The sequence below is a fragment of the Pseudoalteromonas sp. P1-7a genome, from assembly GCF_001401855.1.
GTDB lineage: Bacteria > Pseudomonadota > Gammaproteobacteria > Enterobacterales > Alteromonadaceae > Pseudoalteromonas.
This window is the reverse complement of record NZ_LKDU01000029.1, coordinates 1-57,671: the sequence shown is the minus strand read 5'-3', so window position 1 is coordinate 57,671 and position 57,671 is coordinate 1. Positions and strand designations below refer to the sequence as shown.

Here is a 57,671-nt window from a genome sequence, read left to right as displayed (position 1 = left end):
TAAAAGCTATTTCGTGTATTTTTCACTCTAAAGGGCCAAAGTAAGTACAAAAAACAAACTAAACCTATATGCAAAGCCCAGTTTGTTTTAAATATAACGATGTATAAAACGCAAAAAGCACCTATAAGGTGCTTTTTAGTTAATTTATTAACTACGGGTATTAATACAAAATACTATATAGCTTTCTTCTGTATTTCGCTGCAAGTGCATCTCCATCTGGTAGAGAAGCGATAATTGCTAAAAAGCTTGCTTTAGCGTCATTAAAGTTAAGATCCTTTTTAAGTACGCTGAAGAGTGTTTCGAGTGCTTCTTCTTTTCGTCCTGCATCGTTTAGCAATTGGCTTAGCTCTGTTTTTAAGTCTAAATCATTTGGGTACTTTTCTACTTGAGATTGCTTTTCATTTATCTCTGGCGAGTCGGTAGCTTCGAGGGCCGCTTCGCATTTTGCTTTTATGTTATGAAAGTAAGCATCTTGCTCTTGGGCGTCAATTGTATCAATAAGTGCTTGAGCATCATCTAGCTTATGTATTTGAATACATATATCAGCTAATACAAGCTTTATACGGGCGTTTGCACTGTCTATTTCATACGCTTGCTTTGCGTAATTAAATGCAGCATTTAGATCCGACTTTAACAATGCTTGTTTTGCTTGTTCAAGAAGTAGGTCCTGTTGCGCTGGTAAATGCTTACTCAGGGCTTCGCGAATTTGCGCGTCTGTTTGCACGCCCGCTAATAAATCGACTGGCGCTGAATCTTTTAACAATACAAGTGTAGGTAAGGTTTGCAAACCAACCTGCTGCGCTAATTGCGAGGCAAGTGCTTGTTCTACGTCACAATCAAGGTTAGCCACTACAATATGGTCTTTATATTGCGTAGCTAAATTTTCTAATATGCCGATTTGGCTAATACACTCAGGACTTTGTGGCGAGTGGAAGTTAAGCAGCACCAACTTTTGTTGTGATGTTTCACCGAGTACTTGCTGAAGGTTTTGTGCGTTGATACTAACTATGTTGCTCATTGAATTAATTGCCATATTCATTTATTTAGGTTTTTATATGGAGACGAACATAATAAATACAAGTATTAAATACTTTCAAATAATGAGGGAAAACATGAAAATCACCTATCTAGCTGCAGCATTTATGATAGCAAGTCCACTTACTTATGCTAAGCCCCTAAACTTAGATTTAACTAAGAGTATGCCAGCTATTGAAAAGTTTTACCTCGACTTACACCAATCTCCAGAGCTTTCATATCATGAAAAAGAAACTGGTCAAAAAATAGCATCGCGATTAACAAAACTTGGGTTTGATGTAACAGATAAGGTGGGCGGCTATGGTGTGGTAGGGATTTATAAAAATGGCACCGGCCCTACAATAATGATTCGTACTGATACCGATGGCCTACCAATCACAGAGCAAACCGGTAAACCTTATGCATCTAAAGTACAAGTGACCAATGAGCACGGGAATAAAGTAGGTGTAATGCATGGCTGTGGCCACGATATACATATGAGCTCGTTTATTGGTACTGCTGAGCAACTTATTGCCCACAAAGATAAGTGGCAAGGAACGTTAATGATGGTTGCTCAACCTGCAGAAGAAGTTGGCGGTGGCGCAAAAGCTATGTTAAGTGAAGGCTTATTTAGTAAATATGCTAAGCCTGATCATGTTATTGCGCTGCATGTGAGTGCCAGCGTGCCTGCGGGTAAGGTATCAATGAAAAATGAATACACTATGGCAAGTGTTGATTCGGTAGATATAACTATAAAAGGCAAAGGCGGACACGGCGCCTACCCGCACACTACCGTAGACCCAGTTGTTATTGCTGCGCGTACGGTATTAGCATTACAAACAATCACAAGTCGCGAGCTTTCTCCACTTGAGCCTTCTGTTGTGACTGTGGGATCTATTCATGGTGGTTCAAAGCATAATGTGATTTCCGATGAAGTAAAACTTCAGCTTACGCTTAGAAGCTACAACCCAGAGGTGCGTACGGCGCAAATAGCCGCTATAAAACGTATTACAGCCGGTATTGCTCAAAGTGCAGGCCTTACTAATTCGCACTACCCTGTTGTTCACGTTCATGAAGATGAATCTATTCCATCTACTTACAACAACCCTCAGCAAACTAATATTGTTAGGAGCGCTATTGCTGATGCAATTGGCGAAACTAATGTACTTGAGACAAAAGCGGTTATGGCTGGTGAAGATTTTGGGCTGTACGGTAGAACTGACGAAAACATTCCTATTACGTTATTTTGGCTAGGTGGAGTAAACCAACAGCAATATACAAATGCGATGAAAAGTAACCAAACACTTCCCTCATTACACTCAAGTAAATTTGCGCCAGATTATAAAGTAGCATTACCGACCGGTATAAAAGCCATGAGTAACGCTGCAGTCGCGTTATTTAATAAAAAGTAAGCCGTATTTGAGAGTTCAGCAATTAAGTGGTTGCTGAGCTCTTTTTATAATTTGTTTTTTTAAATGGTGTTTTTTTACCACGCTTAGCAAAGCGCTTTTTAGGCGGAGCTTTAGGTAGCTTTGAAAATACATGACTATCACAACTAGCTGCTTGCTGTACAAAACCTTCAAGCTCCACCAGCAGTGGTTGTAAAAATTGTTGGTAGCTCATTGTTTGTTGAGCAATGTTGCCTAAGCTCGCCTCCCATTTAGCGGTCAAATCGGGACTAGCTAAGCCCTCTGGTAAAACACTAATAAGTGCCAGGCCTGTTTGTGTGGCTTTAATTGATTTACCCTCGCGCTTTAAAAAACGACGCCTAAATAATAATTCAATAATGCCTGCGCGGGTAGCCTCTGTACCTAATCCATCAGTCTCTTTGAGTATTTTTTTAATTTGTGAATCTTTTACATAACGACTAATGCCGGTCATGGCACTTAGCAACGTTGCATCAGTAAAATGAGACGGTGGCGTAGTGTGTTTTTCTACAACTTCACCTTTAGTGCAGTTAAGCGCCATACCTTTTGTTAAATGAGGCAAGGTTGCTTCATCTTTTAGCTCGGCTTTGCCCATTAATACCTTAAACCCTAAGCTTACATCTTGCTTTGCATTGGCTTTAAATAAACCTCCCGCAATGGTTACCTCTACTTTAGTTTCGTTATAAATATAATCGGGGTAAAACTGAATTAAGTAATGCCTGCTAATAAGTTGATATACTTTTGCTTCATCAGACGCCAGAGTCGCTGTTTTTAGTTGTTTGGCGGTAGGGACAATTGCATGGTGGGCAGCCACCTTTGCATCGTTAAAACATTTGCTACGTTTTTTAGCGTCTGCCCCATTCACAAACTCAGTACTTTGACTGCCATTAGCTGCAATTGCTTTTAAAATTGCAGGCGCATCTAAATGATGCTCTTTAGGCAAATAACGATTATCGGAACGAGGGTAAGTAATTAACTTATGGCGCTCATAGAGCGTTTGGCAAATATCGAGTACTTGCTGAGCTGCCATACCCAATGCCTTTGCAGCATCTATTTGTAGTGCCGATAAATTATAAGGCAGCGGCGCGCTTTGTTTTTTTTGTTTTTGCTCGAGCGCAGTGACTTCAGCCGGTTGATTGGCTATTCGCGAGGCGACATTTTCAGCAAGTGCTTTATTTAATACACGCCCTTCTTCATCTTGATACGGTTCGCAGGCTTTGCTTGGTACCCATTTGGCCAAAAAGCTTTGCTGCTCAGGAGTTATTAAATGCGCCAACACGTCATAAAATGGTTTTGACACAAAGTTAGCTATTTCGTTATCCCGATTAACCACTAAACCTAAAATTGGGGTTTGTACGCGACCCACCGACAACACATTGCCAAAGCCAGCTTTTTGCCCCGCCAGCGTATAAGCACGCGTAAGGTTCATACCAAATAGCCAATCTGCACGTGAACGCGCAAGCGCCGACACACTAAGCGGAATAAATTCACGGTTTGAACGCATGTGGTTGAGTGCTTTTTTTACCGCCGCTAGATTTAAATCACTTATTAGCAAACGCTGAATGCTTTGCTTTTTGGTTTTACTTATTTTGGCTTGCTCTATGACTTCATCCACCAACAATTGGCCTTCCCTATCGGGATCGCCCGCATGCACCAGCACTGATGCCTGTTTAATTAGCTTTTTTAAAATAGTTAATTGCTTACGCGTTTTCGTTTTTGCCTTGAGCTGCCACTGCTCCGGCACTATGGGAAGGTGTTCAAATTGCCACTTTTTAAAACGCGCATCATAATCATCAGGTTCAGCTTGCTCTAACAAGTGCCCGATACACCACGAGACACAGTCACCATTAGCCACTTCTATATAGCCATCGTGTTTTTTATGTGGTTTAGGCAGTGCATCAGCAATAGCTTTGCCAAGTGATGGCTTTTCAGCGATATAGAGTTTCATGGGAGTTGCTCGTTAACTGTTTATATAAACAGTAGTTTAGCACAGCTATTTAGAAGGTGGAGCGCTTTCTATTTTTGAGGGGGTATTATACCAATCTGCAATAATGTCTGATCATTTTGCAGGGCTAAACGTGTCGCTATCTGCGTTAAAAAATTCTCATTTAGAACAACTGAATAGCGAATTTATTGCCTTGCTATCAACACGTTTATCCATCCTCAAAATAGATCACTTACTTATGCGGATTGGTATTACTTTTTTTAGCGAAAAACATAATTAAAGGTAAATAACACACTATGACGGTGCCAATATTGATAAAGGGCATTAACGTTTTATAAATAATGGTGCTGTACGCTAAATCCCAAAGGTGACGGTCAACTAATCTGAATAATTGTAATATAGGTGCGCCAATAACCACTAACTGACCAATAACGCATTGCCATAAATAAACTTTATCTTTTATTCCCCAGTAAGCTATTAACGCCATCCATATAATATCGGTAGCCGCCCATACTAAATAACGATAGATATAAATATCGTCAAACTCTCTCAAGCTAGAGGCTGTTATCCCTCCAAAAAAGAAAAAAGCGGCGGTCAGTAATGCAAATCTAAAGGCTAGGTAATCTTTAAATATAAAAAATATAAAAAGAGCCGGGCTTAGCATAAAAACCCAGCTTTTACTTAAAATACTAACGAAATACAAAAACCATTCAGGCAAAATGTTTTACCTTATTTTTCTTTTGTATCGTCGGTTCCATCACCGTTACCTGGCATGTCACAATATTTAATTATAACTTTCACAGCACATCCATTACATATGTTAAGGAAATGTACTTTAAGCTAAAATGATGAGATTGCCAAGATACTTCAAGGGATAAAGTACCTTAAAATGAAACTAATTTAATAAAGTATAACGTCAGGCAATAACCTAGCGCACATCAATAGGGTCTGACTCTTTAGCCTTACCTTGTAAGATTGATATTTCTACTCGGCGATTTCTACGCCTGTCTTCATTAGAATCGTTAGGCACAAGTGGGCGAGTATCAGCACGCCCTACTACCATCATGCGGTTTTTATCAAACCCTTGTACCGTTTGTAATTCGCTTGCTACCGCCACAGCACGCTTTGACGATAAATCCCAGTTATTAATATATAACTCGTTAGAAACCTGAAAATCATCGGTGTGACCCGATACTGTAATTTCGCCAGGTACATCTTTTAATAACTCACCAATATCTTGAATTATGGGCTTAAACTTAGGTTGTAAAAAAGCACTGCCAGAAGGAAACGAGCCATTTTCACGGATACGGATAATGATTTGCTGCCCTAAAGATTCAAGCTCGATTGCACCATCAATAATCTGTTTTTCGAGCTGTTGCGCTATTTTTTTCACTAGCTCGTTAGTTTGTTCTTGATCGGCGGCTGAAGTTGCTTGCTCTGAAGATTGCTGCTGAGATGTACTACGTGACTCGCCACCACGTTTATCGCCTCGTTGTTCTTGTCTACCACCAGCGGAGCTTTCATCGCCCGCTTGAAACTCTAACATTTGCTGGGTCATTTCAACGGTTTGCTGTTGTATGGTTTCTATCGGGGTAGGTTCAGGCTTACCTGGGGTAAATTCCATAGCAATAACTGACGTTCCTTTTGGAATGTCTTTTACTTCTATTTTATTTTGAACACCAAAAGCAAACTTCATCGAGCCTGCTATTTGCTTAAATTTAAGTACATCCATTTCTGAAAACGCGAGCAAAAGTACAAAAAAGCACATTAAAAGCGACATTAAGTCGGCAAATGTTCCCATCCAAGCGGGCAGACCTGGTGGTGGGCATTTGCACTCTTGATCAGACATGGTTACTCCTCGGTATCTACTTTTCGCTTAGACTCAGCAAGGTAGTTTTTTAATATACCTTCAATTACTTTCGGGTTTTGGCCATCTTGAATACCTAAAATAGCATCCAGTATTAAACGCTGATTCATCGCTTCTTCGTCTTTACGAAGCTCCAGTTTTACCTGAATAGGAATAGCCACAACATTTGCTAAAAAGGCACCATATAGCGTAGTTAACAAGGCAACCGCCATTGCGGGGCCGATGGCTTTAGGATCATCCATGTTAGATAACATAGCAACTAAGCCTATTAACGTTCCTATCATACCCATTGCAGGGGCTATATCGGCAAGTGACTTAAATAACCCGGCGCCCAATTCGTGACGAGTTGTAGTTAAAGAAATGTCTTTTTGAAGCGTGGCACGCACTACATCAGCATCGTGGCCGTCAACCAGCATATCGACACCTTTGCGCATAAAAGGGTTTGGTATTTCAGCTTCTTCGAGGGCTAAAAAACCGCCTTTACGGGCCGAATCAGCAAGTTCAACTGCTTTTTCAATCAGCTCTTCCGGCGATTCGATTTTAAACATAAATGCTTTACCAACAACCTTACCTATGCCCAAAAACTGCGACAAGGTAAAGTTTGATAACACTATAAATAGTGAGCCACCAAATACAATTACGCTAGAAGGTGCATCGGCAAACATCCCCATTTCGCCGCTACTACTCATAAACATGGACATGACAATTAAACCAATTGCGCCAAGGATCCCAATTATGGTTGCTAAATCCACATTTCCTCCAAAGTATTATACTTTGTTATTCAAACTTTTATTATTAACTACTTATCGGCAAGATACTGAAATACTTAAGCCATTTTTGAAAAAAGTGTAAAACACTGTGTTTTGCCTAATTTTAGATCAAGATACCCTACTCGCCTAGCGACTAATTAATTTTTATTGTACACAGTGGGGGCTAATACGCATCTTATACGTTATAAAAATACGATTTAAACTGATATAACTCAAAAAACAGCGATCATCCTTTGACCTAGTTTAGCATTCCCCCTAAAATTGGCTCCTAAATTTATCATGCTGGCTGAAATTAAACATGGCGACTAAAAAACCTGAAAACCTAAGTTTTGAACAAGCTCTCGAAGAATTATCAACCATTGTCGGTGACATGGAACAAGGTGACTTATCGCTTGAACAGTCGTTAAAACAATTTGAGCGTGGTATAGCCTTAGCAAACGCCTCAACGGGCAAGCTGCAACAAGCCGAGCAAAAAGTCTCTATTTTAATGGGTAATGATGAAAAAGCAGCGCTGACTTCCTTTAATAATGAAGTGGAATAACCGTGAGCATACAAGAAAAAATAGAATGTGCTCAACAAGATGTCGTAAAGACCCTGCAACAGTACTTTGATCAATCCCTTGATACCGCACACATAGTAAAAGAAGCCACGCATTACGGCTTATTTAACGGTGGCAAGCGTTTACGTCCCTTTTTAGTCTACGCAAGTGGTGAAATGCTCGGAGCTAATAAGCAAGATCTAGACACCCTTGCTGCTGCTATTGAATGTATTCATAGCTACTCGTTAGTACACGATGATTTACCAGCCATGGATGACGACGACCTTCGCCGCGGGCGCCCAACTTGCCATATAGCGTTTGATGATGCGCATGCAATTTTAGCGGGCGATGCACTACAAACATTAGCCTTTGAGCTTATTTCGTCTCATAATTTTACTTGCAGCGCGACAACACAAGTAAAAATGATCAGCGCACTGGCTAAAGCATCTGGGCTTGAAGGCATGGTAGGCGGGCAAGGGTTAGATATTGCAGCTACAGATAAAGTGATTACAGTACAACAGCTTGAACGAATTCATAGATTAAAAACGGGTGCTTTAATAAACTGTGCCATTACTTTAGGTGCATTATGTAGCGAAAAAGCAGACAAACAAACCTTAGAAAACTTAAGTGTTTTTGGGTATGCTATAGGGCTGGCATTTCAAGTGCACGACGACATTTTAGATGTTGAAGGTGACACATTTACTTTAGGTAAGCCACAAGGCTCTGATTTAGCTGCTAATAAAGCAACTTATCCGGCCCTATTAGGTATGCAAGGTGCCAAACAAATGGCGCAAGATTTAATAGAGCAAGCACATCAGGCATTAAACAAAATAGATGCTGATACCTCTACTCTAGCGGCGTTGGCAAACTACCTGATTAAACGTGACCATTGAGTGTTACATATACGTATTGCCATTTAGCACTGACATTATTACTCAACAGCGGTAAAAACGACTAAGTTAGCACCGCTGTTAGCGAAGGATAAAATAAATACCATGACACTTGATAGTAGCAAGTATCCATTACTTAACTTGGTTGACGAACCAGCCCACTTACGCGACATAGCGCAAGATAAACTCCCTGCGTTTAGCAACGAGTTACGAGACTATTTACTCAACTCTGTTTCGCAAAGTAGCGGCCATTTAGCGTCTGGTTTAGGAACTGTTGAGCTTACCGTTGCGCTTCATTATGTGTATAACACACCAGAAGATCGCCTAGTGTGGGACGTGGGCCATCAAGCGTACCCGCATAAAATTTTAACGGGCCGACGCGATTTAATGCACACAATTCGTCAAAAAGATGGATTACACCCCTTTCCTTTTCGTGAAGAAAGCCAATACGATACGTTTAGTGTTGGGCACTCAAGCACCTCTATTTCAGCTGCGCTCGGTATGTCTATTGCAGCTCAAAAAGAAGGCAAAGGCCGTAAAACCGTTGCCGTTATAGGCGATGGCGCCATTACAGCAGGAATGGCATTTGAAGCCATGAACCACTTAGGCGATGTAAAATCTGACATGTTAATCATTTTAAATGATAACGAAATGTCGATTTCTGAAAACGTCGGTGCGTTAACCAATCACTTTGCGCGTATTTTATCTGGCAGCTTTTACACAAATATTCGCGAAGGCAGTAAAAAGTTACTCTCTGGCGTGCCTCCTGTTAAAGAGCTTGCCAGTAAAGTAGAAGAGCACCTAAAAGGAATGGTTATTCCAGGCACCTTTTTTGAAGAACTAGGTCTTAATTACATTGGCCCAATTGATGGCCACGATGTAAATATGCTTGTTGATACACTGCGTAATATGCGCAATTTGAAAGGGCCTCAGCTTTTACATATAAAAACGCAAAAAGGAAAAGGCTATAAACCGGCAGAAGCTGATCCTATTGGTTATCACGGTGTACCAAAGTTCGACCCTAATACATCAAGCTTACCTAAATCTAAACCTGGCGCCGCCACTTTCTCTAAGGTGTTTGGTGATTGGTTGTGTGATATGGCCGAGCAAGATAAAAAATTAATGGCTATTACACCGGCAATGCGTGAAGGCTCAGGTATGGTGCGTTTTTCAAAAGAACACCCAGAGCAGTATTTCGATGTAGCTATAGCAGAGCAACACGCTGTTACATTGGCGGCCGGTTTTGCTTGTGAAGGGTTAAAACCCGTTGTAGCTATTTACTCGAGCTTTTTACAACGTGCGTATGATCAACTTATTCACGATGTTGCACTGCAAAAACTACCTGTGCTTTTTGCTATAGACCGCGCAGGTATTGTGGGCGCCGACGGCGAAACACACCAAGGTGCGTACGACTTAAGCTTCATGCGCTGTATTCCCAATATGGTTATTATGGCCCCAAGTGATACTAACGAGTGCCGCCATATGCTTTACACCGGCTATAAGGCTAATTGCCCTGTAGCAGTTCGTTACCCACGTGGTAGTGCCGGTACTGCCGATATTCAAAGCGAAATGACACTATTAGAACTAGGTAAAGCTCATACCATTAAGCACGGCGCTAAAATTGCTATTTTATCCTTTGGTACTTTGCTTGAAAACGCCCAACTTGCTGCAAATGAGCTAGGTGCAACGCTAGTTAATATGCGCTTTATTAAGCCACTTGATACACGTTTATTAGATGAGCTTGGCCAAACTCATGATGTAATAGTAACGCTTGAAGACAACGCTATTTGTGGTGGCGCTGGCTCTGCTGTTAATGAATATTTAGCAGCGCAAAAAGCCAGCCTAAAAGTGCTTAACTTAGGTATTCCTGATGAATTTATTAAGCACGGCACTCAAGCGCAAATGCATGATGAAATGGGCTTAGGCGAACAAGGCATTTTAAATTCAATAAAATCCTTTATCGCTTAATTAAACAAAAAAAAAGGAGCTTTTAAGCTCCTTTCTTTTTAGCTAAGTCTTGTACAGCTTAGCTTTCTCATTACTTCATAGGTTTAGTTTATCTATCAATAGCAACACGCATGTAAAAGGTATCGATTTAACTTTATCGCATCCACACTTTAATATCTGCTAAGCCATTACTTTGTAAAATACCCAGCTGCTGATCTACATTCGAATTTTGCTCAAACTCAAACGCATCTAACTGTTTATCAAACGTAATATTAGCGACACCATCACCACCGCGTTTTTTAACCTGATGAAGCGCTATATCGGCTAAATTTATCGACGTTTCCCAACTGATTACTTGCCCACCTAAAAGTGGCAGTGGGTAAAAAGACCACCCTAATGACGCCGTTATATTGGTGGTTTTACCGTTCGGTAGTTGAAACGAATTTAATGCAATTGCTTGGCATAAATCAGAGGCATAGCTGTCAATCATGTTGCACTTAAAGTCGCGCAGTAATAATAAAAATTCATCCCCACTCCAGCGTGCTACATAATCAGAGCCTTGGGTACGCGAATTAAGTAACGCTGCCATTTGTTGTAAACAACTATCCCCAGCGATTGGTCCATATGCATCGTTTATACGGCTGAAATTATCAAAGTTAATAATAAGCAGCACAAGTGACTTGCCTTGCGCTTGTAAAGACTGCGCATTACGTTGAAAGTGCTCAATATCTTTAGGAAGTTGATCAAATAAGAAGCGACGGCTACGAAGCCCTGTAAGCTCATCTGAGTGACTAACAAGTTTAAGTTGTGAGTTTACTTGGCCCAGCTTGTCATTGGCTTGACGCAGCTCTAATGTACGCTCTGTAACCAGGGCTTCGAGTACTTCTTGCTTGCGTCGCTCTTGCGCTCTAAATACCCAAAAAATAAAGTAAAATAGTAAAATAAAGCCACTAACAATGAGTAGCCTAAAGTAAATAGTCTCGTCAAAACGCTGCGGTACAATAAATGCGTACTCGGCAGTTTGTGCTCTATCCCAATCCTCGCCTTGACGTTTTGCCTCAAGCTCGAATAAAAATGCCCCTGCCGGTAAATTTGTATAAATGGCCTCTCGGCGTGAATTAGCATAGCGCCAATCGCTATCTAAACCACTTAACTTATACCTGAACTCAATACTGTTTGGCGCATAATAATCGATGGCGGTGTACTTTAACGTTATATCGCGCTCATCGGTATCTAGCAGAGGTTTTTCGCCTAATGCAGCGGTAGTTAACGCGCGCAGTGGTGTGGTCAGTGTTTCTACTTTAGGCTTTAATACATTTAAGCCAAATAGCTCGGTATTTTTAGGTATTTCTACAATGCCTTGTAAGCTTGGGTACCAAATTGAATAATCTGTCATGGCAACAGCATCATGCCCTAAACCGTTACAACATTGGCTTGCTTTACCATCAAGTTGCCTATCAAAAGAAGAAATAACCTCTTCCACTTTTAGGCTCGACACCTCGCCTTTAAATTGCGCTACAGGCATACGGTAAACACCTTTCATGGTACTTACCCATACACGCTTGTAGGTTTCATCATACTCTAAGCTAAAAATAGAACCATAGGGTAAGCCGTTGGCTGCATCTAACTGTCGCCAATGCCCTTGTAAACTTCTGTAAAATAGGCCGTCGTTAAGCGAGCCTATTAAAATACCTACCCCATCTATGTGTAATACGCTGGTGATGTATGCACTTTCGAGCGAGGTTTGGTCACCTATTTTTTCAATGCCACGGTCAGTAAAGTAATACGCCCCTTTACTGGTACCTATTACACCAAAGTTTGCTTTATCAAGCACATAAGTTATAAATTTACTGCCTAAAAAGGCATTGTATGCAAAGGGTGTTAACCCGCCATAACTCAGCCTATACAAGCCACGCCCTGTACCTATCCAAAAGCCCCCTTTGCTTGATGGACTAATAGCAAATACAGGGTTGTCGCGCAGGGCTCTGCCCGGAAAACTGTATAGTTTATCTTGCTCGTAAAAAAACAGCCCTCGTCCGGTTGCGATATATAAACGTGAGCCATCAAACTGTAAATCGTGTACGGTTGCACGCCCAAATTGCGCACTGGGTATTTTATTAACAAAGTTTTTATTTAAATCGAAATACCCAATACCACTTTTATTTGCCACCCATAAATTTCCATCGGGCGCTTGGCTAATTGCCATAACGGCCTCGGTCATTTGCGATAAAGCAGAGTGGCGTTCAATACGTCCTTCGTGTGCAAGCCATAAGCCCTCGCTGAAACTGGCAAGCCAAATATTATTTTGGCTATCGTGGTAAATATCAGCAAACCAAATGCTTTGATCAAGTTGACTTGGCTCAACCCATTGCCATTCACCCGACTTAGCTCTAAAAAGCAGTCGCCCATACGTAGAAACCCATAAGCCACCATTGGTGTCGCTCATAAATTTATACACAGCTGAGTTATTTGCATTCGGCAGCGGGAAAGGTCTTAGCTCATCGTCTAAATCTAAAAAGTAGGCACCCAGTTCAGAGGCTAAGTATAAATTACCATTTAAAAAAGACAGATCATGAACAATGGTTTGTGCTAACCGCTCAGGCAATGATACCTTCGCTGTTAATTCCAACCTGAGTTTTGAAAAATCAGAGGCGCTTTTAGTTAAGCGTAGTAAATGACGGTCGTTAACCAGCCAAATCCCCTCTGGAGAAAGCGCCATTTGACTAACCGACCCCACTATTTGGGTGATCACGGTGGCATTAACAATAGGAACGAGTGCGTTCGCTTTATCACGTAAATCGACTTGGTTGCGGTCTACATAATAAAGCCCATTAGCTGCAATCCAAATGCTGCCTTTGGCGTCTTCTAATATATCTCTAACTGGGCCTTTAATATTAAATTCTTGTGCGGCAAGCGTTTGTGGGTTTATGACCACCAAGCCACTTTTAGTGCCTACCCATAAATAGCCATTACTATCTATGAGCAATTTATTAATACCATTACTTGGTAAAAAAGGACTATTTTGTGTGTTGTAATTAGTGAAGGTTGTGCCGTCAAAACGGCTAAGACCAAATTGCGTTCCGACCCACATATAGCCTTGCTGATCTTGCACAACACTTTTAAGCGATTGCGAGGGCAAACCATCTTTAATATTCCATTGTTTAACAACGTAATCAGTAATAGAAGCCCAACTTGGCATGGCACACAACATAAGTACACATACCAGTAAAAATCGCATCATTTCGCTGCCACCTAATTAAACAAATAAAACACAAAAATTAAAAGGGTAGTAAACCTGCTTTTATTAACGCTTGCAAACAAATAAGTGAAAAAATACCGGCAAGTACATCATCAGCCATTATACCCACACCACCGTCCATTCGCTTATCGAGCGTTTTAATCGGGCCTGGTTTGGCAATATCAAAAAATCTAAATAATAAAAAGCCTACAAGCAAGGTTTGCCAACTAAGCGCTGCGCCGATCATCGTAATGTAATAACCTGCAACTTCATCCCACACTATGGCTGGGTGGTCGTGCACACCTAAATCATCGGCGGTTTTGCCACACACCCAAATACCAAAAATACTAATAACCACAGCAAACACGATTTGTAGCCAAAGCGGAAAATACATGGTCATAAAAATAAATGGCAAAGCAGCAAATGTACCAAAGGTGCCTGGCGCAACAGGCGCAAGGCCAGTGCCAAACCCTAGGCCAAATAACTGGTGTGGGCGCTTTAAATTAAACTGTTTTTTGCTAGTCAAACCTGCTCCTTGGCAAAGTGCTCAAAGCCCTGTTGCTCAAAATTAAATTTTTCACCGTGGTGCAAAAGCTCAATGTGCCCTTCGCCACTTTTTATTTGCCCTATGCACGTTGCTTCTACGCCATATTGGCGTAATTTAAGCTCCAACATGCTTTTATTATCTTCAGAGACAGTAAAAAGTAATTCGTAGTCATCGCCATAGCCTAAAATATACGGCAATTGGGCCTCAAAGCTCAGGCTTGAACGCATAGCGTCTGAGGTTGGGATGTTTTCGATATTTATACTGGCACTCACTTGCGACATATCAAGTATGTGGGTTAAATCCGCTATAAGGCCATCAGACACGTCAATGGCTGATGAAGCAAGGCCTCGTAATACTTGCCCTGCAGCAACACGCGGCGTTGGGTAATCAAAGCGGCTATTTATGTACTTTAAGTGCTCAGGCTCAATACTGAGGCCACGCTTGCGAGATTCAATAGCCAAACCTGCATCACCTAGCGTGCCGGTTACACATACCCAGTCGCCCACTTTAGCACCTGCACGGCGTAAAGCTTTGCCCTCTGGCACTGTGCCTTTAGCGCATATAGTAACGGTTAAAGGGCCCTGTGTAGTATCGCCACCAATTATTTGTACATTAAAGTACTCAGCAATTTCGTGCATTCCCTCAGTAAACTCTTCAATCCACTGCTGGTTAATATTTGGTAGGGTTAATGCCACCGACACCCAAGTAGGCTCTGCTCCCATGGCTGCTAAATCACTTAGATTTACTGCCAGTGCTCGGTGTCCTAATGCTCGGGGAGAAATGTCATCAAAAAAATGAACACCCGATACAAGCGTATCAGTTGTTACTGCCAGTTGGCAGTTTTGTGGAACGGTAACTAATGCACAGTCGTCCCCTATTCCTAGGCTTACATCACGACGAGTTATACCACGACCTTTAAAGTAGCGGTTTATTAATTCAAATTCCTTCATACACAAAAAAGCCGACCTATGCCGGCTCTCCTTTTTAACGTGTACTAACTGTTAAAGCTAAGCTCTTAAGTAGAGCGCTTTAGCAAAGTTAGTATTACTTGCGTAAATGCTTAACAGCTTTATCAAGTACACCGTTTACAAATTTATGGCTGTCTTCAGCGCCAAATATTTTAGCAAGCTCAATGCCTTCATTGATTGCTACTTTGTATGGCACATCTTCGCGGAATTTAAGCTCATACGCGCTTAAACGTAAAATTGCACGCTCTACCATATCTAAATCATCGAATGGACGTGTTAAATGCGGAGAGACAGCTTCATCTAGTTGCTTATAATTAACGGCAACGCCACGCGCTAAATCTTTAAAGTATTCAACATCAATTTTAGTCACGTCGTTTTCGATCAACATTTGTTGCTCGATATCGGCAATTAAATTGCCACTTAATTGCCAAGAATAAACGGCTTGAAGTGCTAAGATACGTGCTTTACGTCTTGCTGCTGGTTTCACAAAAATTCCTTAAACTTAAATTTTATCTAACACATTAACCATTTCAAGCGCGCCTAATGCCGCTTCGCCGCCTTTATTACCCATTTTGGTACCAGCGCGTTCAATTGCTTGTTCAATGCTTTCTGTGGTTAATACGCCAAATGCAACCGGGATATCATACTCAAGCGATACATTTGCAAGGCCTTTGTTAGATTCGCCAGCAACGAGGTCAAAGTGTGGTGTACCACCTCTGATCACTACGCCTAATGCGATGATTGCATCATACTCTTTTTTTGCCGCAATGCGTTTTGCCGCTAAAGGTAACTCTACTGCACCGGGTACATACACAACGGTAATGTCATCATCGGCTACGCCACCAGTACGCTTTAGTTCATCAACAGCACCTTCAAGTAGGCTGCTACCAATAAAATCGTTAAAACGAGAAATAACAATAGCGAATTTTTTGCCTGGAGCGTACTTATTACCTTCAATAATTTTCATTTGATAACCCTAAAAATATGTTCAAGCGGTTGCGATTGCGCAAAAATTGCTGCGCATCATACCATAAAAATAAAAAAATAGACTAGTTAAAAGCACAGCCCTTATTGTGGCTCAACGTAATCAACCACTTCTAAATGAAAGCCCGAAAGTGCATGGTACTTTTTAGGGCGACTCATTAAGCGCATTTGCTTAATACCTAAATCAGCCAGTATTTGCGAGCCCACACCAACAGTACGTGATGTGCCTTTAAATTTACGCGGCGTAACATTCTCACCAGCGTCGGCAGCAGCAAATGCTTTAACAGTAGCCTCTAGCTCTTCAGTGCTTTCTTGCTTGCCTAAAATAACCAATGCACCATTGTTTTTTGCAATGTGCGCCATTGCATCTGAAAGCCCCCAACTACGATCCGCACTTCTGTCCGAGAGTAAAATATCGTTAAAGGTACTTTGTAAGTGTACACGCACAAGAGTTGGCTCGTTTTCTTTAATTTCGCCTTTTAACAATACGTAATGCAGTTGGCCGTCAATGGTGTCTTTGTAAGTTACTAAATCAAACTCGCCGTGCTCGGTGGGCAACTTACACTTAGCCACTTGCTCTATGGTGGTTTCGTTAAGGTTTCGGTACTCAATTAAATCTGCAATCGTGCCAATTTTAATACCATGCTCTTTAGCAAAGACTTCTAAATCAGGGCGACGTGCCATAGTGCCATCGGCATTGAGAATTTCGACAATAACCGATGAGGCTTCAAGGCCCGCTAACCGTGCTAAATCACAACCGGCTTCGGTATGACCTGCGCGCGTTAAAACACCACCAGGTTGCGCCATAATAGGAAAAATATGGCCAGGTTGTACTATATCGCTAGGTACAGCCCCCTTTGCTATTGCCGCTTGAACTGTGCGCGCTCTATCAGCTGCCGATATACCGGTTGTTACGCCTTTGGCAGCTTCAATCGACATAGTAAAATTAGTAGAAAACGCAGCACCATTATTTTTTACCATTAATGGTAAATCAAGCTGTTGGCAACGCTCCTGTGTCATAGTTAAACAAATTAAGCCACGGCCATGAGTAGCCATAAAATTAATGGCTTCGGCGCTAATATGCTCCGCAGCAATGATTAAATCGCCTTCGTTTTCTCTGTCTTCGTCATCCATTAAAATAACCATTTTACCGGCTTTAATGTCGTCGATGATTTCTTGTGCGCTGTGTAAGTTCATAAATTTGCTCGTGTAAGTTATCAGTGTCGTTATTTAACAAAACCAGCTTTAGCTAGTAAGCTCATTGAAATGTCTGAGCCCGTTGGCTGCTCAGCCCCTTTAATAAGGCGCTCTAAATAACGTGCAATTTGGTCAACTTCTAAATTAACGCGTGTGCCCACTTTAAAATCAGCAATGGTAGTTTGCTCGCTTGTGTGCGGCACTATGGTTAATTTAAATTCATTACCTTGGACAGCGTTTACTGTCAGGCTTATACCATCTATACATACAGACCCTTTATAAGGAATGTACTTCATTAAATTTTCATCTGTGCTTAACCAGTACTCTGTTGCGCGCGCATTACTCGTAATAGCGGTAATGGTGGCAATGCCATCAACATGACCAGAGACCAAGTGCCCCCCTAAACGCGATACCGGCTGCATGGCTTTTTCTAGATTAACTGTTTGGCCAATATTGTAATTTGCAAACCCAGTGAGGCTGATAGTTTCATTTGATAAGTCGGCACTAAAGCCATCAATGTGCTTATCTACTACGGTTAAGCATACGCCATTAGTGGCAATACTATCACCTAGCTTTACATCGCTCATATCAAGGTTAGCGCTTTGAATGCGAATGGCTAAATCGCCTTGTTTTTTTTGTAATAGCGCAATTTTGCCTGTGGCTTCAATTATTCCAGTAAACATAGCCCTACTCTTCAAATTAAGTGGTTGGAATGTGTTTTATAGCGGTTATACGTAAGTCATCGCCTATTTTCACACATTCTGTAAACGTCAAATTAACGGTATTTTGCATATCTGTCAGCGGTGCAAAATTAACTAAGCTTTTTGCATCGCCCCCCATTAATTTTGGCGCTAGATAAAATATATATTCGTCTATTAAATTAAGCTCTGTCATTTTACCGGCAAGTGTAGCACCCGCTTCTAAATAAACATGATTAAATTGCAATTTAGCAAGGTGCGCTAAAACAGACGTTAAATTAACTTTGTTATTGTGCTGTGGCACTTCTATATGCCTTACAAAATGTGGCCATTGCGCTGATTTATCAACCTTGGTAGTAAATATTATTATATCACTTTGAGTATTGAATAATGCCAACTCTGGTGTAAGCCTATTTTGCGAGTCAATGATAACACGCACAGGTTGGCGAAGAGGTAACTCGGTAGGTAAAGCCTCTGGGAGTTCGTTTAACCTGACATTAAGTTTAGCATCATCCGTAATGACCGTATCGGCGCCGGTTAAAATAGCGCAACTTTGTGCTCGGTGTAACTGAACATCTTGTCGCGCAGCTGAGCCAGTAATCCACTTACTTTGTCCATTTTTAAGCGCAGTTTTACCATCAATACTAGCGGCCATTTTACACGTTACGTACGGCAGCCCCTGCTCCATACGCTTAAAAAACCCCAAATTAAGTGCGCGCGCTTGCTTCTCTAACAGCCCAAAAGCAACCTCAATACCAGCATCGCTAAGTATTTTAAGCCCCTTGCCTGCTACTTGCGGGTTAGTATCGACCATCGCAGCAATCACCTTTACTACACCTGCCGATTTTAAAGCTTCTGCGCAAGGAGGAGTCCGCCCGAAGTGACTACACGGCTCAAGCGTAACATAAGCTGTTGCGCCTTTTGCATTTTCACCTGCTACAGCAAGCGCATTAACCTCAGCATGTCCCTGCCCCGCTAATTGATGAAACCCTTCACCAACTATGTGGTTATCTTTAACTAAAACACACCCTACATTAGGGTTAGGAGTGGTTGTAAATCGCCCTTTTTTCGCAAGTTCGATGGCCCGCGCCATATACATTTCATCTTGTTCGGTAAACGGTATTTGGCTTTGCATTACTACTCCCCTAAACGGGCAATTTCTTCACCAAATTCGCGTATATCTTCAAACGAGCGATATACAGAGGCAAACCGCACGTAGGCGACTTTATCAAGCTTTTTAAGCGCCTCCATTATGCACTCCCCCACCAAGTGGCTCGATATTTCTCGCTCACCGGTAGCACGCAACTGCGATTTGATAATATTAACCACTTCATCTACTTGCTCAGTACTTACAGGGCGTTTTTCTAGGGCGCGATTAAGGCCATTTAGTAGCTTGTCTTCGTTAAATGGTTCTCGGCTACCGTCTTGTTTAATCACACGAGGCATAACTAACTCGGCGCCTTCAAAGGTAGTAAATCGCTCGTGACACTCGTTACATTCACGACGACGGCGAACTTGGTGGCCTCCGCCAACAAGGCGAGAATCAATAACTTTAGTATCTTTTGCGGTACAAAATGGGCAATGCATAACTAGGTAGTTCCGTTTTAAACAAAAAAGGCCGCTATTTAGCGGCCTTTTATCTTAGCAAAAAAATAGGGCCTGTTGGCCTTTCAGGATTAAATTTGTTCTATCTAGGGGTGATTTAATCGCGACGCGAGGTTTGTAACCTAGTGGGCTAAATAAAAACCGAGCAAAGCTTCCGCGTCCTGCTCACGCCCCTTACCTACATCCATGTAGGCAACAAAGAGTAAATCGCCCCTAGGACGAACCCGAGGGCAGTGCATGTTTGGCATTTATGCTGCGTTATCGCCTATTTGTGTGGAGTAACCACACTACATAGATTCTGCCTTGCCTAAAAACCAAACATACTACTGCAAATTAAACCTCGAAAGGTAAACAGGCCCCTTGTTGTGCTCTAAATTACTGCTGCTTATGCAATTAAGCGTATACAGGTAATTTTGCACAAATTGCTTTAACTTTTTCTTTAACTTGTGCTTGTACAGACTCATCGTTGATGTTGTCTAACACGTCACAAATCCAGCCAGCAAGCTCTTTAGACTCAGCTTCTTTAAAGCCACGACGGGTAATTGCAGGTGAACCAATACGCAAACCAGAAGTAACAAACGGTGAGCGAGGATCGTTTGGTACAGAGTTTTTGTTCACGGTAATATTTGCATTACCAAGCGCTGCATCTGCATCTTTACCTGTAATATCTTTATCGATTAAATCAAGTAAGAACAAGTGGTTTTCTGTTTTATCAGATACGATTTTGTAGCCGCGCTCTTGCATAACAGCAACCATAGCTTGTGCATTTTTAACAACTTGTGCTTGGTATGTTTTAAACTCTGGTTGTAGTGCTTCTTTAAATGCCACTGCTTTTGCAGCAATAATGTGACACAAAGGTCCACCTTGACCGCCAGGGAATACAGCACTGTTAAGCTTTTTGTAAATTGCTTCGTCGCCACATGCAGAAATAATTAAACCACCACGAGGGCCTGCTAATGTTTTGTGGGTTGTTGTTGTTACAACATGCGCGTGAGGTACTGGGCTTGGGTAAACACCCGCGGCAATTAAACCTGCAACGTGAGCCATATCAACAAATAAGTAAGCACCTACTTTATCAGCAATCTCGCGGAATTTAGCCCAATCAGCAATACCTGAGTATGCAGAAAAACCACCAATAATCATTTTTGGTTTATGCTCTAGTGCTAGCGCTTCTACCTGTGCGTAATCAATTTCGCCGGTTACTTCGTCTAGCCCATATTGGATAGCATTATATAGCTTACCAGAGAAACTTACGTGTGAACCATGCGTTAAGTGACCACCATGAGCTAAGCTCATACCAAGTACAGTGTCACCGGCTTCTAATAACGCTAAAAAAACAGCGGCATTAGCTTGAGAGCCTGCATGAGGCTGAACGTTCGCATAGTCAGAACCAAATAACTCGTTCGCACGATCGATTGCGAGTTGCTCAACAACGTCTACGTGCTCACAACCGCCATAGTAACGTTTGCCCGGGTAACCTTCTGCGTATTTGTTTGTAAGCTGTGAACCCTGCGCTTCTAGTACGCGTGGGCTACAGTAGTTCTCTGATGCAATTAATTCAATGTGCTCTTCTTGGCGAGCAGTTTCTTTGTTTATCGCGTCAAATAACTCTGGATCAAAATCCGAAATATTCATGCTACGTTCTAACATTGGGGTCTCCTAGGGCAACGTGTATGGTGTTTTTTAGAGGCTTTATTGTACGCTTTAAACAACGCTTTGCCTACGCTCTTAAGTTGAGGATATTTAAACAGGGATTGAATCTATTTCACAGCATTTTTAAGATGATATTTTTTTATAAATTCATTAATAATTTAAATGACTTTTAATTTTTACATTTAATTAGTTAATGACAGTAGTTTTATAAACTGCATTTAAAACACAAAAAAAGCGGCCAAAGCCGCTTTTTTAACACTAAGTTAGTTAGCCCAACTTAGTGAGTATTTCATTACGTAACGCGTCGTAATCAGCGTTAATGTCCTTTGCTAAACAAGGTTTTGCAAGTGCGTCGCTCAGTGGTTTTGGCATCTCAAGTTCAATATTAAGAATCTCTTCTACGCTTTCTTTAAACTTAGCTGGGTGAGCAGTTGCTAAAAAGATACCCGCGGCGTCAGCGGCTTTATTCTCTACAAGGCCTTGGTATGCAATAGCGGTATGGGGCTCTGCAACATAACCAATTTGTTGAATATTTTTCATCACTGCTTGCGTATTTTCTTCGCTCACGCTGGTTGAGTAAAAATTATCGTAGCTAAACCAGTTATTATCTAACATTGTTTGCACACGTGGCCAGTTGTTTGGTTTGCTCACATCCATCGCATTTGAAAGCGACTCAAGCGTGGCATTTGGCGCCCAATTTTTATCAAGCATGTAGCGTGGCACTGTATCGTTTTGGTTAGTCGTTGCGCTTAGTTTACCTACTGGCAAACCAATTACAGCACCAATCATGGCGGCACATACATTACCAAAGTTACCACTAGGGACTGAAATATGCGCGGTAGCACGCTTTTCTTTTGGTAGCTGTGCAATGGCCTCAAAGTAATAACATACTTGTGCCACTAGGCGGCTAATGTTGATTGAGTTAGCTGAATTAAGACCCAGTGTAGATTTAACTTCGTCATCTAAAAACGACTTTTTAACTAGCTCTTGGCAATCATCAAAACTGCCATCAACTGCGTAACAATGAATGTTGTTACCAAGCGTAGTAAATAGCTTTTGCTGAGCAAGCGAAATTTTGCCTTTAGGGTATAGAATAACCACATCTATATTTGGCTTGTTGTAAAACGCATGCGCTACAGCAGCGCCAGTATCGCCAGAGGTTGCCGTTAAAATCGTGACTTTTTCGCCTTTGTTAAACTGTGCTAAACACTCAGCCATAAAGCGTCCACCAAAGTCTTTAAACGCAAGCGTAGGACCGTGAAAAAGCTCTAAACAATAGTTATTGTCTTCAACCTCTACCAATTTTACGGGGAAGTTAAACGCATTTTTTACCATTTGAGCAACAGTATCAGCGGGCAGTTCATCGCCAATAAGGTGCGATAAAATTTTGCTACTGCGGGTAACAAAATCCATATCTAATAACGTATCTACATCTGTTAGTGGCGCTAAGCTTTCAGGGAAAAATACCCCCTGATTGCGCCCAAGCCCTGTTTTTACCGCTTCAACAAACGACACTTTTTGAGAATTTTCTTTTAAATTATGTAATTGCATAAATGCCTATCCTATAAAACTGTTAATTGACGCGTGCCATCGTTATCTAATTTACAAATGTGGCAAAAGCCCTGCTCATTTATATAGTTTTGCGCTAACCACTGCGCACATTTTTCAGCCGCTTCTAATGTTTTACACACTGTAAATAACGTAGGGCCTGCACCTGAAATACTGACAACTTCAGCGCCTAATGCTGGAAGGTTCGCTTTTGCCTCACTGAAGCCGGCAATTAAAGGCGCCCGGTACGGCTCTGCAATATCGTCTTGCATAATGCTTAGTGCATCATCAAAACGCTGCGTTAATAACAAACTGCTAAATGCCGATAAACGCTGAGCAAACACAACCCCCGCATGCATACTTAACTCTTTTGGTAATACCGAGCGTGCCTTTGCGGTATTAAGCGAAAAACCAGGGAACGCCGCTACGTAGTACCAGTTTTCATCAACTGGTAAAGCAATTGACTTATCAGGAATTAAATCGCCTGTAATCTGTAAGCCCCCTAAATAACACGGGGTGATGTTGTCGTAATGACGCCCACCACTGACTATCGCTTCAAAATCAGCCATTAACTCAATCAGCTCAACTTGGCTTAAATTGGTTTGAGCAAACTTATCAAGCGCTGCAAAGGTTGCGACCACCGAGCACGCACTCGAACCTAGCCCTGAGCCAATTGGTAAGTTCTTTTTAAGTTCTAATTTTACACTTGGCATATCTGGCGCCACGTGCGCTCTAAAATGCACTAAACACTGATATGCTAGGTTTTCGCTCGCATCGCTTGGTAACTTATGCGCGTATTCGCCTGAGCAAACAAACTCATCACTTTGAGCGGCGCTTACTACGGCCACGTCACCTAATAAACTGCCATCAATAGGCGCAAGCGCTGCGCCTAGTGCATCAAAGCCCACTGCAAAATTACCTATAGACGCCGGAGCATATACTTCTATCATTTTTAACTCCTAGCGCGATAACGTTTTTAATACGTCGGCAAATACACCGGCTGCTGTTACTGCAGAGCCTGCGCCGTAACCACGTATTACAAACGGGCGTGGTTGATAATACTGGCTTAAAATAGCTAATGCGTTTTCACCATCACGAATAACATTTAATGCATGCGATGAATCGACCGCTTCAATACCTACTTTACAGTGGCCTTCTTTAATTGTACCTACATAACGAAGTACTTTACCCTCTGCTGCGGCACTTTGAATACGGTCGTTAAACTCAGCGTCTAAACTTGGTAGTTTAGCCATAAATTCATCTACGCTGTCGTCTTGTGCAAAACCTTGTGGCAATACCGACTCAACTTCTATATCGCTAAGCTCTAATTTCATGCCGGCTTCGCGAGCAATAATCAGTAATTTACGTGCTACATCAGTACCCGATAAATCATCGCGTGGGTCTGGCTCTGTAAAACCGCTTTCTTTTGCTTTAATTGTTGCCTCAGAAAGTGATAAACCATCTTCTAGTGCACCAAACATGTACGACAGTGAGCCTGATAAAATACCGCTAAATTCGAGTAACTCATCACCTGCACCAAATAACGACTGTAAGTTATCGATTACCGGTAAACCTGCACCTACGTTTGTTTCGTATAAAAATTTGCGGTTATTTTTTTGTGTTGCTGCAATTAAGTTTTGGTAATAATCGTACGAGCTGGTTGTTGCCTTTTTATTAGCGGCCACAACATGGAAACCCGCATTTAAAAAATCCACATACTGAGCCGCTAGCGCATCAGAAGACGTACAATCTACAATCACTGGGTTTACTAAGTGATTTTGTTTTACAAACTGCTCTACTAAATTTAAGTCAAACGCTTGCTCTGATGCTGCTAGCTTTTGCTGCCAATCATCAAATGCAATACCTTCGCTGTCTAAATGCAATTGACGAGAATTAGCAACGCCATATAGGTTTAATTTAATATTTCGTTTTTCAAGCCACGCCTGTTGGCGTTCTAACTGAGAAATAAGCTCTTGGCCTACTAAGCCACAGCCAAGTAAAAATACGTCGATTGAAGGGACGTGAGTAAAAAAGTTTTCGTGGCATATTTTTACTGCATCGTTACACAGCTCACCGTCAATAACCGCTGAAATAGCACTTTCTGTAGAGTCCTGCGCAATGGCTACAATGTTTACTTGGGCCTGTGCAAGAGAAGCAAAAAACTGCGCAGCTAAACCTTTGTGTGCACGCATGTTATCGCCCACTAAAGTAACAATGGCAAGGTTACGTTGTACGTGTACCGGCTCAATTAAGCCTGCTTGTAATTCAAGCTCAAATGCACTTTGCAAGGCCTCTAGCGCTAGCGCTAAATCGCTTTCGTGCACACAAAAGCTAATACTAAACTCGCACGATGATTGCGTAATTAACACAATCGATACGTTATCGTGCGCAAGAGCATTAAATACCTTAGAGGCCATACCCACCTTACCTTTCATGCCAGGGCCTGACACGGTAAGCATTGCTAAGTCTTGCAAGCTAGAAAGCGCTTTTACAGGTTCATCCGATGAATAATCGTTACCAATTAATGAACCTTGAGCATCTGGGTTATGGGTATTTTTAATTTCGCACGGTACACCCGCTTTGGCGCACGGTAAAATGGTTTTAGGATGAAGTACTTTAGCGCCAAAGTAAGAAAGCTCCATTGCTTCTTTATAAGATAAAAAGTCAACTTTAGTCGCTTTTTTGATGTAACGCGGATCGGCGCTGTACACCCCATCAACATCTGTCCAAATTTGACATATTTCAGCATCTAAACATGCAGCAGCAATTGCCGCTGAGTAATCAGAGCCGTTACGGCCAAGCGTAGTGAGTTCACCTTGCTCATTGCTGGCTGTAAATCCTGGCATAATATAAATAGTGGCTGGGTTTTCTTTAAGTACTGCTTGAAAACGTGCTTTACTCGTTACTAAGTCGGCTTCAGCATCAATGTACCCCCCTGTAGAGGCAACACAGCGTGTTGCTTCTAGGTATTGTGCATTGTGCGAGCTTAATAAACTTTGCATAAGCGATACACTTACTCGCTCACCAAAACTAATTACAAAAGCACGAATTTGATCTGGGCAGCATTTAATAAGCGCCACACCATCTAGCTTATTTTTAAGCTCATGAAAATCTGGCCAGTTTGCGACTTCGCCACTGCTTTTTTCTACTTCTGCTTTTAATGTTTCGCATCGGCTTAGTAAAGCTTGCCATTGCTGTGAAAAGTCCAGACCTTGCTCTGCGGCACTTGCCAGCGCAACTAATGAGTCAGTCATACCACCGGGTGCAGAAAGCACCAGTAACATTTCATCTTTTAACTGTGCTTTGACAAGTTGAGCTACTTGTTGCAAACAGGCAAAGTCAGCAAGCGAAGAGCCTCCAAATTTTAAAACGCGCATTATTTATGTTCCTCATCCCATAAAACGAAAAAAGGCCTGTGTTCTTAGTGAACACAGGCCTTTAAATTTGTTGCACCGACCTATGCCACTATCCAGTAAGAATGGTGGTTGTAATAATAATGGTCAGTACGCGATTAATTGTTTTCATAACGCTAAGACTGCCTTAACAAAGGCTATGCTGTCAACCCCAAATTAAAAGATAAAACAGCCTTTTTGAACATGAAAAAACCTAATGAATGCCAAATTTATGCAAAACTTCGCTTAAGGCTGATTTGTTAATAGGTTTATTTATAAAGTCGATAGCACCTAACTGCGCCACCTTTTGCTTCATTTGTTGTTGAATATCAGCGGAGATCACCAATACAAAGCACTCTATTTTTTCTGCCTTAATACGCTCTAGCACCTGTACACCGTCAACTTCTGGCATGGTTAAGTCTAAACACAGAAGATCAAATTGCTGCAAGCGTAAAAGCTCAAGCGCATCGGCCCCGTTTGCGGCTTGTTGTATGTCGGCATTCACGCACTCATTTAAACAACGCACAACTTGTTTACGTGCAACAGTGGAATCATCACACACTAATATAGAAAATTTCATCATGTTTACTACTAAAATAACCTTCTAAAAATTATAAAAACGAGCCATCCGTTGGTTTTTTTCTATTCTAACACGTTCCTAAAACTCTAACACTTTGCTTATTCGTATAGTGTGATACGGTAACCTTACAATAAAACTTTAACTATTATTAATAATTCCCCACCCAATCGATACTTATGTAATATAAGTGGGCACTTGGATTACTTTAAACCAAATTAGTGCACTATTATTAAAACAAAACGACTCACAAGAGTCAGTCTCTTTAAAATATAAGTTTTTTTATTTATTTTTAAGGTTTTATTGACTAACTTTTAGGATAGAAATTGCAACTTAGATATAATTACACCGGATGAGTAAATCCCATATGTTACAAAAAAGCCTTTCTAAGAAATTGTTAACTAATGTTTTATCAGTGTATTTTTTACTCACCTTTGTGGTGACATGTGGACAAGTGCTTGCTGAATTTGTAAATACTAAAGACTACATTCGTGATGAGCTCAGTACACTACAAAAAACCTTCAGTAGAAGCTTAACGCGTGCAATTTGGGAACTAAATACAAAGCAAACAATAACAACCGCAGAAGGCTTACTTGCCATCCCTATGGTGGAGGGCATTATTGTACGCGACGACAGCGGCGAAATTATTTCGCAACTGGGGCGCTCTCTAGATATACATAAACTTTATAATCAACAACTTGTTCAAGAAGAAGTTATTATAGAGGACACTAAGTCAGGTCTATTTGGTTATACATTCCCACTCATTTTTGAGTTCTCAGGACGTGCTACGCAAGTGGGTGATGTAACCTTATTTTCGAGCCGCGACGTGGTATTTAGCCGAATAATGGTATCTATTTACTTTTTAATTGGTAACGCCATGATCAAAACCACCTTTTTGATCATCTTGTTTTTAATGGCATTTAGAAAACTGCTCACCGACCCGTTAAACGAATTAACCGATCAAATAGAAAACCTTGAGCTTGATGACTTAGAAGGTCAACACATAGAAATTGAAACCGAAGAGCATAACGAACTAAACGTTATGGAGCAGTCTTTTAATAACTTAATAGATAAAGTAGTCCAATACAGAAAGGAGCTTGAACACACTCAACGTGAACTGATTGTTAGTAATGAAAAGCTCGACCAACACAATATACAACTTGAGCAGGATGTTGCTCGTAAAACATCAAATTTAAGTCAAGCAATGATGGATTTACAGCAACAGAAGTACGAACTAGAAAAGCAAAAACTAGTGTTAACCGAAGAGGTTGATTTACGTAGGCACACCGAAGAAGAGTTATTAACCAAACAAAAAGAGCTCGAACGCTACCTTGACGAGCTAAGCCTTGCTCAAGAGCGATTAGTAGGCACAGAAAAAATGGCCGCATTAGGCGGGCTTGTTGCTGGCATTACACATGACATAAATACGCCTATTGGTATCGGGGTAACCGCTATATCGTTCTTGCAAGAGCGTTTAAATACCTTAGAAAGCGCGTATAAAGAAAAAACTTTATCGCCTAAAGCATTAGAAGAATTTATAAACGAAGCCAAGCAAAGCACGAGCTTGCTTACAACCAACCTTGATAGAGCCTCTGAGCTCATTGCCAGCTTTAAACAAATAGCGGTAGATCAAGCCAGTGAAGCTGTAAGAACAATTAACTTTAAAGATTACTTAAACGAAGTGATTTTGTCGCTTCACCCTAAACTTAAAAAAACCAAGCACACCATAAACTTGCAGTGTGCGGATGATTTAGTTCTAAATTTACCTGCTGGGGCGATTAGCCAAATTTTTACCAACTTAATTATGAACTCAATTATTCATGGTTTTGATAATATTGCGCAGGGCAATATTGATATAAATATTAGTGCCAATGACACGCTCCTTGTGATTGACTACAAAGATAACGGTAACGGTGTAACAAAAGAGCAGTTAGCTAAATTGTTCGACCCCTTTTTTACTACAAAGCGCGACCAAGGCGGTAGTGGCTTGGGCACACATATAACCTTTAACTTAGTTAAGCAAACGCTCAGCGGTTCAATAGAGGCTAACAGTGAACCCGGTAAAGGGCTGCATTACCATATTGAGTTTCCTAAAAATATGCCAAAGCCATTATTTAATCAATAAAGGCTTTGGTTAAAATCAGCCATTTCGAGAACCCCATTTTATTGCTATGATTGAGTAAATTTATAAGATGGAAAAGTTACCTTATGTGGTTTAGTAACCTGATTTGTTATCGCTTTAAGCAAGATGTTTCGTACACTCAAGAAGAGTTTGAAAAAGCGTTAGAGCAAGATGTATTTCGCCCGTGTGGCTCTCAAGACCTCTCTACATTTGGTTGGACAAAAGCATTTGGTAAGCATGGTGATTCGCTGGCGCATTTTTCACAAAAAAGCATTTTAGTGTGTGCCAAACGTGAAGAAAAAGTGCTACCTGCATCTGTTGTTAATGAAATGGTTGCCGAAAAAGTAGATCAAATAGAGGCGGAAGAAAACCGCCCGGTTAAAAAGAAAGAAAAAGACGAGTTAAAAGAAAACATTTTAACGACCTTATTACCTCAAGCGTTTAAAAAATCAAGCCTGCAGTTTGCCTTTATCGATCAAGAAAACGGGTGGGTTGTAGTAAACAGTGGCAGTTTTAATAAAGCAGAAGAGTTACTTGCATTGCTGCGTAAATCGCTGGGCACTTTACCGGTAGTTCCTGCGTTTGCAAACTACGACCTGGATGTATTTTTAACTGATTGGCTAACTAACTTCAGCACGCCAGAAAACTTTGCTATAGGGTTTGATGCAGAACTCGAAGAAGCCGACGACAGTGGCGCACAGGTTAAACTAAAAGGCCATGATTTATCATGTGATGAAGTTAAATCGCACCTAGAAAATGGTAAACGTGTGACTAAACTTGCGCTTGACTGGCAAGAACGCCTGAAATTTATGCTGCAAAACGATGGTTCTATCAAGCGTTTAAGCTACTCAGAAACGTTAAAAGAAGAAAACGCCGATATTCCAAAAGAAGATATGGCGGTTAAACTAGATGCTGACTTTATTTTAGCCTCGGAAGAAATCAAGCTACTGCTTGAAGAGCTGACGGCCGGTTTAGGTGATGCAGAAGATTTATAAAACGCTAAAATTATAAGCGCTATTAAAACTAAAAAAGCACGACTCAGTCGTGCTTTTTGCTTTCACCTTTATAACTGCTAATTAGCTAAATGTGTCTTTCACACTTTCAAGCATGTCGTTGTATTCGTCACTTGAAAATAGCTGCATAGAAGGAATAACACCTTTATCTATGTAGGTTTGTAAAGCCGCTGATTTATCAGACACCTGTAATGTTCCCTCTAAAATAGCGCCAATACGAATAAAATCAACATAACCAATCTCTTCAGGGCGATATGTAGGGTCAGCCCAATGCCTAGCAACATTTACAAATTCAGGTGGGAACTCCCACGCGCCCATAATTGAGCCACCAATTTTACCACTGAGTTTTTGAATTGCATGCGCTAAAAAGCTTGGGTTAGCAAACACCTCTGGGTGGCGCTCAGCTTCGGTTAAAATAGGCAGTACACCAATGTTATATACCAACGACGCCAACGTTATAGAGTCACTATTTAACGATGTGCGTTTATTATTTTGTAAATAAAACGCCATAAGCGTTATTGAGTGCCCCGCCACATTTAGCGTTTTTTGCCACGCTTTACTCATGTAGCCTTTTATTAGCTCATTATTAGAAACAAACAGCTGCTCCATTGCCATTGCGGTTGCTATATTTTTAATTTGGCGTAAGCCAATGCGAGTAACGGCTTGCTGTAAGTTAGATACCTTAACTGTGCGACCCATAATTGCGCTGTTGGCAACTTTAATCATGCGCGCTGAAAGTGCTGGGTCTTGGCTAATTACCTCTGACATTTGCATTAAGTTTACATCAGGGTTGTCAGCCGCTTGACGCACTTTAATTGCGACTTCAGGTAAGGTAGGTAAAACCAAAGTATCGTTGTTGATTCTATCAACCAAAATCGTTAATAGTGCATTTTCTGTAGACATAGAACTGTCATCCTTTTGTTTCTGGGCCGCAATGCAACTGCTAACCTCGGATAAAATGAGTAATACAATGAGTATTATCTAACTTACCGATAAAGTTAAGAAAATTATATAAATTAATTGTTATTAATGTGCCTTCATCGCCCTAAGATGCTACACAACGCCAAACACTTGCTATTTACTATTTAGTTTTGTTTTAATGCAGTCACTATAAGGAAACGTTTGTATGCGCTAGCGTTCAGAGTTCGCCCATACAAATAATTAAACTTACTTTTTAACAGGCATTCAAATGATCTTAAACAAAATTAGCCAAGCAATTTTACTCTCTGGCGTCGTTTTTCTTAGTGCATGCTCAGAGCAAGCCCCCTCTTCGACCGAAGCCACAAGTGTAGAGCTTGCTCAAAAAAGTGCCGCACAAGCTGGCCCAGATTTAATTAACATTGATAAACAACGTTTAGATATTTACACCGACTTTAGCCTCGAAGCCGACCTATCTCATTTAAGTGAGAATCAAAAAGCCATGGTAGCTAAGCTTATCGACGCTTCTAAAATTATGGACGATCTATTTTGGAAGCAGGCTTTTGGCGATAATAAAGACGCTTTTTTAGCAAAGCTGAGTGATGAAAAAGTACGTAAATTTGCTGATATTAACTACGGCCCATGGGATCGTTTAAATGGTGATGAACCATTTTTATCAGGCTACAAAGAAAAAGCCCTTGGCGCGCAATTCTACCCAGCCGACATAACAAAAGAAGAACTAAATAATGCCGACGTAGATGATAAAAAAGGCCTTTACTCATTAATCAAACGTGATGAGCAAGGTAATCTTTACAGTGTGCCTTATTCAAAAGAATACGCGCAAGAGTTAGCTAAAGCAGCTGACTTATTACGTGAAGCCAGTAAACTTGCCGATGATAAAGAATTTGCCAATTACTTAAACCTACGTGCTGATGCACTTCAAAAAGATGATTTTCAGGGTTCTGACTTTGCTTGGATGGACATGAAAAATAACCCAGTTGATGTGGTTATTGGCCCAATTGAAACTTACGAAGATCAACTCTTTGGCTACCGCTCTGCTTATGAGTCGTATGTACTAATTAAAGATTTAAAATGGAGCGAGCGCCTTGCTAAATTTGCGGCCTTTTTACCAGAGCTGCAAAAAGGTTTACCGGTAGATGCTAAATATAAGCAAGAAGTGCCAGGCTCAGACGCCGATTTAAATGCTTACGATGTGGTTTACTACGCAGGTCACTCAAATGCGGGCAGCAAAACTATTGCTATTAACTTACCAAACGATGAGCAAGTACAGCTTGAAAAAGGCACTCGTCGCCTGCAGCTTAAAAACGCAATGCGTGCAAAATTTGATAAAATTTTAGTGCCGATTGCTGAGCAGTTAATTGTACCTGAGCAACGTAAGCATATTACTTTTAACGCCTTTTTTGCCAATACCATGTTCCATGAAGTCGCTCACGGCCTAGGTATTAAAAACACCATTACAAATAAAGGCACTGTGCGCCAATCATTACAAGAGCACGCAAGCGCACTTGAAGAAGGTAAAGCCGATATTTTAGGTTTATACATGGTTGAGCAGTTACTTAAAAAAGGTGAAATTACCGAAGGTACATTAGAAGATTACTACACCACCTTTATGGCAGGTATTTTCCGCTCAGTACGTTTTGGTGCATCAAGCGCACATGGTAAAGCTAACATGATCCGCTTTAACTTTTTTGCTCAAGAAGGCGCATTTTCTAAAAACGAAGAAGGTTTCTACCGTGTCAATATGGAAAAAATGGGCGTGGCTATGGCTAAACTTTCGCGCTTAATTTTAACATTACAAGGTGACGGCGATTACGAAAAAGTAGATCAGCTAATTGCCACCCATGGCGATATTAAAGAAGAGCTTGCTAAAGACTTAGAAAAACTAAGCCAAGCTAATATTCCTGTAGATGTAACCTTTAAACAAGGTAAAGACGTGTTAGGCCTAAACTAACCCAACACGTAATACTTTGTAATAGATTAATGAAGCGCTGTGGTTTATAACTGCAGCGCTTTTTTTAGCGCTATTATTTGCTCATCTGTGTATGGTTTTGCAGGGAACTTACCCCACACCGGTGCAGGCCATGCAGCGTCAGTTGTAAAACGTGCAATATGATGAATATGTAATTGCGGCACCATGTTACCCAAAGCCGCCACGTTTAGTTTATCAGGGCTAAACACTTGCATAATAAGCTTGCTGAGTTTGGCCGACTCTTTTAAATATACAACTTGGTCGTCTTCAGACAAATCTATAACTTCTTTTAAATTAGGTTTCCTGGGTACTAATACAAACCAAGGGTATTGGCTATCGTTAAGTAATAGCACTTTACATAAAGGCCAATCTGCCAGTTCTATACAATCGCGCTTAAGCTCTGGGGCGAGTTCAAAAGTATGGTTAGTCATCGTCACATCCTAGTTAGTCTTTAATAATGGCCACTTTATAGCATTTATTTGCAGTTGCACACGCTTAGCTTTACCATTTAATACAATATTTATAATAAGCTAAGGCAACCTTGTGCTAAAAAAAATAAAACACTTAACCCTCGCACTCCCGCTAGCTGTTGGCGCACTAAGCGTACAAGCAAAACCATTATCGCTAGAGCGTATTTTTGACGACCCGAGCCTGTCGGGTAAAGCCCCCGTACAACTTAAGTTTTCGCCAGACGGTAGCCGCGTAACTTACCTGCAAGGTAAAACCGATGACTACAACCGTTATGATTTATGGGAATACAACTTAAAAGATAATACCAACAGAATACTGGTTGATTCTGCAAAGCTGTTTTCAGGCCCTGAAAACCTCTCTGATGAGGAAAAAGCACGCCGCGAACGCCAACGTATTTTTGGTAAAGGTATTTTAGAGTACAAATGGTCTAAAGACGGCAAAGCCCTATTATTTCCACTTAATGGCGATCTGTATTATTACGAGCTAGCGTCTGGTAAAAGTAAAAAACTTACCAATACAGAAGCGTTTGAAACCGATGCCCGCTTTTCTCCTAAAGGTAACTATGTATCGTTTATTCGCGAGCAAAACCTTTACGCATTAGCACTTGATACTGGCAAAGAAATACAACTAAGCAAAGATGGCGGCGGCGTTATTAAAAACGGCATGGCCGAATTTGTAGCGCAAGAAGAAATGAGCCGTATGACCGGCTACTGGTGGGCTGGCGATGAATCTAAAATTGCATTTACCCGCGTAGATGAAACCCCAGTAAAAGAAGCTATCCGTAACGAAATATACGCAGACGAAGTAAAGCTATTTAACCAACGTTATCCATTTACAGGTACCGACAACGTTGAAATTCAACTTGGCGTTGTATCTTTAAATAATCAAAACGTTGACTGGATTGATTTAGGCGACGATAAAGACATTTACATTGCCCGTGCTAAATGGCTAAAAGACAGCACAACTCTTTCGTATCAATGGCAAAATCGCTCACAGCATAAGTTAGAACTACGCTTTTACAATAGCGATACTAAAACGCAAAAAGTCGCATTAACTGAAAACAGCGATACATGGATCAATTTAAACTTTGATCTGCATTTCTTAAAAGACAAAAAGCATTTTGTTTGGGCTTCTGAGCGCGATGGTTTTAAACACCTTTATTTGTACCGCACTAATGGCCAGCTAATTCGACAAATCACCTCAGGAGACTGGGTTGTTGATAGCTTAAAAGGCGTGGATGAGAAAAAAGGCATAGTGTACTTTGCAGGACGTAAAGACACCCCGCTTGAAAGCCATTTATACAGCGCACCACTGTTTAAAAAAGGCAATATAAAGCGTATCACTGAACAAGGCCAATACCACAAAGTAGTAATGGCAAAAGACAGCAAAACATTTATTGATAACAGCTCATCGGTAAACAAGCCTAACTCGGCGGCTCTTCGTAAAGTAAATGGCGAATTTATCACATGGCTTGAACAAAATAAGCTTGATGATAGCCACCCACTAACACCTTATTTAAGTGATTTAGCAACTCCAGAGTACGGCACAATTAAAGCTGAAGATGGACAAGTAATGCATTACCGCTTGTTTAAACCAAGTAATATTGCAGACGGTAAAAAGCACCCAGTCATTGTTAATGTATACGGCGGCCCACATGCACAGCGCGTAACAAATAGCTGGCGCAGCAAAAACTTATACTTTCAATACATGGCGCAACAAGGTTATGTTATTTTTCAGCTCGATAACCGAGGCTCTTACAACCGTGGTAAAAAGTTTGAAGACGCTATTTACAAAAACTTAGGTGTTGTAGAAGTAGCAGATCAAATTAAAGGCGTTGAGTTTTTACGCACGCTTGATTACGTAGACCCACAACGCATTGGTATTTATGGCCACAGCTACGGCGGGTACATGGCCCTAATGACCATGTTTAAAGCGGGCGATTACTTTCAAGCCGGTGTATCGGGTGCACCAGTGACCGACTGGGCGCTTTACGACACCCATTACACTGAGCGCTACCTTGGGCACCCAAAAACGAATGCCAAAGGCTACGAAGACAGCGCCGTATTTCCATACGCTAACGGCTTAAAAGGCCCATTAATGATTTACCATGGCATGGCCGATGACAACGTGTTGTTTACCCACGCCACTAAATTATTTAAACAACTACAAGATAACGAAAAACAGTTTGAAATGATGACCTACCCAGGCTCAAAACACAGCTTACGCGGTAAACAGGTGCAAACACATTTACACCAAACCATCACAAACTTCTTTAATCGACATTTTGATGATAAATAATCATATGACGACTAAATAGACTAAAGGCTGATTGAAAAATCAGCCTTTTTTTTGTCTTAATGGTGCTTACACCTAGCTTAAACTCGCTTTTTTACTACCATTAAAACAAGCACATTGAGTGTACACACATAAGGATCAATTTATGCTAAATTTAAGGCGTTTTAGTATTTTTCAGCGGCTGTCATTACTTGTTGGCATAGTTATTTTTGGCTTAATTGTATTAAGTATCTCTAGCTTAACTCATCAATATAGCTCACTAAAAAACGAGCAATATCTAAAAACCCAAAATGTGGTAGAAACGGCATACAGTGTTATTGAGCATTTCCACCAGCTTGAACAAAATAATACACTCACACAAGCACAAGCTCAAACGCAAGCACTTGAGGCCATAAAAGCGCTGCGCTATGACAAAACAAATTATTTTTGGGTAAACAACTACCAACCCAAAATGGTAATGCACCCAATAAAGCCTGCGCTTAACGGTAAAGACTTAACTAATAATAAAGACCCCGATGGCAAAGCACTTTTTGTAGAAATGGTTAACATTGTAAAACAACAAAAAGAAGGGTTTATTCCTTATAAATGGCCAAAACCAGGAAAAGAACAGCCAGTAGGTAAAGTCGCATTTGTAAAAGGCTTTAACCCGTGGCAATGGATTATTGGCTCAGGCGTATACCTAGATTCAATAGATGAAGCGTTTAGTGAGCAGCGTAATCTAATCATAATTAGCGCCTTAGTGATGATTATTGCTGTCATTGTATTAAGTTACTTTATTGGTAAAAGTATACTCACGCCGACTCGCCTTGCCGCAGAAATGATGAAAAACATATCGCAAGGTGAAGGTGACTTAACCCGTACGCTAAACGAGTCGGGCAATGATGAAATATCCGAGCTGTCACGTTCTTTTAATTTATTTGTTTTAAAAATGCGCGAGTCGTTAGTACATGTATCGCACAGTGCAGATGATGTAAGCCGACACGCTCACACAGTTGATGAGTCTAGTAGAACAAGCCATTCCTTCATTGAGCTACAAAACGACAGTTCTACACAAGTTGCCGCCGCCATGGAGCAAATGACGCACCAAATTCATGATGTGAGTCGCAATGCCGAAGCCGCTGAACAAGCCGCCAACGATGCAGCACACAATGCTTCAACCGGTAAAAATGTGGTGGCCAGTACCATTACCGCCATAGAAACACTCTCCAGTAATATAGAAACAGTGAGCCAAGTAACTGAAGATTTAGCAAACGAAAGTAATAACATAGGCTCTGTGCTTGATGTGATCAGAAGTATATCGGAGCAAACAAACTTACTCGCACTCAACGCTGCTATAGAAGCGGCTCGTGCAGGAGAGCACGGCAGAGGCTTTGCAGTTGTTGCCGATGAAGTACGTACACTCGCAAGCAGAACCGGGCAAAGCACAGATGAAATTCAAACCATGATCACCAAATTGCAAGAAGGCGCTAAAGCAGCAGTAGAGGCGGTAAAATCAAGCCAAGCACTGTCGGTGACGACTGTAGAGCAAGTTTCATCTGCCGATACATCGCTCAATGAAATAGAAAGGCTGGTATCCATAATTACCGACATGAACAGCCAAATAGCCCGTGCCACCGAACAGCAAACGCAAGCCGCTGACGAGGTTAATTTACGTATTAACGAGCTATCTCAATCAACCGAGCAGTCGTTAAATAATACCAAGCAGCTTACCGATGCCAGTGACAACCTTAAACAAAGTAGCCAAGGGCTTTCGAGTGTGGTTAATCGCTTTAAGTTAAAATAATTTAAAAACAAAAGCCCTGAATTAACAGGGCTTTTTTATTACATAAGCGTTTTTAGCTTATACCATTTCGCATAATTAAGTGATCTATTTTTAGGATGGAAAAACGTGTTGATACCTAGGCAAAAAATTTTCTATTTAGTTGTAAATGAAAATTTTTACCACAGATAGCGACACGTCTAGCCCCTAAAATGATTAGGTATTATTGCAAGTTGGTATTACAAACAGTAGCGTGCAAATAAGCTGGTTACTGATGCAGCAGTTGGCTTGCCATGCTGCCAATCACCGCCTTCAACACCACTACCAGCAATGTCCATATGTACATAAGGAAGCGGCTGCTCAGAGTCGTTACCGTGTTTATCAAGTCCGCCAACAACGGCTAAAAACGCCATAGGGAATTGATGCCCGCGAGCGGTAACCGCAGAAGCCGCATTATTACTTGATAAAACATCATCAGCTAAGGTACGCGGTTTTATAAAGTCGTAGTCTTCACGGCGAGAGCGAGAAACCTCTGCTGCATCTGCCCATAAATCACCGCAATCCGCTATTTGACGAGACGTATTAGCACTGCGTGCTGGGCCGTTTTCAACATACGCACCGTAAGGTCCCATAGCACGTGCCGCATGGCCTGTAAGAGTGGCTACAGTAAATAGAGTTGGGTTAACTTGTGTTTTAGCCAAGTCTTTCATTTCGCTAAGTAGGTCACCCATAGCTAAACGCCCTTCGGCATCGGTGTTACCAATGCGTACGCGTACGCCTTCACGACTAGTAATTATTTCATCTGGTACAAAACAATCTGAACCAATCGAATTGCGAACCACCGCTAAATAAGAAATCACTTTAACGCCTTTTGGCTGATAATCAGCAACCGCTTTCATAAAGCCCGCTACAGATGCAGCACCGCCTTTATCGCGGCTCATACCTGCCATGTAACCGCCTACTTTTAAATCGGCGCCGCCGGTGTCGTATACTAAACCTTTACCCACAAACATTAGCGTACGCGTTACTTCACCCTCTGGTACGTACTCTAGTTTTACTACGCGTGGGTGGTGGCGCTCAACCGCATAAGATGCGCGCGCAACGGTGCTAAGCATAGGGTAGTTTTTATCTATTGTGTCTATGTCGTCAATCACATCAACTGCCACTGTAGAGCCTTTGAAAAGCTCAACACAGTAATCGGCAAAGCGTGGTGGCGCCATACGTTCAGGCTCAGTACCGCATAAATCGCGCGCAGCATATTGGCCTGCAGCAATTGCGTTAACAGCTTTTACTGTTTGCTCACTCGCATCAATTAAACCAATTTGCGTAATTGGCTCAATACTTTCACCGTGGTATTCACGCGCCTCTAAAGGTTGCCATAATGCTTGGCATGCACCTAAATACGCCACCTCTAATGCATGCTGGTAACGCGCATCCGTATGTAATTTAGGTAAGTAAATAGCAGGGTTTACACTGCCCGCGGCTTTTGCTTCGTTAATCGCGAGTTTGGCGGCATCAAAGTAGCGTCTTACATCATCGTAATCGCGATTAAGCGGCCCTGTAGGTGCTAAAACAACGCGTAGATTATCAATTACTAAAAACGTAACTTGTTTACCAATACGAGAGTCTACTTTAGCCTGTGATTCAATGGCATCACGTAGTGAGTTATTCGGAAGTTGAGAAAAGTCATCACTAATTATAATAAGTGCATCGTGAGAAAATGCTGCAAAGCTTGCACTGAGTGATTGTGCAGCTATCGCTTGAGGATATGCCATAAGTAAAGCTCCTGTTAGAAAACATAAGAGGCTATTATCGTTGATATAAAAACACAAAACCAGCCACCTGCGATGAGCTCATTTTAATCTGGCAACTTGGTGTTACACTCAAGTACACTCTAATCTAGAATGCTCAATTGTAGATTTAAATTAGGTTCATTTTTAACACCCACCCCTATGCCTAGTAAACGCACCGGTTGCTGCATACCCCGTTGATACGCTTTTGAAAGTAGCTCAGTAAAAATAGCTGTGTTTAATTGATGATGAGCTTGATCGGCACTGGTCACCACAAAATTTGCAAATTTCACTTTTACGCTTAATTTATTTATACGATTTTGTAGCTGTTGTTTATTAAGACGCGCTGTCAGCTCTTCCAGTAATTTAGGCAACTGATCTAGACACTCTTGTAAGCTATTTTTGTTGTATTCATAAGTATGCTCAACACTGAGTGATTTACGTACTCGCTCGGTTGTTACTTTACCAATGTATTCGCCAGCACATTTTTGATAAAGCGATACACCAAAATTCCCCACATGCTGTTGCATCCAATTCACACCTTTCTCGCGAACATCTTTACCTGTATACAATCCTTTTAAATTAAGCTTTTCAAGGGTGACCTTACCCACACCAGGTATTTTACCCAGCGGCAAATTATTTAAAAACGAATCAACTTCATCTGGTAATACAACGAACTGGCCATTGGGTTTGTTTTCATCGCTAGCAATTTTCGCAATAAACTTAATGGGAGCAACGCCTGCAGAGGCAGTGAGGCCAGTAGCGTTGAAAATATCGGCTCTAATTTGTTGAGCAATAAGCGTAGCACTACCTTTAAATGCCGAGCTATTGGTGACGTCTAGGTAGGCTTCATCAAGCGACAAAGGCTCTATTAGGTCAGTATAACGTTTAAATATAGCCCGTATTTGGTTAGAAATTTCTTTATAAACAGCCATTCGCCCAGGCACAATAACTAAATCTGGGCATAATTGTTTGGCATGATAGTTAGACATAGCCGAGCGTACACCATATTCGCGCGCTTTATAGTTTGCTGTAGAAAGCACGCCTCGGCGACTATTACCACCAATGGCTAAAGGCACATTGGCAAGATTGGGGTTATCACGCATTTCAACCGCTGCATAAAAGCAGTCCATGTCGATATGAATAAACTTTTTCATTACCACATAACAACTGTTTATTTATACAGCCATTATTAAGGATTCACTTTCATTAAGCAAGGTTAATAAAGCCAGTTTACTTGCTAAAGTAAAATCGCTAGTAAGTTTGGCGTTTAAATTAAGCAAGCTTTATACAGCTTTTAAAACGGCAGCTTAAAGCGCTTTTCTTTTTTAAAGCAATGTAGCCAAAAAACAAATTCCAATAAAAACCCCGCAGCTAAAAGCATGATACCGCCTGAAGCATTACCCATAGCGTAGCAAGCAAAAGATGCTATAAAAATTAAACTGGCTAAAGCCCAATTAATTATATTTTGCATGTGTGTTCTCGTGTGTGTGGTCTGTGTTAATTAACTGTAGTCCTAAAAATAAATAGGTACAATCATCTTATAAAAAAACATGGTATTTATTGTCTTGAGCTACAAACACCATATTGATAACCTGATTCATTTAAAACTAAGAGTACACATACATGCAAAGGTTCAAAGAACAGCACCCTATTCATACCGATATCACCGTCGCTTGGGCCGATATGGACGCCCTACAACATGTAAACAACGTGGTGTACTTGCGTTACTTTGAAATTGCGCGCATCGACTTTTTAAATAAAATAAACCAGTTTGATACGATAAAACCAGGTGACGTAGGTCCCGTTATTAGCGAAAACAACATTCGCTACAAGCGCCCTGTAACCTTTCCAGATACTTTAACCGTAGGTATTACTATTTCGGATATAAAAAGCGACCGCTTTATGATGAATTACTCTGTATATAGTCATGCACAGCAAGCTGTTACTACAACAGGCTACTCTCAAGTAGTTATGTTTGACTTTAAAACGGGGCAAAAGGCGACGATCACTGAGCCATTATTATCGGCATTACACCAATTCGCTTAATTAAATAGTATGCGAGCTGGTATTAATAAGCCACACTCAAGATCTTACACAATTTAAGGATTTTACATGCAATACAGTCCGTTAGGCAGCAGCGGGGTTGATGTTTCAAGAGTATGCCTAGGTAGCATGACTTGGGGTAAACAAAATACCCAACAAGAGGCAGATGAGCAAATAGCCTATGCCTTAGCGCAAGGCGTTAATTTTATTGATACCGCCGAAATGTATGCCGTTCCTCCTTCACCAGACACTTACGGTAAAACAGAGCAAATTATTGGTAACTGGCTAAACCGCAACCAACAAAAACGCGGTGATATTGTATTGGCCACTAAAATTGCGGGCAACGGCTTGTCGTGGGTACGTGATGGCGGCGATATAACACGCAGCGCGGTTATTGAGGCTGTAGATAACTCCCTCAAGCGTTTACAAACCGACTACATAGATTTATATCAATTGCACTGGCCTAATCGCTCTACCCCGCATTTTGGCAGGCAGTGGCCAGGTAAACTTACTTTTAGTGACGTAAATACCGAGCAACAACAAGCTGGCATGCTAGATATTTTAGAAGGCCTTAATGAGTGCGTTAAAGCCGGCAAAATAAAATTTTGTGGTCTTTCAGATGACACGCCATGGGGCGTTAGCCAGTTTTTAAATTTAGCTAAAGCGCATAACTTACCGCGAATAGTTTCGATTCAGAACGAATTTAGCCTAGCGCACGCTAAAGATTGGCCCTACTTAATTGAGCAATGTATTCATGAAGACATTGCTTATTTACCTTGGTCGCCGCTTGCTGCTGGCCTACTAACGGGTAAATACCTAAACGGTGCACGCCCAGCGGGCTCGCGTTGGACATTTATGCAGCGAAATGGCATTTTCAGGGATACCCCTAACGCGCAAAAAGCAACGCAGCGCTATGTGGATTTGTCGCATGAAATTGGTATAACACCGGCACAATTAGCCCTTGCGTGGTGTAATCAAGTCGATGGCGTTACTTCATCAATTATTGGTGCGACTAATATGGCGCAATTAAAAGAAGATATTGACGCATTTAACTTAACTTTAAGCAATGACACCCTTGCTGAAATTGGCGCAATTTTTAAAGATTACCCGCAGCCATACTAAAGCAAAATAATAGGCGGTTTAATTACTGCCTATTCCGTTGTTAAATTTGAACATATGCAAAGTAAAACTATACTAAAGTTAACTTAAATGGATTATTTTTAGTGGGTTATGCTTAAAAATATAGTTTTATTTTGCGTTGTACTGGGTGGTTTTTCACATTACGGGTACGCTGACAATACACACCCAATTGAAGAAATTGTGTGGTTACAAAGTTACACGCCTCCGTTTCATATAGATAAAGACTCACACGCCCCTCAGGGTGGGGTTTGCGATAATCTCACAGAGCAACTCATCCAAACTATTGATGATGTAAAACACACGCGCTTAATTGTGCCGCAAGAGCGAATTAATAAGCACTTAAATGAAGGCGATAATGTGTGCTTTCCGTGTGTGATTCATAAAAAAACAGCTAATGATGTACTACAGTTTTCTACCCCAACAACGGTATACCCGCCCTTTTCGGTTTTAACCACGCAAAAACTGGCAGCAGAAATACAAGCTCGACACGGGAACCCTATTAAACTTATTCATTTATTGTCGGACGAGCAATATGTATATGGTCAAGCGGCGGCGCGCAAGTTTACTTCAGAAATTAATAAAATAATCGAAAATACCACGGTGTATCGTAAAGCATCGCTGAGCTGGAGTAGTGAAAATGAAAGCCAAGCAGTGATTGCTCGATTAAGCCGCGGCTTTTTAGATTACACAATAGACTACCCGTTTCTGGGAGATTATTTTGTAAATCACAGTCGATTTAAAAATATTGTCAGTGTACCAATAGAAGAAGACTCCCGAAAATTTGTTTTAGGAGCGATAGGATGTGCAGTAAGAGCGCCAAATAACTTTGCTACCAAAGCGCTTGATAAAATCAATAAAGCGCTACATAAGCAGGTATTACACTCGCCTGCTTATATAAATAGTCAGCGTTTTTGGTTAGAACAAAGTTTCCCTCAGTTTTCTAAGTATTACCAACAGCAAATACTTAACACGACTGAACCTGCCAACGTTGAGATAACAAACACGCCGAATTAGCATATAGGCTAACTGTAAATACACTGTTTGCAGGCACTTCCCCAACGCCTGCAGGTGTCCCGGTCATTATTACATCGCCATTTTCTAAGTGCATAAACTCATTAATTTCACTTAAAATATCTTTAGGCTTGTGTATCATAAATTGTGTATCACCTTGCTGAATAACTTTATCGTTAATTTTAAGCTCAAACGTAAACGCCTGCTCAGCATCCGCAATACTTACAAAGGGCGTTAGTAATACCGAGCCGTCAAATGCCTTCGCGCGCTCCCACGGTAACCCTTTATTTTTAAGCTTACTTTGCACAGTACGTTTAGTTAAATCTAACCCTAAACCGACGCCCGCTAACTCATTATTTTTAATAATAAAACACAGCTCAGTTTCAAAGTGCAGCGTGTCGTTATTATGCGTAGTAAATAAGGTATCCGTTATGGCACTATTTGGCTTATTAAACAATACCATTTGATCTGGTAGCTCATTATTAAGTTCGGCAATATGTGCGGTGTAATTACGCCCAACACACACTATTTTCGAGGGCGTTAATAACTCACTTTCTAGTTTAATTGACTGCATAAAATCACTTCTAAGTTACGTGCTGATCAAGGTTTCTAATAAGCTCAGATTAATCGGTTTTAAAAGTACATGATTAATATTTAAATCTTTAATCTGCTTAGGATCAGGCTCTGCACCACTAACAATCACTAAGCTTAAGTTAGGGTAACGTTCATTAATTTGCTTCCCTAAATCTACACCACGGCCGTCAGGTAAATGCATATCAAGCAATACCTTATCAAATTGCTGGTCATGATTTAGGGTTTGTAAACACTGTGCACACGTTGAGGTGATCACAGTTTCTACTCCTAGACTCTCTAGCAGTAACTGTGTAATTTGCGCAGCATCTTGGTCGTCTTCAACCAACAAAAATCGCTGTTTTTTCTCTACTACCGCTTTATCACTGTGTATGTTTTTAGCTTGAGGCGCGTGCTCTGGAGATACTAAAAAATCTTGTAAACACTGATACAAAGAGGAGCTATCAACGGGCTTAGGTATTACATCGTTAAAGCCGAGTGCGGCAAGCTCTTCGTGTATGCCTTTCATTGTTGCGGCTGTAAGCGCAATAATTGGGCCTGTGTAGCCCATTTTTCTAAGCTCTATGGTGGCTTCTTTCCCCCCCATTACAGGCATATGGATATCAATGAAGATGATATCGTATGGGGAGCGATACGCTTGTGCGATTCTTACTTTTTCAAGTGCTTGTTGGCCATGCTCTGCATAATCTACACGCGCACCACACGTGCTAATCATATGACCAACTAACATCCGTAAATCGCGTAAATCATCAACCACTAATACGCGGCCTGTTACTTTACACGGTGCAGATTTTGTCTGTAACTGCGAGCCACTACTAAAGTTTAATACTTGGCGTTCCACTTCACTAATATCGCCTGGGTACACTGAAATAGTAAAAGTAGAGCCTTCCCCCATTCTCGAGGTTAAATCAATACTGCCGTGCATACGCGTTAATAGCTCAGCACAAATAGCGAGCCCTAAACCAGCGCCGCCAACAGATCGAGATTCAACATCGGCTATTTGCTCAAAGGGTTTAAAAATGAGTGCTTGTTTTTCAGGGGCAATCCCCATACCTGAGTCTTTAATACTAAAAAATAGCATCTCTTGCCCTTCAACCCACTCGGTCCAGGCGCTAACTACAATTTCGCCTTTTTCAGTAAACTTAACCGCATTATTGATTAGGTTAATGAGTATTTGACGTACGCGGGTGGCATCAAGTCTCACAATAAGCGGTAAAGGCTGTAGAGACTCAAAGCGAAGCTTTAAGCCTTTATCAAGCACAGATACACGCATTAAGGTGTAAACATCAGCAAGCATGCTATCTAAGTTTACTTCACTTAATGTAAGCTCTAATTTGTCAGCAGCAATTTTAGATAAATCGAGCACGTCATTTAACAAGCTCAGTAGGTGTTTACCGTTTCGGTAAATAACCCCTAATTCGTTCTCGGCCTGTTTGCTAAAGTCACTTTGCAGCAATAGCTCTGTGTAACCTAATATAGATGAAAGCGGGGTACGTAATTCGTGGCTTAAGTGGGCTAAAAACCTATCTTTTGAGCGGTTTTCAGCTTCGGCTTTTAAACGCTCTACTCGCTCGCCTTCAACATCTTTACGTGCCAGCGCATAACGTATAGCACGGGCAAAACGGCTCGAGCTCATTTCTGTTTTTATAAGGTAATCTACAGCACCGGCATCCAGCGCTGCGGAGTCTAATTCATCATTAGATTGCCCCGTAAGCATAATAATTGGCCCGCTAAACCCATTAGCAATGGCTTTTTTTAATACACTTAGCCCATTTGAGGCACCTAATCGGTAGTCAAGCAAGCATATATCGTGCTCGTTTTTACTTAATATGCTTATTGCCTGCTCAGGAGAGCTTATCCAATCTATGTCAAATGTATGTGAATCTAACTGGTCTAAGTAGTCGCGTGTAAGGATGTAATCATCTTCATCATCTTCTACTAAAAGTAAGCGAGTCACTTTATCTAACATGCTATCTCCTTTCAATGGCATTTAATAAGCCCCTATTTAGGGGCTTATTGTTGCTACTTATACCAATTCGTATGATTAAGTATTATTGCGGATTGGTATTATTTAGTCGTTAAACGTTGTTGGCAGCTCTACAAATTCAACCCAGTATTTTCCTAGGGTTTTCATTAAATCAACCAAGCCATCAAACGTTACCGGTTTCGTTATGTATGAAGCTGCGCCTAGATTGTACCCTTTAACCATGTCTTCTTCTTGCTTAGAGGTGGTTAAAATAACAACAGGTATACCTTTAAGGTTAGGGTTTGCTTTAATAGCCTCAAGTGCTTCACGGCCATCCATGCGCGGCATGTTTAAATCAAGCAAAATCAGACCAGGGCGTGGCGATGAGCTTTTATCTTCAAACTTACCCTTTCGCTCTAAGTACTCTAATAATTCAACCCCATCTTCCACAAAATGCAGCTCGTTTAGTACACGGCTTTCAGCCAGCGCATCTTGCGTAAGTAGGCGATCGTCCTCGTCATCATCAGCCATTAATATTGTAATAGGTTTCACTTTTGAATACGGCATCTAAGCCTCTCCTTGAAGTGTGAAAAGCGTTGTTTCCACAGGTAATTTTATTATGAAGGTTGCCCCTTCACCGTCTTTACTATGAGCGGTAATTATCCCACCATGCCGCTCAACTATACGCCTACAAACTGAAAGCCCAATCCCTGTGCCTTTATATTCCGAGCGCCCATGCAAGCGCTGAAATGGTACAAATATTTTATCAGCATACTCTTGTGAGAAACCAATACCATTATCTTTTATAGTGATAATTTGCCAGCCCACTTTTTCGTTATGATCTTCGCTAAACTCGTCTTTATACTCGTACGCTACGCTTATATGTGGCTCTTCACCTGGTTTTCTAAACTTAACAGCGTTAGATAGTAAGTTTAAAAATAGCTGCTGCATTTGGCTTTTATCGGCCTGAATAACTGGCAGTTCGCCCACCTCTACTTGCGCATTACTTTCATTTATGGCGACCTCTAAATCACTTAAAATATCGTTCACTACGCCTTTTAAGTCAGTGTCGTCAAAGTCTTTACCTCGCGTTGTTACCCGCGAAAACTCTAGCAAGTCGTTAATAAGATTAGACATACGTTGTGCTGCATTTTTCATACGGCCTATATAATCGATGCCTTTTTCGCCCAGCTCATCTTTAAACATGGTTTCTAGGCGATCACTAAATGCTTGAATTTTTCGTAGTGGTTCTTGTAAGTCATGGCTGGCAACAAAAGCAAACTCTTCAAGCTCACGGTTTGAGCGGCTAAGCTCATCTGAATATAAGGTAAGCTCTTGGGTACGCTCAGACACTTTACTCGCAAGTGTTTCGTTTTGCCTTTCAAGTTCTTCGCGGTATTTAGCCTCATTTCTTAAATTTAGCCGTGTTAATACAAACATACCTATTATTAAAAGCGCACTGGTAACCGCTGTAATAGCAAAGGTGATTTTTGCCTCATTTTTTATTTGTGCCAACTTCGAAAAATGACTTACCTTAAACAACAGTTCTCGTTCTTGAATATCATTAACTTTAGCGCGAATATCTTTGTACAGTTCTCGCCCTTTGTGCGTATTTAATAAATACAATGCACGGCGTTCTTTATCATTAGTGGCAAGTTTAACCGTTTTTTTAAGCTCGTTAATTTTAGCTTCGGTTAACACTAACAATTGTGCAATTCGTTCTGCTTGTCCATCAATTTCAGAATGTAGAGACTTTACATGCTGTATTTGCGATTCTATTTGCCCTATCGCATCGTAATAAGGCATTAGGTAGTCATCTTCTTCGGTGAGTAAGTAGCCACGCTGGCCAGATTCTGCCTGCACAATTGATAAATGAAGGCGCTCTATAGCATCTGCTAATAAGCTGGTATTATCCAAACTTTTTTGTGTTTGCGTTAATCCTTGAATAGTACTTAATGCTAAAAATGCATTACCTACCACTATGCATAGTACTATCGCGATAAAAGCGGCCCACGTTATATTCGTTTTACCCTGCTGCTTTTGCTTACTCATTATATGTAAATACCTAATTTTAAATGGCTACTTATTATTAAAATCAGTAATGTTTTGTAAGCTTTCGCTACATTGCTGACAGTTTGAAATTATTTTATCGAGTGCTGCTAACGCTTTGTCTTTTGGCATATCGTTTTCTAACACCAGCTTAATAAGCTCTGCATTCATAGAAATTCTATTTAGCGGCGCTCTTGCATCGTGTACCAGTTTATTTAGCGTATTTACTTCTTTTTCCTCACTCATATTACTTCCTATACTTTTTTAACCTGAACTCTGGTTAACAAACTTACTAAAATATTAAATTACAGTAATCACAAAATTTACTTTCTCTAGCCAGAGATTTTCAATGAAAACAAGGCAAATTTACGCGTCAATAGCTGGCCTATTGCAAAAAATTTCTACGTAGTTAACGTTGAAAATAGCTGCTAGAGATAGGTTTATTATTTACAGTTCAGGTTATTTATATTCTCCAATTCCACCGTATGCGTTTAATCGGTTATACAACGTTTTTGTGCTGATCCCTAGCATTTGCGCAGCGAGTGTTTTATTCCCTTGCACTTTATCTAGCGTGGCGTGAATTAGCTCTTTTTCAACTTCTTCGATTGTTTGCCCAGCCGAAACATGGTTGTCTGCTGCTTGCGTATTTACCCGCGAAAACGGCGACTCTAAGCTATCTGGTAAGGTAATTTCACTTGTCTGCGGATCGCTCATAATAAAGGCACGATGAATAGCATGGCGCAGTTCACGTACATTACCCGGCCACTCGTATTGCTGAAGCTCTTTGAGTTGCTCATTATGCCAGTAAAACGCAGTGCCATTTTCATCGTTAAGCTGTTCTAAAAAAGCTTTAGCAAGCAATGGTATATCTTCTTTTCGTTCACGCAGTGCGGGTATATCTATAGGGAAAACCGCAAGTCTGAAATAAATATCTTCACGAATAACATTATTTTGTGCCAGATCAGTCAGTGAACGGTTAGTAGCAGAAATAACGCGGCAGTTTATAGGCAATTCACGATTGCCACCTACGCGTGTTACCTTTTTAGTTTCAAGCACACGCAGTAAGTTTGGCTGCATATCAATAGGCATTTCAGTGACTTCATCTAAAAATAATGTGCCGCCATCAGCTTGCTCAAATACCCCTTCTTTACGGGCAATTGCACCAGTAAACGCCCCTTTTTCATGGCCGAATAGTTCACTACCGATTAGCTCTTTAGATAAAGCACCACAGTTGCTTGCCACTAAAGGACCCTCGCATTGGCTAGCATTATGAATAGCCTGCGCAACCACCTCTTTACCAGCACCACTTTCACCCATTAGCATTACATTAGCATTGGTTTTAGCTACACGCTCAATCATGGTGTAAAGCTTTTGCATTGGCGCTGATTCACCAATTAGACTATTAAAGTGGCGTGTAATAGCTGGAGCTTTTGTCTTTTTAACTGTTTTTTTAGGGCCGTTTAATACCAGCTCTAGGTCTTCGCGTTGTAGTGGCTTTAATAAATGCCCAACATCTTGCTCGCACATATCTGCCAAAATCCCTTTTACTGAAGGGTGGCCAGAAATAAGCGTTACTTTAGGAGACTGTCCAATCATTTTTAAATGATCAAGCAAATGAAGGCCACTGCCATCTGGCAGCATAAAATCGAGCAACACATGATCAAAGGTATTATTTTCAAACCATTGATGCGCTTCTTTTAAGCTGGTTGCAGTACAAATGTTGTGTCCGAGGAATTCGACAATGTGGCAAACAACGTCACTAAATTCAACGTCATCGTCGACTAAAAGTATGTTTAACATGATAAATCCCTATGCTTTTCTTGTTATTCTACGCGCCCTATTATGCAAATAAAAGGGGCGACAAGAATCTCTAAAAAATGATTAAACTATTGAGTCTTTTAACGTTTAATTTTAATAACCAAGTATGTACGTACACTTAAGCCATATCGATCATAATTTTTTTAGAAATTATAATTATTTTCATTACTCACCCATTATACCAGCTGATACAATTTTAACGTCATAAAAAGGAGACAAAATGCAATTATTAAAAACCATGGTTCATCCTGGTATAAATTTAAACCAAGGCACTCAATTTACTCGCCGTACAGGCCGCGCTATTGTGATTAAAGATGCACATATTTTATTAATGTATACCCGTCGCTACGAAGACTACAGCTTACCCGGCGGCGGTGTGGATGAAGGTGAAACCCTAGAGCAAGGGTTAATAAGGGAGCTTAGCGAGGAAACTGGCGCGCAAAATATACAAATTATTAAACCGTTTGGGTTATACGAAGAATACCGCCCTTGGTATAAAGACGACTTTGATATTATACATATTCAGTCGTATTGCTATCTATGCGATGCAGACAAAGCACTTGGTAAAGCACAGCTTGAACATTACGAGCAACAAAATGGTATGACGCCTGAATGGGTTAATATTCACGACGCCATTGCACACAACGAGCGCACAATCAGCCTTAGCGACAAACAAGGGTTGTCTATCATTCGTGAAACTTACCTACTAAAACAAATAGCACAGCAACTGTTTAACTAAGGCTGTAAAAATTGCATAAAGCAGTATTTTTTACTGCTTGCTCATTACTTAGTTTTAATTTTCGCCACATCATAAAACTTAAAGCTATTACTATTCAAATACTTAAGCTAAATTTTGCTTTATAAAACAAACTGGCTTTGTGTTTGCACCCTTACCGATAACTAATTTGTAAGGAGATAAAAATGAGTAACACAGTTAAAACGATTAATCCCGCAACTGAGCAAACCATTGATACCTACACACTGCTTTCTCAAGAAGAAGCTGAACAGGTAGTCGAAAAATCTCACGAAACATATTTAAAATGGCGTCAAACTTCATTTACCGAACGTGCTAAATGTTTAAATAAATTAGCCTCTTTATTTGAAGAGCAAAAAGAAGCTATTGCTAAATTAATGACCGAAGAAATGGGTAAAGTGTACGAGCAAGGCTTTCAAGAAATTGAACTGTGCGCTGGTATTTGTCGTTACACAGCCGAAAACGGCCCACAAGTACTTGGCGATGAAGAGCGCGATATGGATGGCGGCCGCGCTATTATTAGCTACCAGCCAACCGGTGTTTTATTAGGCATTCAGCCTTGGAACTTCCCGCTTTATCAAGTAATCCGTTACAGTGCCGCTAACATTATGGCTGGTAACACGACCGTACTTAAACATGCGGGCAATGTATTTGGCATGGCAGAGAAAATCGATAGCTTATTTAAACAAGCGGGCTTCCCTGACTATTGCTTTAGCAACTTACTGATTGATGGCAAAACTGCCAGCGCGCTTATTTCGCACAAAGCAATCAGCGGCGTAACCTTTACAGGCAGTGATGGCACGGGTAAAAAAGTAGCCGAAGAAGCCGGCAAGCACGTTAAAAAAACAGTGCTTGAGCTTGGCAGCAACGATGCCTACTTAGTTCTTGATGATGCCGATTTAGACCTTGCTGTTGAAACCTGTGTTACAGGGCGCATGATCAACAACGGCGAAACTTGCGTATCGGCAAAACGCTTTGTGGTTGTAGAGTCATTATATGATGACTTTAAAGAAAAAATTAAAGCGCAATTTGAAGCATTAAAAATGGGCGACCCGATGGCTGAAGATACAGACTTAGGCCCAATGGCTCGTGAAGATTTACGCGATAAAATTCACGACCAAGTAATGCAATCTGTTAAAGCCGGTGCAAATGTAGTTACAGGTGGCGAGGTACCTTCGCAAACAGGTTACTACTACCCACCGACTATTCTTGATAATTTATCGCCGGGCATGCCAGCATACGACGACGAATTATTTGGCCCTGTAGCCTCGCTCATTAAAGCAAAAGACAACGACGATGCAATGCGCATCGCTAACGACTCTCGCTATGGTTTAGGCGGTGGTATTTTCTCCAAAGACGAGAAAAAAGCCATAGAACTGGCTAAAAAGCACTTTGATACCGGTATGATCAACATTAACGGTTACGGCCTTGCCCAACCCAACCTACCGTTTGGTGGTGTTAAAGAAAGTGGCTACGGCCGAGAGCACGGCGGCTTTGGTATGCGCGAATTTGTGAATATCAAATGCATTATGATTAATAGCTAATTTAGCTACACACGAAAAATACGCGTATTAAAAGAGTATTTATACGCGTTTTAAAAATGTTATTAAGCCTAAAGGTGAGCAATCACTTTTAGGCTTTTTTATGCGCGAATCTGCAGGTTTTATGCACTTATATTCCTATCCAACAAGTGTATTTAAAGCCATAAACACAGTGAGAAAATTAAAACTAAGCTGACAATTGATATGGAAAAACTGATACTAAGCTTAGAGTTCAGATAGGCTAGGCAGGTAAGAGCGATGTGCAACCGGTAGGTAAACTCGTTGTGAACATAACCTCATTAGGGTATTTAATCAGTAACGCCTCGCACCAGTGGCCGGCCGTAGGACGATTCGTATGTTCAGGGCAAGATCGGTCATTAACGGCCATTCAATCCCTATATAGGTAACCCACTAAACGCGAGCGTTTCAACGGGTTACTTGTCCGCCTCGAGTTACAGGGCCATGGACTATTACCGTCGACGAGATCGGCTCACCGTCCCGGCTCCATTCTCCGTGATCGTTCGCGTTAAGCGTAACGGTCACCGTGTTCTCACCCGGTTGCATCAAGCTGCCGGGTAAATGGAACCACATCGAATATGCCCGCGCGATCTTCGCGCCGTTCAAGTAGATATGGGCGTGGCCTTCGTTGAAGACCGATTTGCGGTTGATCCGCGACGGGGTGAAGGTAAAGTTCTCCGTCAGAATTTGCACATTGTAGCCGTCCATCGCGTCGGGGAAGACAAGATGCGTCACCGTGGGCGCGGGCAGTTCGGCGGACACTTCACGGGGCGGATGGGAATGGCCGACCATGCCGCTCATAGTCATTTGCATCGGTGCCTTGGCAGTGTCCGATGCCCCATTTGTATCTTGAGCAAGCGGGAAAAGAGTCATCACGATCACCGCGACGGCGGCCCCGATAATGAGATAGGCGAGCTTTTCCATCGCGCGCTGCCTTATTGACCCGGAGGCGGGGGCAGAACCGCGCGCAATTCATCGACCGAAATGCCAAGGGCTTCCGCAGCCGCGTCGAGATCCGGTGGGCCATCGCCGAGGGCCTCGGTCAGGGCTGCCTCACTGACGCCCAATTTTTCGGCCACAGCTTTAAAGTCGGGGCGGCCGCCACGAGCAGCTATTTCGACCTCTCCATGATAGCAATCAATGGAATAGGGGGCTTCGTCCGCGGTCAGATGGTAGTGATAGATGCCATCGGAAAACTCGGGGGTGACGCCAAAATGCCCGCCGCATTCATCCAGATCGGCATTGGTCATCACGACACCGCCCTCCCCCTGATTGGCATACGCGGGAAACCCATCCTGCAACACGCCGATCATTCTCGAATGCTCCCCTCTTACGTCGACCTTGGAACTCAGGCAGATCGGTACGCCATGATAGTGGTAGGTTGTGCCGTCGCCCAGAGGGTGGCCGTTGCATTCATCCACAAATGCCGCGTGATCGTGGATGATGTTGTCGTCGAGAGCCACGATGGTCTGCTCCATATCCTCGTAGTCATTGAAGATGCGTGCCCCGTTGATGGCGAACCCGATCTCCCCCAACATTGTCTGGGTGGGCGTTTCAGAATAGACGGGCTGCGTGGTGATCGTCGTGTCGATGAGAGATGCCTCGATGTCGCCTGCATCAAGCGTCCAGAATGTCGCGTCCGGGTTGGTACTGAACGGCATCATACTAGGATCGTCCGGAACCAGATAGGCATCGGCTAAATAGGTTGAGGGGATGCCATCTGATTGGTAGCGGAACGTCCGCTCTTCGGGGTTCAGCGTGATGGTGACGTTGTCACTCCACTGCGCAGCCTTGATTCCGGCAGTGGTGTCAACGGCGAAACCAGACACATTCTGCGTGTCGGATGACGAAAAGTGCAGTACGCATACGGCAACCAGGACCGATGCGGCAGCTGTGATGTAAAGAGCTTTGTTCGACATTCTGGGTATCCTTTTATATTTGAAGTTCTACCAAATGCAAAGCCTCTGGCTCAGTTCTCATCTAGATTGCGGCAGCTGTGCGGCGTCGCGCAACTCCGAGCCTAGCACCTTGCCCCCATGCCGGTTCCGCAGTCTTAATGTCAACGTGGTGAGCGCTTCGTTATCACGCCAGGCGGCGTGAACCTCAACAAGCGTGACCTGGCTCACCGCACGCTTCGTTGCGATAGGCTCGTTGTCTATCGCATAACAATTTTATAGTGCGCCATTCATGCATCTTCCTGCCGAGGTTACGCGCATGTGCATGTATTACTAAAACTATTTTTAACAAAAAATGTAATGCAATGCCAACTATAATATTTTTATTAACACTAAAGGTATTCAGAAAAAGAAGATACGCTCATTGTTCATTTTTTTGAATATATGCGCGAGCTACACAGTGTGGAAATCAATTAACTCTTATTTTAAGTCAAACTCAATGTTTAGCTATTTCTGAAAAATAGATATTAGGGCATTTATTCCAACTCACTTTGGGGCAGAAACGAGTTAAACCGGAAAGGCAACTCCACGCCCAGACCCACTCAACTGCATAAAATATTGATCATAAGGCAAGGTATTTTACTGTGTCGGATGGCGCTTCGCTTATCCGACCTACACAAGCTGATGAAGTACCATGAGTTAAACTTGGGCGTTCAAGTTTAAACATATTCAACTAACAGCTAATAGCTAAAAACTAATAGCTATCACTTCTTCTCAAACCTTGGCACCTTTCGCTTATCGGCTTTGCTCATAGCAAGCTCTTGAATTTCTTCTTGCTTAAGCTCTTTTGGTTTATCTTCTAATGATTGCTGCTTGGCGTTTTCAAACACCAGTTCGGTAAGTAATGCAAAATGATCAGAGCCATATTTAGCAAGGCGCTTAATGCGTTTTACTTTAAAGCCTTGGCTGTGAAATAAATGGTCAAGCGGCCAGCGCATAAAAAAGTAACTTGCGTGAAAGGTGTTGTAAAAGCCACGGCCTTTACGTGGGTCTAAAAAACCACTTATTTGCATAAATAAACGCGTGCTGCGCGACCAAGCTACGTCGTTTAAATCGCCGGCTACAATGGTCGGGCGTGATGGATTTTTAAGTGCTTTTGCCACCATTATGAGCTCCGAGTCGCGTGGGCGCGATGAGTCTTCTTCAGTAGGGCTTGGTGGCGCGGGGTGTATAAAGTGCCCTTGCATTTCAAGGCCTTCATTGTTTTCGAACAATATATGAATTGAAGGTATATCGTCTTCAATGAGCTCACATATTTGCGCATCAAGGATTTTAAATTTACTGTATAGGTGCATGCCATAACGGTTGTCTTTTGGGCACTCTATAAAGTATGGGTAGTTTTTTTTAAGAACAGCTAATTTGTTTTCCCACCAGCTATCGCTTTCAAGAGTTATCAACAAATCAGGCTGGTGCTTATCAACTAGTGAGATTAGTTGCTCACTATTGTGGTTTGACATAAGTACATTAGCCGACATGATTCTTACACTGTGATCTTCGCTCACTGAGGCGGTTTTAACTTCTTTTTTAGCAAGCCAAGTGTAAGGAAATATCCATTTCCCTTGTAATATCATGGTTAGTAATGCGGTTAAAGCAGTATACAAGTACCCGCTATTGCCGCTTTGCCACAGTAAATACAACGACACGACTGCAACAGCGCTAGCTATATAAAATACCTGAAGTCGGACAAAGTCGCAGCTGCGCACTAAATAGTGCTGACTGTACGACATAGGTAACAAGGTCACTAATAAAAAAAAGCCAATGATTAGAGCCAGTGCAATGAGCATTTAAATATCCTTATAAAGTGTACTTAACGAGTTAGAATTGAAAGTATTTCTCGGGTGTCGTGCACCATATGAATAATTGTACGGTCAATTTTTATACTTACTGTACCATTATCTCTGGAGCGTTCAATAACGCGGCCTTTTTTATATACATTGCGATCTAGGTAATCGCCTTTGTGGTAACGCTTACTTAGCCCTGGTGGTGTCCAACCAGCACGTACTAATTTTTTGTGCTGCTTTTTAGATAGTTTATTGCTGCTTTTATAGTTGTGCTGCTGATGTTTATGGTGGCCGTTTTTATGGCCGTGATTGTCTTTATTGGGCTTTGCCTGGGCATTAATGCTAACCAAGGCGCCTGCTAAAAATACAGTGAATAAAAACGCTTTCATAAATAATCTCTAATAAAGTTAATGACTAAAGATTATCAAACACGGCTGAACATCGTATGAAACTTAAAAATAGCTTTTATCGCTGCTTATACTGTGTTTTACAGTGGCTGCGCATTATGGCTGGGTCTCGTAATTTTAAATGCTTTGTTTTACGCCCTGCATGACGTTTACGCCACACTTTAAAACTGCCCTTTGAAATGTGCCCCCTCATAAACGATACAAGCTGTGAATAATTAAGTCCGTATAACTGCTCTATAGCCTCAAAGGGAGTTCTGTCTTCCCACGCCATTTCTATGATTCGCGATTGTTGCTCTGCGTTAAACATGGTTATCTCTTAAAAATTTAAACTTATACGAGAAGAAAAAATACATAGATCATCACCTCGAGGGCGAATATCACTGTATAATAAACACACTAACATAAGAAAAAATTGGATTTATATTTATGCGCACATTACTGCTGCTTTTAGCTTTTAGTTTTTAGTTTTTCTTCGCTATTATTAGCCGCGCCAAATAAAACGCTACGCTGTGCAACGACTCACTACCCGCCTTTTACAATTTACGATACCCAAACGCGCACTTTTACAGGCATAGATATAGACTATTTAACTTTTATAGAGCGTAATTTAGGTGTAACCATTGAGGTGGTACATTTACCGTGGGCACGTATAAAAAAAGAAATGAAGTTAGGCTACTACGATTGCTACTTTTCGTTGGCAAATAATACTGAGCGAGCACAATATTTAGAATTTACTAATGAACCACTACACACCACCCAATTTGGTTTATTTAGCACAGAAAAAGAAAACCTTAATAATGACTTATCAAATTCACGTATTGCTATGCTAAGAGGCGTTAAATTACCCAGTGTACTGGCAAAAGAATATAATCTTAAACAAAGCAACTTTATGCATTCACTTTCAACCAAAGCCACGTTTGATTTGCTTGATAAACAGCGTGTTGACTACGCAATTACTAATTATCAAGCCGGTTTATGGTACTCAAAAGGCTATAAAAACATACATGCTAAGCAGCTTGAAGGGTACGCCCTGCCTGTTTATATTGCTTTTAAGCACGGCGTAGTCGATACCACACTCGTTGATGAACAAATAAAACGCTATAAAGCGCAATTCGGTGTACGCTAATGAAGGTAGCCCATGTTAACTAAATTACCAAAATGGGTTGAGTATGGCGCGTTTGCATTAGGGCGTGTTGATCTTTGATGGTTGAATTTGCAGCAGTATGTTTGGTTTTTAGGCAAGGCAGAGCCTATGAAGTGTGGTTACTCCCCATAAATAGGTGATAACGCAGCATAAATGCCAAACATGCGCTGCCCTTTGGGTTCTGCCTAGGGGCGACAAACTCTTTGTTGCCTACATGGATGTAGGTAAGGGGCGTGAGCAGGACGCGGAAGCTTTGCTCGGTTTTTACTTAGCCCACTAGGTTACAA

The 57,671-nt window shown here is 41.4% G+C and carries 49 protein-coding genes; 15 read left to right on the top strand and 34 right to left on the bottom strand.

Going from position 1 to position 57,671, the window contains the following annotated elements; all coding sequences use genetic code 11:
* Positions 1-160 precede the first annotated feature (160 nt).
* Positions 161-1,018 carry a tetratricopeptide repeat protein gene (locus AN389_RS15940; protein WP_055020233.1) on the bottom strand — a complete coding sequence of 286 codons (858 nt, stop codon included), beginning with the start codon at positions 1,016-1,018 and terminating at the stop codon, positions 161-163.
* A gap of 94 nt (positions 1,019-1,112) precedes the next feature.
* Here AN389_RS15940 and AN389_RS15935 point away from each other — a divergent pair, with 94 nt between their 5' ends.
* Positions 1,113-2,426, top strand: coding sequence for a M20 family metallopeptidase (locus AN389_RS15935; RefSeq protein WP_055020232.1), 1,314 nt, complete (start codon positions 1,113-1,115; stop codon positions 2,424-2,426).
* A gap of 22 nt (positions 2,427-2,448) precedes the next feature.
* On the opposite strand, the gene AN389_RS15930 is transcribed toward AN389_RS15935, so the two are convergent.
* The 4 genes from AN389_RS15930 to pomA all read right to left on the bottom strand — a co-directional run bounded on the left by AN389_RS15930 (position 2,449) and on the right by pomA (position 7,005).
* A complete protein-coding gene (locus AN389_RS15930) occupies positions 2,449-4,389 on the bottom strand; it encodes a DNA topoisomerase III (RefSeq protein ID WP_055020231.1) in 1,941 nt (646 codons plus the stop codon).
* Between the two features lie 229 nt (positions 4,390-4,618).
* Entirely contained in the window at positions 4,619-5,104 is a 486-nt protein-coding gene (locus AN389_RS15925; protein ID WP_055018142.1) for a hypothetical protein, read from the bottom strand.
* A gap of 210 nt (positions 5,105-5,314) precedes the next feature.
* Positions 5,315-6,235, bottom strand: coding sequence for a flagellar motor protein MotB (locus AN389_RS15920; RefSeq protein ID WP_004586875.1), 921 nt, complete (start codon positions 6,233-6,235; stop codon positions 5,315-5,317).
* Between the two features lie 2 nt (positions 6,236-6,237).
* Positions 6,238-7,005, bottom strand: coding sequence for a flagellar motor protein PomA (pomA, locus tag AN389_RS15915; RefSeq protein ID WP_004586874.1), 768 nt, complete (start codon positions 7,003-7,005; stop codon positions 6,238-6,240).
* 316 nt (positions 7,006-7,321) lie between these two features.
* Between pomA and AN389_RS15910 the strand changes: the two genes are divergently transcribed.
* The 3 genes from AN389_RS15910 to dxs all read left to right on the top strand — a co-directional run bounded on the left by AN389_RS15910 (position 7,322) and on the right by dxs (position 10,419).
* Complete coding sequence (locus tag AN389_RS15910; RefSeq protein ID WP_055018143.1) at positions 7,322-7,564, top strand: exodeoxyribonuclease VII small subunit; 243 nt, start codon at positions 7,322-7,324, stop codon at positions 7,562-7,564.
* A 2-nt stretch (positions 7,565-7,566) separates the two neighbouring features.
* Entirely contained in the window at positions 7,567-8,454 is an 888-nt protein-coding gene (ispA, locus tag AN389_RS15905) for a (2E,6E)-farnesyl diphosphate synthase (protein ID WP_055018144.1), read from the top strand.
* 102 nt (positions 8,455-8,556) lie between these two features.
* Positions 8,557-10,419, top strand: a complete 1,863-nt coding sequence (dxs, locus tag AN389_RS15900; protein ID WP_055018145.1) for a 1-deoxy-D-xylulose-5-phosphate synthase — start codon at positions 8,557-8,559, stop codon at positions 10,417-10,419.
* A gap of 133 nt (positions 10,420-10,552) precedes the next feature.
* Here the strand turns inward: dxs and AN389_RS15895 are convergent, their stop codons facing one another.
* The 14 genes from AN389_RS15895 to AN389_RS15830 all read right to left on the bottom strand — a co-directional run bounded on the left by AN389_RS15895 (position 10,553) and on the right by AN389_RS15830 (position 26,811).
* Complete coding sequence (locus tag AN389_RS15895) at positions 10,553-13,639, bottom strand: ligand-binding sensor domain-containing diguanylate cyclase (RefSeq protein WP_055018146.1); 3,087 nt, start codon at positions 13,637-13,639, stop codon at positions 10,553-10,555.
* A 37-nt stretch (positions 13,640-13,676) separates the two neighbouring features.
* The gene (locus tag AN389_RS15890) at positions 13,677-14,162 is read right to left on the bottom strand and encodes a phosphatidylglycerophosphatase A (RefSeq protein ID WP_055018147.1); all 486 of its coding nucleotides are present in this window, start codon (positions 14,160-14,162) and stop codon (positions 13,677-13,679) included.
* Positions 14,159-15,133: a thiamine-phosphate kinase gene (gene thiL, locus AN389_RS15885; RefSeq protein ID WP_055020230.1), complete on the bottom strand. Its 975-nt coding sequence runs from the start codon at positions 15,131-15,133 to the stop codon at positions 14,159-14,161. Before thiL ends, AN389_RS15890 begins: the two co-directional genes overlap by 4 nt.
* A gap of 94 nt (positions 15,134-15,227) precedes the next feature.
* Positions 15,228-15,638, bottom strand: coding sequence for a transcription antitermination factor NusB (nusB, locus tag AN389_RS15880; protein WP_004586866.1), 411 nt, complete (start codon positions 15,636-15,638; stop codon positions 15,228-15,230).
* 15 nt (positions 15,639-15,653) lie between these two features.
* Positions 15,654-16,118 (bottom strand): 6,7-dimethyl-8-ribityllumazine synthase, encoded by a 465-nt coding sequence (gene ribE, locus AN389_RS15875; protein WP_004586865.1) that lies wholly within the window; start codon positions 16,116-16,118, stop codon positions 15,654-15,656.
* Positions 16,119-16,219: 101 nt separating this feature from the next.
* Entirely contained in the window at positions 16,220-17,332 is a 1,113-nt protein-coding gene (ribBA, locus tag AN389_RS15870; protein ID WP_055020229.1) for a bifunctional 3,4-dihydroxy-2-butanone-4-phosphate synthase/GTP cyclohydrolase II, read from the bottom strand.
* 29 nt (positions 17,333-17,361) lie between these two features.
* Positions 17,362-18,015 (bottom strand): riboflavin synthase, encoded by a 654-nt coding sequence (locus AN389_RS15865; protein WP_055015326.1) that lies wholly within the window; start codon positions 18,013-18,015, stop codon positions 17,362-17,364.
* A 16-nt stretch (positions 18,016-18,031) separates the two neighbouring features.
* Complete coding sequence (gene ribD, locus AN389_RS15860) at positions 18,032-19,165, bottom strand: bifunctional diaminohydroxyphosphoribosylaminopyrimidine deaminase/5-amino-6-(5-phosphoribosylamino)uracil reductase RibD (protein ID WP_055018151.1); 1,134 nt, start codon at positions 19,163-19,165, stop codon at positions 18,032-18,034.
* Between the two features lie 2 nt (positions 19,166-19,167).
* A complete protein-coding gene (nrdR, locus tag AN389_RS15855; RefSeq protein ID WP_004586861.1) occupies positions 19,168-19,617 on the bottom strand; it encodes a transcriptional regulator NrdR in 450 nt (149 codons plus the stop codon).
* 411 nt (positions 19,618-20,028) lie between these two features.
* Positions 20,029-21,285, bottom strand: coding sequence for a serine hydroxymethyltransferase (gene glyA / locus AN389_RS15850; protein WP_055020228.1), 1,257 nt, complete (start codon positions 21,283-21,285; stop codon positions 20,029-20,031).
* Between the two features lie 270 nt (positions 21,286-21,555).
* Complete coding sequence (gene thrC / locus AN389_RS15845; protein ID WP_055020227.1) at positions 21,556-22,839, bottom strand: threonine synthase; 1,284 nt, start codon at positions 22,837-22,839, stop codon at positions 21,556-21,558.
* An 11-nt stretch (positions 22,840-22,850) separates the two neighbouring features.
* Positions 22,851-23,786 (bottom strand): homoserine kinase, encoded by a 936-nt coding sequence (gene thrB, locus AN389_RS15840; RefSeq protein ID WP_055020226.1) that lies wholly within the window; start codon positions 23,784-23,786, stop codon positions 22,851-22,853.
* Positions 23,787-23,795: 9 nt separating this feature from the next.
* Positions 23,796-26,213, bottom strand: coding sequence for a bifunctional aspartate kinase/homoserine dehydrogenase I (thrA, locus tag AN389_RS15835; RefSeq protein WP_055018155.1), 2,418 nt, complete (start codon positions 26,211-26,213; stop codon positions 23,796-23,798).
* Between the two features lie 229 nt (positions 26,214-26,442).
* The gene (locus tag AN389_RS15830) at positions 26,443-26,811 is read right to left on the bottom strand and encodes a response regulator (RefSeq protein WP_055015321.1); all 369 of its coding nucleotides are present in this window, start codon (positions 26,809-26,811) and stop codon (positions 26,443-26,445) included.
* A 361-nt stretch (positions 26,812-27,172) separates the two neighbouring features.
* Between AN389_RS15830 and AN389_RS15825 the strand changes: the two genes are divergently transcribed.
* Complete coding sequence (locus AN389_RS15825) at positions 27,173-28,930, top strand: HAMP domain-containing sensor histidine kinase (RefSeq protein ID WP_055020225.1); 1,758 nt, start codon at positions 27,173-27,175, stop codon at positions 28,928-28,930.
* A gap of 83 nt (positions 28,931-29,013) precedes the next feature.
* Complete coding sequence (rdgC, locus tag AN389_RS15820; protein ID WP_004586854.1) at positions 29,014-29,922, top strand: recombination-associated protein RdgC; 909 nt, start codon at positions 29,014-29,016, stop codon at positions 29,920-29,922.
* A gap of 81 nt (positions 29,923-30,003) precedes the next feature.
* Here the strand turns inward: rdgC and AN389_RS15815 are convergent, their stop codons facing one another.
* The gene (locus AN389_RS15815; protein WP_055015319.1) at positions 30,004-30,843 is read right to left on the bottom strand and encodes an HDOD domain-containing protein; all 840 of its coding nucleotides are present in this window, start codon (positions 30,841-30,843) and stop codon (positions 30,004-30,006) included.
* A gap of 286 nt (positions 30,844-31,129) precedes the next feature.
* Between AN389_RS15815 and AN389_RS15810 the strand changes: the two genes are divergently transcribed.
* The gene (locus tag AN389_RS15810; RefSeq protein ID WP_055015318.1) at positions 31,130-32,830 is read left to right on the top strand and encodes a dipeptidyl-peptidase 3 family protein; all 1,701 of its coding nucleotides are present in this window, start codon (positions 31,130-31,132) and stop codon (positions 32,828-32,830) included.
* A 44-nt stretch (positions 32,831-32,874) separates the two neighbouring features.
* Here the strand turns inward: AN389_RS15810 and AN389_RS15805 are convergent, their stop codons facing one another.
* Positions 32,875-33,279, bottom strand: coding sequence for an HIT domain-containing protein (locus tag AN389_RS15805; protein ID WP_055020224.1), 405 nt, complete (start codon positions 33,277-33,279; stop codon positions 32,875-32,877).
* A 112-nt stretch (positions 33,280-33,391) separates the two neighbouring features.
* Between AN389_RS15805 and AN389_RS15800 the strand changes: the two genes are divergently transcribed.
* Together AN389_RS15800 and AN389_RS15795 are read left to right on the top strand one after the other, a co-directional pair.
* Positions 33,392-35,617 (top strand): S9 family peptidase, encoded by a 2,226-nt coding sequence (locus AN389_RS15800; protein WP_055020223.1) that lies wholly within the window; start codon positions 33,392-33,394, stop codon positions 35,615-35,617.
* Positions 35,618-35,759: 142 nt separating this feature from the next.
* Complete coding sequence (locus tag AN389_RS15795; protein WP_055015315.1) at positions 35,760-37,397, top strand: methyl-accepting chemotaxis protein; 1,638 nt, start codon at positions 35,760-35,762, stop codon at positions 37,395-37,397.
* Positions 37,398-37,612: 215 nt separating this feature from the next.
* Here AN389_RS15795 and AN389_RS15790 read toward each other — a convergent pair whose 3' ends face one another.
* Both AN389_RS15790 and dinB read right to left on the bottom strand, forming a co-directional pair.
* A complete protein-coding gene (locus AN389_RS15790) occupies positions 37,613-39,148 on the bottom strand; it encodes a leucyl aminopeptidase family protein (protein ID WP_055018157.1) in 1,536 nt (511 codons plus the stop codon).
* Positions 39,149-39,267: 119 nt separating this feature from the next.
* Complete coding sequence (gene dinB / locus AN389_RS15785) at positions 39,268-40,320, bottom strand: DNA polymerase IV (protein ID WP_055015313.1); 1,053 nt, start codon at positions 40,318-40,320, stop codon at positions 39,268-39,270.
* 469 nt (positions 40,321-40,789) lie between these two features.
* Between dinB and AN389_RS15780 the strand changes: the two genes are divergently transcribed.
* The 3 genes from AN389_RS15780 (at position 40,790) to AN389_RS15770 (ending at position 43,363) form a co-directional block, all read left to right on the top strand.
* Entirely contained in the window at positions 40,790-41,212 is a 423-nt protein-coding gene (locus AN389_RS15780) for a thioesterase family protein (RefSeq protein WP_055020222.1), read from the top strand.
* A 66-nt stretch (positions 41,213-41,278) separates the two neighbouring features.
* A complete protein-coding gene (locus tag AN389_RS15775; RefSeq protein WP_055018179.1) occupies positions 41,279-42,331 on the top strand; it encodes an aldo/keto reductase in 1,053 nt (350 codons plus the stop codon).
* 108 nt (positions 42,332-42,439) lie between these two features.
* Positions 42,440-43,363 (top strand): hypothetical protein, encoded by a 924-nt coding sequence (locus AN389_RS15770; protein WP_055015310.1) that lies wholly within the window; start codon positions 42,440-42,442, stop codon positions 43,361-43,363.
* Here AN389_RS15770 and AN389_RS15765 read toward each other — a convergent pair.
* From AN389_RS15765 to AN389_RS15740, 6 genes are all read right to left on the bottom strand, one after another.
* Positions 43,314-43,934, bottom strand: a complete 621-nt coding sequence (locus AN389_RS15765) for a fumarylacetoacetate hydrolase family protein (RefSeq protein WP_055015309.1) — start codon at positions 43,932-43,934, stop codon at positions 43,314-43,316. The two genes, AN389_RS15770 and AN389_RS15765, sit on opposite strands and share 50 nt — an antisense overlap.
* 15 nt (positions 43,935-43,949) lie before the next feature.
* Positions 43,950-45,920 carry a hybrid sensor histidine kinase/response regulator gene (locus AN389_RS15760; RefSeq protein WP_055015308.1) on the bottom strand — a complete coding sequence of 657 codons (1,971 nt, stop codon included), beginning with the start codon at positions 45,918-45,920 and terminating at the stop codon, positions 43,950-43,952.
* A 102-nt stretch (positions 45,921-46,022) separates the two neighbouring features.
* The gene (locus AN389_RS15755) at positions 46,023-46,484 is read right to left on the bottom strand and encodes a response regulator (RefSeq protein ID WP_055015307.1); all 462 of its coding nucleotides are present in this window, start codon (positions 46,482-46,484) and stop codon (positions 46,023-46,025) included.
* Positions 46,485-47,969, bottom strand: a complete 1,485-nt coding sequence (locus AN389_RS15750; RefSeq protein WP_055020221.1) for an ATP-binding protein — start codon at positions 47,967-47,969, stop codon at positions 46,485-46,487.
* Positions 47,970-47,996: 27 nt separating this feature from the next.
* Positions 47,997-48,212, bottom strand: a complete 216-nt coding sequence (locus tag AN389_RS15745; RefSeq protein ID WP_055015305.1) for a histidine kinase — start codon at positions 48,210-48,212, stop codon at positions 47,997-47,999.
* Between the two features lie 213 nt (positions 48,213-48,425).
* Positions 48,426-49,766, bottom strand: a complete 1,341-nt coding sequence (locus AN389_RS15740) for a sigma-54 dependent transcriptional regulator (RefSeq protein WP_055018182.1) — start codon at positions 49,764-49,766, stop codon at positions 48,426-48,428.
* A 238-nt stretch (positions 49,767-50,004) separates the two neighbouring features.
* Here AN389_RS15740 and AN389_RS15735 point away from each other — a divergent pair, with 238 nt between their 5' ends.
* Both AN389_RS15735 and AN389_RS15730 read left to right on the top strand, forming a co-directional pair.
* Positions 50,005-50,523, top strand: a complete 519-nt coding sequence (locus AN389_RS15735; RefSeq protein ID WP_055020220.1) for an NUDIX hydrolase — start codon at positions 50,005-50,007, stop codon at positions 50,521-50,523.
* Positions 50,524-50,705: 182 nt separating this feature from the next.
* Positions 50,706-52,082 carry an NAD-dependent succinate-semialdehyde dehydrogenase gene (locus AN389_RS15730; RefSeq protein WP_055020219.1) on the top strand — a complete coding sequence of 459 codons (1,377 nt, stop codon included), beginning with the start codon at positions 50,706-50,708 and terminating at the stop codon, positions 52,080-52,082.
* A gap of 423 nt (positions 52,083-52,505) precedes the next feature.
* Here AN389_RS15730 and AN389_RS15725 read toward each other — a convergent pair whose 3' ends face one another.
* From AN389_RS15725 to AN389_RS15705, 5 genes are all read right to left on the bottom strand, one after another.
* Positions 52,506-53,021: a hypothetical protein gene (locus AN389_RS15725; protein WP_055018184.1), complete on the bottom strand. Its 516-nt coding sequence runs from the start codon at positions 53,019-53,021 to the stop codon at positions 52,506-52,508.
* An 11-nt stretch (positions 53,022-53,032) separates the two neighbouring features.
* Entirely contained in the window at positions 53,033-54,016 is a 984-nt protein-coding gene (locus AN389_RS20675; protein ID WP_055015300.1) for a YHYH protein, read from the bottom strand.
* A gap of 740 nt (positions 54,017-54,756) precedes the next feature.
* Positions 54,757-55,836, bottom strand: coding sequence for an endonuclease/exonuclease/phosphatase family protein (locus AN389_RS15715; RefSeq protein ID WP_055015299.1), 1,080 nt, complete (start codon positions 55,834-55,836; stop codon positions 54,757-54,759).
* A gap of 23 nt (positions 55,837-55,859) precedes the next feature.
* On the bottom strand, positions 55,860-56,222 hold the full coding sequence (locus tag AN389_RS15710; RefSeq protein WP_055015298.1) for a hypothetical protein: 363 nt from the start codon (positions 56,220-56,222) through the stop codon (positions 55,860-55,862).
* Between the two features lie 76 nt (positions 56,223-56,298).
* Positions 56,299-56,547: a TIGR03643 family protein gene (locus AN389_RS15705; protein ID WP_055015297.1), complete on the bottom strand. Its 249-nt coding sequence runs from the start codon at positions 56,545-56,547 to the stop codon at positions 56,299-56,301.
* Positions 56,548-56,778: 231 nt separating this feature from the next.
* Between AN389_RS15705 and AN389_RS15700 the strand changes: the two genes are divergently transcribed.
* Complete coding sequence (locus tag AN389_RS15700) at positions 56,779-57,366, top strand: ABC transporter substrate-binding protein (protein WP_146258091.1); 588 nt, start codon at positions 56,779-56,781, stop codon at positions 57,364-57,366.
* The last annotated feature ends 305 nt before the right edge of the window (positions 57,367-57,671 follow it).

What these genes read in the sequence shown, in the direction of transcription:
- AN389_RS15940 (WP_055020233.1), bottom strand. Translation starts at nt 1,018, where the DNA reads ATGAGCAACATAGTTAGTATCAACGCACAAAACCTTCAGCAAGTACTC.
- AN389_RS15935 (WP_055020232.1), top strand. Translation starts at nt 1,113, where the DNA reads ATGAAAATCACCTATCTAGCTGCAGCATTTATGATAGCAAGTCCACTT.
- AN389_RS15930 (WP_055020231.1), bottom strand. Translation starts at nt 4,389, where the DNA reads ATGAAACTCTATATCGCTGAAAAGCCATCACTTGGCAAAGCTATTGCT.
- AN389_RS15920 (WP_004586875.1), bottom strand. Translation starts at nt 6,235, where the DNA reads ATGTCTGATCAAGAGTGCAAATGCCCACCACCAGGTCTGCCCGCTTGG.
- AN389_RS15910 (WP_055018143.1), top strand. Translation starts at nt 7,322, where the DNA reads ATGGCGACTAAAAAACCTGAAAACCTAAGTTTTGAACAAGCTCTCGAA.
- dxs (WP_055018145.1), top strand. Translation starts at nt 8,557, where the DNA reads ATGACACTTGATAGTAGCAAGTATCCATTACTTAACTTGGTTGACGAA.
- AN389_RS15895 (WP_055018146.1), bottom strand. Translation starts at nt 13,639, where the DNA reads ATGATGCGATTTTTACTGGTATGTGTACTTATGTTGTGTGCCATGCCA.
- thiL (WP_055020230.1), bottom strand. Translation starts at nt 15,133, where the DNA reads ATGAAGGAATTTGAATTAATAAACCGCTACTTTAAAGGTCGTGGTATA.
- ribE (WP_004586865.1), bottom strand. Translation starts at nt 16,118, where the DNA reads ATGAAAATTATTGAAGGTAATAAGTACGCTCCAGGCAAAAAATTCGCT.
- ribBA (WP_055020229.1), bottom strand. Translation starts at nt 17,332, where the DNA reads ATGAACTTACACAGCGCACAAGAAATCATCGACGACATTAAAGCCGGT.
- AN389_RS15865 (WP_055015326.1), bottom strand. Translation starts at nt 18,015, where the DNA reads ATGTTTACTGGAATAATTGAAGCCACAGGCAAAATTGCGCTATTACAA.
- ribD (WP_055018151.1), bottom strand. Translation starts at nt 19,165, where the DNA reads ATGCAAAGCCAAATACCGTTTACCGAACAAGATGAAATGTATATGGCG.
- nrdR (WP_004586861.1), bottom strand. Translation starts at nt 19,617, where the DNA reads ATGCATTGCCCATTTTGTACCGCAAAAGATACTAAAGTTATTGATTCT.
- glyA (WP_055020228.1), bottom strand. Translation starts at nt 21,285, where the DNA reads ATGTTAGAACGTAGCATGAATATTTCGGATTTTGATCCAGAGTTATTT.
- thrC (WP_055020227.1), bottom strand. Translation starts at nt 22,839, where the DNA reads ATGCAATTACATAATTTAAAAGAAAATTCTCAAAAAGTGTCGTTTGTT.
- thrB (WP_055020226.1), bottom strand. Translation starts at nt 23,786, where the DNA reads ATGATAGAAGTATATGCTCCGGCGTCTATAGGTAATTTTGCAGTGGGC.
- thrA (WP_055018155.1), bottom strand. Translation starts at nt 26,213, where the DNA reads ATGCGCGTTTTAAAATTTGGAGGCTCTTCGCTTGCTGACTTTGCCTGT.
- AN389_RS15830 (WP_055015321.1), bottom strand. Translation starts at nt 26,811, where the DNA reads ATGATGAAATTTTCTATATTAGTGTGTGATGATTCCACTGTTGCACGT.
- AN389_RS15825 (WP_055020225.1), top strand. Translation starts at nt 27,173, where the DNA reads ATGTTACAAAAAAGCCTTTCTAAGAAATTGTTAACTAATGTTTTATCA.
- rdgC (WP_004586854.1), top strand. Translation starts at nt 29,014, where the DNA reads ATGTGGTTTAGTAACCTGATTTGTTATCGCTTTAAGCAAGATGTTTCG.
- AN389_RS15815 (WP_055015319.1), bottom strand. Translation starts at nt 30,843, where the DNA reads ATGTCTACAGAAAATGCACTATTAACGATTTTGGTTGATAGAATCAAC.
- AN389_RS15810 (WP_055015318.1), top strand. Translation starts at nt 31,130, where the DNA reads ATGATCTTAAACAAAATTAGCCAAGCAATTTTACTCTCTGGCGTCGTT.
- AN389_RS15805 (WP_055020224.1), bottom strand. Translation starts at nt 33,279, where the DNA reads ATGACTAACCATACTTTTGAACTCGCCCCAGAGCTTAAGCGCGATTGT.
- AN389_RS15795 (WP_055015315.1), top strand. Translation starts at nt 35,760, where the DNA reads ATGCTAAATTTAAGGCGTTTTAGTATTTTTCAGCGGCTGTCATTACTT.
- AN389_RS15790 (WP_055018157.1), bottom strand. Translation starts at nt 39,148, where the DNA reads ATGGCATATCCTCAAGCGATAGCTGCACAATCACTCAGTGCAAGCTTT.
- dinB (WP_055015313.1), bottom strand. Translation starts at nt 40,320, where the DNA reads ATGAAAAAGTTTATTCATATCGACATGGACTGCTTTTATGCAGCGGTT.
- AN389_RS15780 (WP_055020222.1), top strand. Translation starts at nt 40,790, where the DNA reads ATGCAAAGGTTCAAAGAACAGCACCCTATTCATACCGATATCACCGTC.
- AN389_RS15775 (WP_055018179.1), top strand. Translation starts at nt 41,279, where the DNA reads ATGCAATACAGTCCGTTAGGCAGCAGCGGGGTTGATGTTTCAAGAGTA.
- AN389_RS15770 (WP_055015310.1), top strand. Translation starts at nt 42,440, where the DNA reads ATGCTTAAAAATATAGTTTTATTTTGCGTTGTACTGGGTGGTTTTTCA.
- AN389_RS15765 (WP_055015309.1), bottom strand. Translation starts at nt 43,934, where the DNA reads ATGCAGTCAATTAAACTAGAAAGTGAGTTATTAACGCCCTCGAAAATA.
- AN389_RS15760 (WP_055015308.1), bottom strand. Translation starts at nt 45,920, where the DNA reads ATGTTAGATAAAGTGACTCGCTTACTTTTAGTAGAAGATGATGAAGAT.
- AN389_RS15755 (WP_055015307.1), bottom strand. Translation starts at nt 46,484, where the DNA reads ATGCCGTATTCAAAAGTGAAACCTATTACAATATTAATGGCTGATGAT.
- AN389_RS15750 (WP_055020221.1), bottom strand. Translation starts at nt 47,969, where the DNA reads ATGAGTAAGCAAAAGCAGCAGGGTAAAACGAATATAACGTGGGCCGCT.
- AN389_RS15745 (WP_055015305.1), bottom strand. Translation starts at nt 48,212, where the DNA reads ATGAGTGAGGAAAAAGAAGTAAATACGCTAAATAAACTGGTACACGAT.
- AN389_RS15740 (WP_055018182.1), bottom strand. Translation starts at nt 49,766, where the DNA reads ATGTTAAACATACTTTTAGTCGACGATGACGTTGAATTTAGTGACGTT.
- AN389_RS15735 (WP_055020220.1), top strand. Translation starts at nt 50,005, where the DNA reads ATGCAATTATTAAAAACCATGGTTCATCCTGGTATAAATTTAAACCAA.
- AN389_RS15730 (WP_055020219.1), top strand. Translation starts at nt 50,706, where the DNA reads ATGAGTAACACAGTTAAAACGATTAATCCCGCAACTGAGCAAACCATT.
- AN389_RS15725 (WP_055018184.1), bottom strand. Translation starts at nt 53,021, where the DNA reads ATGGAAAAGCTCGCCTATCTCATTATCGGGGCCGCCGTCGCGGTGATC.
- AN389_RS20675 (WP_055015300.1), bottom strand. Translation starts at nt 54,016, where the DNA reads ATGTCGAACAAAGCTCTTTACATCACAGCTGCCGCATCGGTCCTGGTT.
- AN389_RS15715 (WP_055015299.1), bottom strand. Translation starts at nt 55,836, where the DNA reads ATGCTCATTGCACTGGCTCTAATCATTGGCTTTTTTTTATTAGTGACC.
- AN389_RS15710 (WP_055015298.1), bottom strand. Translation starts at nt 56,222, where the DNA reads ATGAAAGCGTTTTTATTCACTGTATTTTTAGCAGGCGCCTTGGTTAGC.
- AN389_RS15705 (WP_055015297.1), bottom strand. Translation starts at nt 56,547, where the DNA reads ATGTTTAACGCAGAGCAACAATCGCGAATCATAGAAATGGCGTGGGAA.